The sequence below is a fragment of the Streptomyces shaanxiensis genome, from assembly GCF_039537145.1.
Lineage (GTDB): Bacteria > Actinomycetota > Actinomycetes > Streptomycetales > Streptomycetaceae > Streptomyces > Streptomyces shaanxiensis.
Map to the genome: position 1 here is coordinate 25,056 of NZ_BAAAZY010000031.1, position 57,671 is coordinate 82,726.

The 57,671-nt window shown below is 70.2% G+C and carries 47 protein-coding genes and 1 pseudogene (1 of these 48 only partly in view); 17 read left to right on the plus strand and 31 right to left on the minus strand.

All coding sequences use genetic code 11. The features are described 5' to 3' along the window. Positions 1-8: 8 nt before the first annotated feature. The 4 genes from ABD932_RS40835 to ABD932_RS40850 form a co-directional block, all read right to left on the minus strand. Complete coding sequence (locus ABD932_RS40835) at positions 9-1,235, minus strand: MFS transporter (RefSeq protein WP_345021180.1); 1,227 nt, start codon at positions 1,233-1,235, stop codon at positions 9-11. A gap of 97 nt (positions 1,236-1,332) precedes the next feature. After that, positions 1,333-2,319, minus strand: a complete 987-nt coding sequence (locus ABD932_RS40840; protein ID WP_425587588.1) for an endonuclease/exonuclease/phosphatase family protein — start codon at positions 2,317-2,319, stop codon at positions 1,333-1,335. A 269-nt stretch (positions 2,320-2,588) separates the two neighbouring features. Then, on the minus strand, positions 2,589-3,218 hold the full coding sequence (locus ABD932_RS40845; RefSeq protein WP_345021183.1) for a TetR/AcrR family transcriptional regulator: 630 nt from the start codon (positions 3,216-3,218) through the stop codon (positions 2,589-2,591). 124 nt (positions 3,219-3,342) lie between these two features. Continuing rightward, entirely contained in the window at positions 3,343-4,932 is a 1,590-nt protein-coding gene (locus ABD932_RS40850; protein WP_345021185.1) for an MFS transporter, read from the minus strand. Positions 4,933-5,135: 203 nt separating this feature from the next. On the opposite strand from ABD932_RS40850, the gene panB reads away from it, so the two are divergent. Then, positions 5,136-6,011, plus strand: coding sequence for a 3-methyl-2-oxobutanoate hydroxymethyltransferase (gene panB / locus ABD932_RS40855; protein ID WP_345021186.1), 876 nt, complete (start codon positions 5,136-5,138; stop codon positions 6,009-6,011). A 97-nt stretch (positions 6,012-6,108) separates the two neighbouring features. Here panB and ABD932_RS40860 read toward each other — a convergent pair whose 3' ends face one another. The 3 genes from ABD932_RS40860 to ABD932_RS40870 all read right to left on the minus strand — a co-directional run bounded on the left by ABD932_RS40860 (position 6,109) and on the right by ABD932_RS40870 (position 9,509). Further along, a complete protein-coding gene (locus ABD932_RS40860) occupies positions 6,109-8,046 on the minus strand; it encodes a S53 family peptidase (protein ID WP_345021188.1) in 1,938 nt (645 codons plus the stop codon). Between the two features lie 183 nt (positions 8,047-8,229). After that, positions 8,230-8,856 carry a DUF305 domain-containing protein gene (locus tag ABD932_RS40865; protein ID WP_345021190.1) on the minus strand — a complete coding sequence of 209 codons (627 nt, stop codon included), beginning with the start codon at positions 8,854-8,856 and terminating at the stop codon, positions 8,230-8,232. Beyond that, positions 8,853-9,509: a thioredoxin-like domain-containing protein gene (locus tag ABD932_RS40870; protein ID WP_345021192.1), complete on the minus strand. Its 657-nt coding sequence runs from the start codon at positions 9,507-9,509 to the stop codon at positions 8,853-8,855. The genes ABD932_RS40865 and ABD932_RS40870 overlap by 4 nt, the downstream gene beginning before the upstream one ends. A gap of 198 nt (positions 9,510-9,707) precedes the next feature. Between ABD932_RS40870 and ABD932_RS40875 the strand changes: the two genes are divergently transcribed. Then, positions 9,708-10,142, plus strand: coding sequence for an RrF2 family transcriptional regulator (locus tag ABD932_RS40875; protein ID WP_345021194.1), 435 nt, complete (start codon positions 9,708-9,710; stop codon positions 10,140-10,142). Between the two features lie 13 nt (positions 10,143-10,155). Here the strand turns inward: ABD932_RS40875 and ABD932_RS40880 are convergent, their stop codons facing one another. Further along, positions 10,156-11,352, minus strand: coding sequence for a globin domain-containing protein (locus ABD932_RS40880; RefSeq protein WP_345021196.1), 1,197 nt, complete (start codon positions 11,350-11,352; stop codon positions 10,156-10,158). A 330-nt stretch (positions 11,353-11,682) separates the two neighbouring features. On the opposite strand from ABD932_RS40880, the gene glnA reads away from it, so the two are divergent. Next, a complete protein-coding gene (gene glnA, locus ABD932_RS40885; RefSeq protein ID WP_126391783.1) occupies positions 11,683-13,044 on the plus strand; it encodes a type I glutamate--ammonia ligase in 1,362 nt (453 codons plus the stop codon). Positions 13,045-13,166: 122 nt separating this feature from the next. Here glnA and ABD932_RS40890 read toward each other — a convergent pair whose 3' ends face one another. Together ABD932_RS40890 and ABD932_RS40895 are read right to left on the minus strand one after the other, a co-directional pair. Next, positions 13,167-13,610, minus strand: coding sequence for a VOC family protein (locus ABD932_RS40890; RefSeq protein ID WP_345021200.1), 444 nt, complete (start codon positions 13,608-13,610; stop codon positions 13,167-13,169). Positions 13,611-13,612: 2 nt separating this feature from the next. Continuing rightward, a complete protein-coding gene (locus ABD932_RS40895) occupies positions 13,613-14,134 on the minus strand; it encodes a pyridoxamine 5'-phosphate oxidase family protein (protein WP_345021202.1) in 522 nt (173 codons plus the stop codon). Positions 14,135-14,283: 149 nt separating this feature from the next. Here ABD932_RS40895 and ABD932_RS40900 point away from each other — a divergent pair, with 149 nt between their 5' ends. Further along, positions 14,284-17,283, plus strand: a complete 3,000-nt coding sequence (locus ABD932_RS40900) for a bifunctional [glutamine synthetase] adenylyltransferase/[glutamine synthetase]-adenylyl-L-tyrosine phosphorylase (protein ID WP_345021204.1) — start codon at positions 14,284-14,286, stop codon at positions 17,281-17,283. 72 nt (positions 17,284-17,355) lie between these two features. On the opposite strand, the gene ABD932_RS40905 is transcribed toward ABD932_RS40900, so the two are convergent. Together ABD932_RS40905 and ABD932_RS40910 are read right to left on the minus strand one after the other, a co-directional pair. Beyond that, entirely contained in the window at positions 17,356-18,330 is a 975-nt protein-coding gene (locus ABD932_RS40905; protein WP_345021206.1) for a phosphatase PAP2 family protein, read from the minus strand. 142 nt (positions 18,331-18,472) lie between these two features. Beyond that, positions 18,473-19,507, minus strand: a complete 1,035-nt coding sequence (locus tag ABD932_RS40910) for a LacI family DNA-binding transcriptional regulator (protein WP_345021208.1) — start codon at positions 19,505-19,507, stop codon at positions 18,473-18,475. A 381-nt stretch (positions 19,508-19,888) separates the two neighbouring features. Between ABD932_RS40910 and ABD932_RS40915 the strand changes: the two genes are divergently transcribed. The 4 genes from ABD932_RS40915 to ABD932_RS40930 all read left to right on the plus strand — a co-directional run bounded on the left by ABD932_RS40915 (position 19,889) and on the right by ABD932_RS40930 (position 25,109). Next, on the plus strand, positions 19,889-21,157 hold the full coding sequence (locus ABD932_RS40915; RefSeq protein WP_345021209.1) for an extracellular solute-binding protein: 1,269 nt from the start codon (positions 19,889-19,891) through the stop codon (positions 21,155-21,157). A 142-nt stretch (positions 21,158-21,299) separates the two neighbouring features. Next, complete coding sequence (locus ABD932_RS40920; protein ID WP_345021210.1) at positions 21,300-22,304, plus strand: carbohydrate ABC transporter permease; 1,005 nt, start codon at positions 21,300-21,302, stop codon at positions 22,302-22,304. Between the two features lie 13 nt (positions 22,305-22,317). Beyond that, positions 22,318-23,226 (plus strand): sugar ABC transporter permease, encoded by a 909-nt coding sequence (locus ABD932_RS40925; RefSeq protein WP_345021211.1) that lies wholly within the window; start codon positions 22,318-22,320, stop codon positions 23,224-23,226. Positions 23,227-23,417: 191 nt separating this feature from the next. Then, positions 23,418-25,109, plus strand: a complete 1,692-nt coding sequence (locus ABD932_RS40930) for a glycoside hydrolase family 13 protein (protein WP_345021285.1) — start codon at positions 23,418-23,420, stop codon at positions 25,107-25,109. A gap of 71 nt (positions 25,110-25,180) precedes the next feature. Here ABD932_RS40930 and ABD932_RS40935 read toward each other — a convergent pair whose 3' ends face one another. Continuing rightward, on the minus strand, positions 25,181-27,250 hold the full coding sequence (locus ABD932_RS40935; RefSeq protein ID WP_345021212.1) for a carbohydrate-binding module family 20 domain-containing protein: 2,070 nt from the start codon (positions 27,248-27,250) through the stop codon (positions 25,181-25,183). A 325-nt stretch (positions 27,251-27,575) separates the two neighbouring features. On the opposite strand from ABD932_RS40935, the gene ABD932_RS40940 reads away from it, so the two are divergent. Beyond that, on the plus strand, positions 27,576-28,898 hold the full coding sequence (locus ABD932_RS40940) for an alpha-amylase (RefSeq protein ID WP_345021287.1): 1,323 nt from the start codon (positions 27,576-27,578) through the stop codon (positions 28,896-28,898). A 30-nt stretch (positions 28,899-28,928) separates the two neighbouring features. Here ABD932_RS40940 and ABD932_RS40945 read toward each other — a convergent pair whose 3' ends face one another. Next, positions 28,929-29,252: a hypothetical protein gene (locus tag ABD932_RS40945; RefSeq protein ID WP_345021214.1), complete on the minus strand. Its 324-nt coding sequence runs from the start codon at positions 29,250-29,252 to the stop codon at positions 28,929-28,931. A 69-nt stretch (positions 29,253-29,321) separates the two neighbouring features. Here ABD932_RS40945 and ABD932_RS40950 point away from each other — a divergent pair. The 4 genes and pseudogenes from ABD932_RS40950 to ABD932_RS40965 form a co-directional block, all read left to right on the plus strand. Continuing rightward, positions 29,322-29,600, plus strand: a pseudogene (locus ABD932_RS40950) (non-reducing end alpha-L-arabinofuranosidase family hydrolase); the annotation flags it as partial. 162 nt (positions 29,601-29,762) lie between these two features. After that, positions 29,763-35,129: a pullulanase-type alpha-1,6-glucosidase gene (gene pulA, locus ABD932_RS40955; RefSeq protein WP_345021216.1), complete on the plus strand. Its 5,367-nt coding sequence runs from the start codon at positions 29,763-29,765 to the stop codon at positions 35,127-35,129. An 89-nt stretch (positions 35,130-35,218) separates the two neighbouring features. Beyond that, positions 35,219-36,964 carry a SpoIIE family protein phosphatase gene (locus ABD932_RS40960; RefSeq protein ID WP_345021217.1) on the plus strand — a complete coding sequence of 582 codons (1,746 nt, stop codon included), beginning with the start codon at positions 35,219-35,221 and terminating at the stop codon, positions 36,962-36,964. A 28-nt stretch (positions 36,965-36,992) separates the two neighbouring features. Next, entirely contained in the window at positions 36,993-37,349 is a 357-nt protein-coding gene (locus ABD932_RS40965) for a 5-carboxymethyl-2-hydroxymuconate Delta-isomerase (RefSeq protein ID WP_345021219.1), read from the plus strand. 102 nt (positions 37,350-37,451) lie between these two features. Here ABD932_RS40965 and ABD932_RS40970 read toward each other — a convergent pair whose 3' ends face one another. From ABD932_RS40970 to ABD932_RS40990, 5 genes are all read right to left on the minus strand, one after another. After that, positions 37,452-38,141, minus strand: coding sequence for a TetR/AcrR family transcriptional regulator (locus ABD932_RS40970; protein ID WP_345021221.1), 690 nt, complete (start codon positions 38,139-38,141; stop codon positions 37,452-37,454). Between the two features lie 56 nt (positions 38,142-38,197). Continuing rightward, a complete protein-coding gene (locus ABD932_RS40975) occupies positions 38,198-39,220 on the minus strand; it encodes a PDR/VanB family oxidoreductase (RefSeq protein WP_345021223.1) in 1,023 nt (340 codons plus the stop codon). Next, positions 39,220-40,116, minus strand: coding sequence for a metal-dependent hydrolase (locus ABD932_RS40980; RefSeq protein WP_345021225.1), 897 nt, complete (start codon positions 40,114-40,116; stop codon positions 39,220-39,222). The genes ABD932_RS40975 and ABD932_RS40980 overlap by 1 nt, the downstream gene beginning before the upstream one ends. Positions 40,117-40,211: 95 nt before the next feature. Then, positions 40,212-42,137: a hypothetical protein gene (locus tag ABD932_RS40985; protein WP_345021227.1), complete on the minus strand. Its 1,926-nt coding sequence runs from the start codon at positions 42,135-42,137 to the stop codon at positions 40,212-40,214. Between the two features lie 93 nt (positions 42,138-42,230). Beyond that, positions 42,231-42,755, minus strand: a complete 525-nt coding sequence (locus ABD932_RS40990; RefSeq protein ID WP_345021229.1) for a tetratricopeptide repeat protein — start codon at positions 42,753-42,755, stop codon at positions 42,231-42,233. Positions 42,756-42,876: 121 nt separating this feature from the next. On the opposite strand from ABD932_RS40990, the gene ABD932_RS40995 reads away from it, so the two are divergent. Next, on the plus strand, positions 42,877-43,311 hold the full coding sequence (locus ABD932_RS40995; protein WP_345021231.1) for a hypothetical protein: 435 nt from the start codon (positions 42,877-42,879) through the stop codon (positions 43,309-43,311). A 73-nt stretch (positions 43,312-43,384) separates the two neighbouring features. On the opposite strand, the gene ABD932_RS41000 is transcribed toward ABD932_RS40995, so the two are convergent. The 9 genes from ABD932_RS41000 to ABD932_RS41040 all read right to left on the minus strand — a co-directional run bounded on the left by ABD932_RS41000 (position 43,385) and on the right by ABD932_RS41040 (position 52,794). Next, positions 43,385-44,923, minus strand: coding sequence for a DUF1996 domain-containing protein (locus tag ABD932_RS41000; protein ID WP_345021232.1), 1,539 nt, complete (start codon positions 44,921-44,923; stop codon positions 43,385-43,387). A gap of 202 nt (positions 44,924-45,125) precedes the next feature. After that, a complete protein-coding gene (locus ABD932_RS41005) occupies positions 45,126-45,779 on the minus strand; it encodes a LuxR C-terminal-related transcriptional regulator (protein ID WP_345021234.1) in 654 nt (217 codons plus the stop codon). Further along, positions 45,764-47,062, minus strand: a complete 1,299-nt coding sequence (locus ABD932_RS41010; protein WP_345021236.1) for a sensor histidine kinase — start codon at positions 47,060-47,062, stop codon at positions 45,764-45,766. Before ABD932_RS41010 ends, ABD932_RS41005 begins: the two co-directional genes overlap by 16 nt. Positions 47,063-47,114: 52 nt before the next feature. Next, positions 47,115-48,152, minus strand: a complete 1,038-nt coding sequence (locus ABD932_RS41015) for an NAD-dependent epimerase/dehydratase family protein (protein ID WP_345021238.1) — start codon at positions 48,150-48,152, stop codon at positions 47,115-47,117. 84 nt (positions 48,153-48,236) lie between these two features. After that, positions 48,237-48,794, minus strand: coding sequence for a winged helix-turn-helix domain-containing protein (locus ABD932_RS41020; protein ID WP_345021240.1), 558 nt, complete (start codon positions 48,792-48,794; stop codon positions 48,237-48,239). Positions 48,795-49,088: 294 nt separating this feature from the next. Further along, on the minus strand, positions 49,089-50,009 hold the full coding sequence (locus ABD932_RS41025) for a DUF6891 domain-containing protein (protein WP_345021289.1): 921 nt from the start codon (positions 50,007-50,009) through the stop codon (positions 49,089-49,091). A 93-nt stretch (positions 50,010-50,102) separates the two neighbouring features. Continuing rightward, complete coding sequence (gene glnII, locus ABD932_RS41030) at positions 50,103-51,134, minus strand: glutamine synthetase (protein WP_250082377.1); 1,032 nt, start codon at positions 51,132-51,134, stop codon at positions 50,103-50,105. Between the two features lie 446 nt (positions 51,135-51,580). After that, positions 51,581-52,309 (minus strand): RlpA-like double-psi beta-barrel domain-containing protein, encoded by a 729-nt coding sequence (locus tag ABD932_RS41035; RefSeq protein WP_345021242.1) that lies wholly within the window; start codon positions 52,307-52,309, stop codon positions 51,581-51,583. A gap of 119 nt (positions 52,310-52,428) precedes the next feature. Next, positions 52,429-52,794 carry an arsenate reductase family protein gene (locus tag ABD932_RS41040; protein ID WP_345021243.1) on the minus strand — a complete coding sequence of 122 codons (366 nt, stop codon included), beginning with the start codon at positions 52,792-52,794 and terminating at the stop codon, positions 52,429-52,431. A gap of 270 nt (positions 52,795-53,064) precedes the next feature. On the opposite strand from ABD932_RS41040, the gene ABD932_RS41045 reads away from it, so the two are divergent. After that, positions 53,065-53,391: a hypothetical protein gene (locus ABD932_RS41045; RefSeq protein ID WP_345021245.1), complete on the plus strand. Its 327-nt coding sequence runs from the start codon at positions 53,065-53,067 to the stop codon at positions 53,389-53,391. 191 nt (positions 53,392-53,582) lie between these two features. On the opposite strand, the gene ABD932_RS41050 is transcribed toward ABD932_RS41045, so the two are convergent. Continuing rightward, complete coding sequence (locus tag ABD932_RS41050) at positions 53,583-54,773, minus strand: winged helix DNA-binding domain-containing protein (protein WP_345021291.1); 1,191 nt, start codon at positions 54,771-54,773, stop codon at positions 53,583-53,585. Positions 54,774-55,052: 279 nt separating this feature from the next. On the opposite strand from ABD932_RS41050, the gene ABD932_RS41055 reads away from it, so the two are divergent. Both ABD932_RS41055 and ABD932_RS41060 read left to right on the plus strand, forming a co-directional pair. After that, entirely contained in the window at positions 55,053-56,411 is a 1,359-nt protein-coding gene (locus tag ABD932_RS41055; protein WP_345021247.1) for a DUF2252 domain-containing protein, read from the plus strand. A 303-nt stretch (positions 56,412-56,714) separates the two neighbouring features. Beyond that, entirely contained in the window at positions 56,715-57,011 is a 297-nt protein-coding gene (locus tag ABD932_RS41060) for a hypothetical protein (protein ID WP_345021249.1), read from the plus strand. Between the two features lie 53 nt (positions 57,012-57,064). Here ABD932_RS41060 and pspAB read toward each other — a convergent pair whose 3' ends face one another. Both pspAB and htpX read right to left on the minus strand, forming a co-directional pair. Next, positions 57,065-57,652: a PspA-associated protein PspAB gene (pspAB, locus tag ABD932_RS41065; protein WP_345021251.1), complete on the minus strand. Its 588-nt coding sequence runs from the start codon at positions 57,650-57,652 to the stop codon at positions 57,065-57,067. A gap of 2 nt (positions 57,653-57,654) precedes the next feature. After that, a protein-coding gene (gene htpX / locus ABD932_RS41070) for a zinc metalloprotease HtpX (protein ID WP_345021252.1) crosses the window boundary here: on the minus strand, positions 57,655-57,671 show its end. Its footprint extends 901 nt past the window's final position; only the last 17 of its 918 coding nucleotides appear in the window; its start codon lies beyond the right edge, outside the window; it ends in the stop codon at positions 57,655-57,657.

The window sequence follows — 57,671 nt, forward strand, 5'->3', positions numbered from 1 at the left end:
CGCGGAACTCAGTGCCGAACCGTCTCCACCTGCTGCGGGACATGCCCGGCGACCACCCGCTCGCGCCCGGCCCGCGGAGCGGCGGAGGCCCGGCGCCGGTCCACCGCGTACGCGGCACCCGCGACCCCCAGCCCGAGCACGGCCAGCGCCGCCCCGGCCAGCGCCGGAGACGTCACGCCGAAGCCGGCGGCGAGGGCCAGGCCGCCGATCCAGGCGCCGCCCGCGTTGGCGAGGTTGAAGGCGGCCTGGTTGGCAGAGGAGGCCAGGGACGGGGCCGAGGACGCCTTCTCCATCACCATCAGGTTGAGCGGGGAGCCGGTCACGAACGCCGCCATGCCGAGCAGGGCGACCGCCAGGGCCGCGCTCCACGCCGTGGACATCAGGAGCGGGAACAGCGCCAGGACCGCGGCCAGCGAGAGCAGGCCGCCGAACAGCGTCCGGCGCATCGCGTGGTCCGCCAGCCGCCCGCCCAGCAGGTTGCCGATGGTCGCGCCCACGCCGAACAGCGCCAGCAGCAGCGTCACTCTGGCGTCGGCGTACCCGGCGGAGTCGGTCAGCATCGGCGTGATGTAGCTGTACGCGGCGAAGAGCGCGCCGAAGCCCGCGACCGTCGTGCCGAGGGCCAGCCACACCGGCAGGGACTTCAGCGCGGCCAGTTCACCGCGCAGTCCGGCGGCCGGCGCCGGCACCCGGTCGTGCGGGATCAGCAGCGCGAGCGAGGCGATCGCGGCCAGGCCGATCGCGCTGACGCCCAGGAAGGTCGCCCGCCAGCCCAGGTGCTGCCCCATGAGGGTGGCGACCGGCACGCCCGCGATGTTGGCGACGGTCAGGCCGAGGAACATCAGGGACACCGACCGGGCCTTGCGCTCCGGCGCGACCATGCTCGTCGCGACCACCGCGCCGACGCCGAAGAAGGCACCGTGCGGCAGGCCGCTCACGAAGCGGGCCACGAGCAGCCAGGAGTTGTCCGGCGCGAGGGCGGACGCCGCGTTGCCCGCCACGAACAGCGCCATCAGCCCGATCAGGACCGTACGGCGGGGCATCCGCGCCGTCACGGCCGCCAGCAGCGGGGCGCCGATCACGACGCCGAGCGCGTAGGCCGAGACCAGGTGTCCGGCGGCGGGGATGGATATGTGCAGGTCGCCGGCGACTTCGGGCAGCAGGCCCATCATCACGAACTCGGTGGTACCGATGCCGAAGGCGCCGACGGCGAGGGCGAGCAGGGCCAGGGGCATGAAAGCAGCCGTGCCTTTCCGGGGAGAGAGCGGAGTTCCGTACGAAGTTTATGTTCAGCTTCGGAACAAAGGCTCTCAGGCCCGGTATTCCCTGCGGTTACGAGGACGTGTCGACCTTCACACGAGCAGCCACCGGAAGGTGGTCGCTCCCCGTCTCCGGCAGCGTCCACGAGCTCTCCGGCTCGACGCCCCTCACCATGATCTGGTCGATCCGCGCCATCGGGAACGACGCCGGCCAGCTGAACCCCATCCCGCTGCCCGAGGCGCCCTGGGTGGAGCGCATCTGGGCGGTCACGGCGTTGAGCGCGCGGTCGTTCATCGTGCCGTTGAGGTCTCCGAGCAGGACGACCCTCTCCAGCGGCTCGTCGGCGATGGCCTCGCCCAGCGCGTCGGCGCTCTTGTCGCGCTGCCGGGCGGTGAACCCGGCCTCCACCTTCACCCGCACCGACGGCAGGTGGGCGACGTACACCGCGACCTGCCCGGACGGCGTGGTCACCGTGGCCCGCATCGCACGGGTCCAGCCCAGCTTGATGTCGACGGGCTTGACGCCGCTCAGCGGGTACTTGCTCCACAGCCCGACCGTGCCCTGCACCGAGTGGTACTTGTACGTCGACGCCAGCGCGTTCTCGTACGTCGGGACCGCCGAGGCCGTCAGCTCCTCCAGGGCGACCACGTCCGCGCCGGACGCGGCCACGTCCCGGGCGGTGCCGGACGGGTCGGTGTTGTCGGCGTTGACGTTGTGCGTGGCCACCGTCAGGTCGCCGCCGGTGCCGGTCTTGTCGGTGAGCTGGCCGCCGAAGAGGTTCAGCCACACCAGCGCCGGGACCAGAACGGCGATCAGCGCGGTCGCTGACCTGCGGACCAGGGCCAGCAGGAGCAGCACCGGGACGAACAGGCCCAGCCAGGGCAGGAACGTCTCGGTCAGGCTGCCGAGGTTGCCGATCGTGTTCGGGATCTGCGCGTGCAGCAGCATCACCAGGGCGAGGATCACCGCGAGGGCGGCCAGCACGATGCCGCGCCGCCAGATGTGTGGGTCGCCGCCCAGCAGGCCGGCACCGAAACGGGTCTTCCTCAGGCGGTTCATCAGGCGCCGGGGCCCGGATTCCCGGCGCTCGGGCCCCGAGCCGCCGTTGTCCGTATCCGTCACGTACGCCTGCTGCGCCATACCGTCGCCTCACTACCTGCCGTGCACACCGTCGTCCCCCCGCGCCCAAAGAAACCCTAGGGGATGATCGGCTCCGTTCCTGCCGTTCTCATGACGGCCGTACGGGGGCGAGGACGTACAAGTCCCCTTCGCGAGTTCCGGTTGCGGCGGGGGAAAGCGCGCTCTGTGACGAAACGCGCACATGCGATCTACGGGGTGCGCGAACTGACGGGCCGTAGACCCTCGAGCACCGCGTCGACCATCTGCTCGGCCAGCCCTTCCGGGAGGTCGGCGTCCGGGCGCATGACGGCACGCACCAGCATCGGTCCGAAGATCAGGTCGTTCATCACGTCGACGTCGAGGTCCGTGCGCAGTTCGCCGTTCTCCTGGGCACGGCGCAGGATCGCGTGCTGCTTCCTGCGCCGCGGCTCGACGACGTTCGCGTGATAGGCGTCCCAGATCTTCGGGCTGCTCTTCATCTGGGCGATGACGTTGTGCAGGAGCACCGGCGAACGGGTCATCAGGCCGCGCCGGCGCAACTGCTCCATGAGCGCCACGAGATCGTCGCGCACCGAGGTGCCGGGCAGTTCGGGGTCCGGGGGTTCGGCGGCCCGCACGACGTCGACGAAGAGTGCCTCCTTGCCGCTCCAGCGGCGGTAGATGGTGGCCTTGCCGACGCCGGCGGTACGGGCGATGCGCTCGATGGACAGCTCCGCGAGCGGCACGCCCTCCTCCAGCAACTTCAGGACGCCCTCCATGATGGACCGCTCCACGGCCTCGCTGCGGGGGCGGCCCCTGACGGGGCCGTCCTGCCGGGGGTGGCTGTCGGCGAGGCTCACTCGAACTCGGTCCTTTCCGTGGGCTGTGCTGATTCTCCCTGGTGTACGACGGCTGCGGGTACGAGGCGAGGTTCGGCGCGTGTCCCGCCCGTGCGGCGGGTGTCCGGCCGGCCCGGCGCCCGTCCTACTCCGTGGCCGCCAACTCCCGCTGCGCCTCCCCCTCCTGAGGCGCCGTCGGCCGCCCCGGCAGGAACAGCGCCACGACCACCGCGCCGAGCACCGCGACGCCCGCTCCCCACAGCGCCGTGACGTGCATGGAGTGCAGGAAGGCGTCGTGGGCCGGGCCGACGAGGGCCTCGCCCCGCTGCCCGAGCCGGTCCGCGACGCCCAGCGTGGCCTCGATGGACTCGCCCGCCGTGTGCCGCACGCCCTCCGGCAGCACCGTGAGCCGGTCCTCGATGCCGCCCCGGTACGTGGCCGACATGACCGAGCCCAGGACGGCGATGCCGAGAGCGCCGCCGACCTGCCGGAAGGTGTTGCTGAGCGCGGAGGCGGAGCCGGCCTTCTCGCGGGGCAGGGCCTGCATGATGACGACGCTGAGCGGCGTCATGATGTGCGCCATCGCGGCGCCCATCAGGAAGAACACCACCTCCAGGATCCAGATCGGCGTGTCCGCCTCGAACGTGGCGAAGGCGAGCAGGGTGGCGGCGATGAGCAGCATCGCGCCGGTGGTCGTGGCCCGGTTGCCGAACCGGTCGACCAGGAGCCGGGCGCGCGGCGCGAAGATCATCTGGGCGGCGGCGAGCGGCAGCATCAGCAGCCCGGTCTCCAACGGCGAGTAGCCGCGCACGCTCTGGGTGTAAAAGACCGAGAAGAAGGTCACGCCCATGAGGGCGAAGAAGACCAGCGCGATGACGCCGATCGCGGCCGAGAAGACCTTGTTCCTGAAGTACGTGACGTCGATGGACGGATGGTCGCTGCGCTTCTCGAACACGACGAAGCCGACGAGGACGGCGAGACCGGCGGCGATCGTCGCGAGGACCGTCACGTCCGTGAAGTCGGCGAGCTGGCCGCCCTTGATGATGCCGTAGACCAGCAGGACCAGGCCGACCACGGACAGCACGACGCCGACGGGGTCGATACGGCCGGGGTTCGGATCCCGCGAGTCCGGGACCAGCCACACCATCAGCGCGACCGCGATCAGCACGATCGGCACGTTGATGAGGAAGACCGAGCCCCACCAGAAGTGATCGAGGAGGAGGCCGCCGGTGATGGGCCCGATGGCGATGGCGAGCCCGACGCCGCCCGCCCAGATACCGATGGCCTTGGGCTGCTCCTCGCGCTCGAAGACGTTCATGAGGACGGCGAGCGTGGCCGGCATGACGAAGGCGGCGCCGAGGCCCATCACCGCGCGGAAGGCGATCAACTCGCCGGGCGAGCCGGAGAACGCGGCGAGGGCGGAGCCGATGCCGAACACGGCCAGCCCGCCGAGCAGCACCTTCTTGCGGCCGAGCCGGTCACCGAGGAGACCGGCGCTGAACAGCAGGCCCGCGAAGACGAGCGTGTAGGAGTTGATCGCCCACTCCAGCTCGCTCTGGGTGGCGCCCAGGCCCGTCGGCGCCGGGGTCGAGATGGTCTTGATGGCGACGTTCAGGATCGAGTTGTCGAGGACGACGATCAGCAGGCTGAGCATCAGCACGCCGAGGATGGCCCAGCGGCGCCGGTGCACGGCCTCCGGTATCCGGGGGCCGGTATCAGGGGCGGGAGAAGTCATGGCGTCGAGCGTAGGAGATTTTCGATACGGCACCGTCTCGTATCGTAAATTTTTGCCGAGAACTTACGCAGAACCGGGGCAGGGCTGAGGCGGGGCGGAACTCACACAGGGGGGCCTGGTTCTGTTCGGCACGAAGTGCCACCATGGAGGGGATCCGGGGACGCCGTCAGGGCGCCTCGAGATGACATGAAGGAGCCGTTGCAATGACGCAGCTTTCGGCTGCCCAGACGCCTCAGGCGAAGCCCTCCGACGGCAGCAAGGCGCTGTACGGGGGGAAGGGCACACGCCGCATCACCGTCCGCGACATCGCGCTCGCCAAGGAGCGGGGCGAGAAGTGGCCCATGCTCACCGCGTACGACGCGATGACCGCGTCCGTGTTCGACGAGGCCGGCATCCCGGTCATGCTCGTCGGCGACTCCGCCGGCAACTGTCACCTCGGGTACGACACCACTGTGCCCGTCACCCTCGACGAGATGACCATGCTGTCGGCGGCCGTCGTACGCGGCACGTCACGCGCCCTGATCGTCGGCGACCTGCCCTTCGGCTCCTACCAGGAGGGCCCGGTGCAGGCGCTGCGCTCGGCGACCCGGATGGTCAAGGAGGCCGGGGTCGGCGCGGTCAAGCTGGAGGGCGGGGAGCGGTCGTACGACCAGATTCGGCTGCTGGTCGAGTCCGGCATCCCGGTGATGGCCCACATCGGCCTGACCCCGCAGTCCGTCAACGCCATGGGCTACCGGGTCCAGGGCCGCGGCGAGGAGGCGGCCGCGCAACTGCTGCGGGACGCCAAGGCGGTCCAGGACGCGGGCGCGTTCGCGGTCGTCCTGGAGCTGGTGCCGGCGGAGCTGGCGGCCGAGGTGACGCGCACGCTGCACATCCCGACGGTCGGCATCGGCGCCGGTTCCGAGACCGACGCGCAGGTGCTGGTCTGGACGGACATGCTGGGCCTGACCGGCGGCCGCGTCCCCAAGTTCGTCAAGCAGTACGCCGACCTGCGCGAGGTCATGGGCAACGCGGCGAAGGCCTTCGCGGAGGACGTGGTCGGCGGAACGTTCCCGCTGGAGGAGCATTCCGTCCACTGATCCCGGTGGGGATCCGACACCCCTGAACCACTGCGGCACCACAGCGCCCCGCCGATCTTCCCCCGTCGGCGGGGCGCCCCGTTTCCCGAAGTGCCGGTCAGCGGCGGTACGACTCCACGTAACCGCCCGCCGGCGTGCCCACGCCGGTCACGTCGTCGTAGCCCTTCACCGCGCTCAGCGAGCTGTCCTTGCCGAGGGTCCGTACGGACGGGGTCAGGCCGCCCGCCGCGTCATAGCCGTTGACGTAGTCGACGCGGGCGACCGCGAGCCCGGAGCCCGTCGGGTCGTCCGTGACGTCGTGGTACGCCTTCGAGCCGTACCGTGCGTAGATCGCCGGATTGGCGAAGCCGAGCGGCTTCCCGCCCCGCGCCTCCTGGGCCAGCGCCTGGACGGCCGCGATGACCGGAGCGGCGAGCGAGGTGCCGCCGATGCGGTACTCGTCGTACGCCTGCGTGGTGCCGTCCGGCAGGGTCTGCGTCTGGCCCACCAGGAACCCGGTGTTGGGGTCGGCGATCGCCGCGATGTCCGGCACGACGCGGTTGCCGTCGGCGCTGTTGGCCTGGGCCAGCGCGTCCGGCACGACGCCCTTCTGCCAGTACGGCTCGGCGACCGTCCTGCTGGTGCCGCCGCCCGCGCCGGAGGTGAACGCGCCGGGGAAGTCCGTCCAGCTCTTGCCGTCGTCCGACAGCACCGCCTTCTGCGTGCCCCAGCCGGTCTCCCACAGGTACGAGTCGCCCTTGCCGACGGCCAGCGAGGTGCCGCCGACCGCCGTCACCCAGGCCGAGTTGGCCGGGGTGTCGACCTGCTTGGTACCGGTGTTGGCGACCTCGTCGCCGTTGTCGCCGGACGAGAAGTAGAAGCCGATGCCCTCGACCGCGCCGAACTGGAAGACCTGGTCGTAGGCGGCCGCGAGGTCCGGCGTCTGGTTGGCCTCGATGTCGCCCCAGGAGTTGGAGACGATGTCGGCCAGATGACTGTCGACGATCTTGCTGAGCGAGTCCAGGAGGTCCTCGTCGTAGCAGGACGCGGCGCCCACGTAGGTGACCTGCGCGCCGGGCGCGACCGCGTGCACGGCCTCGACGTCGAGGGTCTCCTCGCCGTACCAGCCGGCCGCGGAGCACTCCTTGGTCCGCGTGTACTTGGCGGGCAGGACCTGGCGCAGCTGACCCGAGCTCCAGGCCGCGTCGCCGTTGCGCTTGGCGTAGGTGGCCGCGTCGAAGGCGATGGTCGGGGAGGCGTACGCGTCGGTGATGGCGATGCGCACCCCCTTGCCGGTGCGCTTGCCGGCGCCGTACGCCGCGCGCAGCTGCTTGCCGGTGTAGCCCTTGACGGCGTACGGGATCTTCGTGCCGTACGCGTCCGGCAGCGTGGTCGCCACGTTCGAGCCGTGGTACGTCGAGAACGGCCCCGCGTTGCGGAACACGGTCTCCGGCGACGGGAGTTGGTCCTTGTGGCTCGCCAGGTGCGGTGCGTTGTCCAGGCCCGTGACGGTCAGGACGGCGTCCTTGACGCCGTCCGGCACCGAGGCGGTCGTCGTGGGCGCGCGGTAGGTCTTCGTGCCCTTGGTGTAGTTGTGCAGCTGGGTGCCGAACGCCTTCTCCGCGGCGGCCACATCGCCGGTCACGGCGACGTAGTGCTGCGTGACGTCCGTGACCTTCAGGCCCGCCGACGCCAACCAACCCTTGACGGCGGCTACTTGGGCCTTCGTCGCGCCGAAGCGGGCCTGCGCCTGCCGGCTGCTCAGGTACGTGCCGTACGACGCCGAGCCCGGGTCGGACACGGCCTTCGCGTAGGCGGCGAGGCCGGCCGCGTCCCGGCCCGCGAGATAGACCCGTACGGAGACCTGGGCGCCGTCCGGGGCCGCGCCCCGGTCCGCCTTGGTCGTGGCCCACGCGGGCTTGGTGCCGGCGAGCGTGTCCCGGCCCGGGCCGTCCGCGGCGTGCGCGGGTATGCCGAGCGCCAGCGCGCCGGCGAGCAGAGGCAGTGTCGCCGCCAGGCTCACTCCGGCGCGCAGCGTGGCGCGGTGAGATCTCATGGAACCCCCTGTGCGGTTCGTGTGCGCGAGTGGATCACTCGACGGTGGCCACTCTCGCGACGAACCGTTCACGCGGGGGGAATGCCCGGCCCAAGAAGGTCCCAACTAACCTAATGACAAGGCCATTTCGACGGCCCGACAGGACCGACAGGGCCAGCAGGCCCTACTGGCGCGGCCGGACGGCTACGGGCGCGGCTTCGCGCCCCGCTCCGCCAGCATGTCCGTCATCAGGGCGATCTCCGACTCCTGCCCGTTCACCATGCCTTGGGCGAGGTCCTTCTCCACATCGACCGTGCACTTGTCGACGCAGCCCTCGGCCATGTGGATGCCGCCCTTGTGATGGTCCGTCATCAACTGCAGGAAGAAGATCTCCGCCTGCTTGCCGCTGAGGCTTCCGAGCTTCTTCATCTCCGTGTTGGTCGCCATGCCCGGCATCAGCGCGCCGTCCTCGCCGGAGGCCATGTCGCCCATGCCCATCCAGGTCATCGGCGCGTCCGAGGACACCTTCGGCAGCTTCCACAGATCCAGCCAGCCCAGCATCATGCCGCGCTGGTTGGCCTGCGTCTGCGCGATGTCGTACGCGAGCCGCCGCACTTCCTCGTCCTTCGTGCGGTCGCGCACGATGTACGACATCTCCACGGCCTGCTGGTGATGCACCGCCATGTCCCGGGCGAACCCGGCGTCCGCCGAGTCCGCGCTCGGGGTGCTGCCCGCGCCGCCGTCCCCGTCGGCAACCGCGTAGGTGATCGCGCCGGCCGCGACGAGCACGGCCGCCGCGGTCCCCGCTATCCATCCGACGTGCTGTTTCACTCCGTCAGACCGCCCGTGCAGACCGCGCCTTTCTCGGGCGTCTGCTCACCCTGGACGTACGTCTCGAAGAACTTGTCGACGTTCGGGTCGCTCGCGCTCGTCACCGTGCGCTGGTGCTCCCACGCGCTGAGCATGATCGGGTCCTTCTGCTTCTCGTCCGGGCTCATCAGCGAGTACGGCGTCTTCTTGACCTTCTCCGCCAGCGCGGCGACGTCGGCCTTGGAGGCCTTGCTGGTGTACGTCACCCACACCGCGCCGTGCTCCAGGGAGTGCACGGCGTTCTCGTTCTTGAGTTCCTTGGTGTAGACGTCGCCGTTGCAGTTCATCCAGGCCGCGTGGTGGTCGCCGCCGACCGGGGGCTCCATCGGGTACGTCACGCCGGTCTTGACGTGGGTCTGGGACAAGGTCTTGTTCCAGGTCTTCACGCCGTCCTTGCCGGTGACGAACTTCCCGGGCGTCTTGTCCGCCTGCGCCTTCTCCTCGGACTGCGACTGGATGAGGACGACACCGCCGACGACGAGACCGGCGACGACCACCAGGCTGGCCCCGATGGTGAGGATGCGGTTGCGCCGCTCACGGGCCTGCTCGGCGCGCCGCATCTCCTCTATTCGCGCCTTGCGCGCGGCGCTGCTCTTGTTCTTGGCGGAGCCCATGAGGCGTGCCCTTCTGGGAGGGGTGGGACGGTCGGGTTCGCTGATCGTAATGGGGGAGGTGTGACCTCCAGTAGTGCGGTCAGGGGGAAAGGCCGGAAAGGCCGGGTCGGGGACCGGGGCCTGTCCGGCCGTCCGACCGGTCCGCGCCGATCGCCGGATATTTTGAACCGCGGATGCGCATTATCTACGCTGCCGTTCATGCGGTTGTTGCGCTCCACCGACCTGGCACTGCGGCTCCTCATGCGGCTCGCCGTCCTGGGCGACGCCATGCCGACGACCCGCGAGGTCGCGGCGGACATGGAGGTGCCCTACACGCACGCCGCCAAGGTCGTCGCCGAGCTGCAGCACATGGGGCTGGTCGACGCCCGCCGGGGCCGCGGCGGCGGGCTCTCGCTCAGCGACAAGGGCCGTACCGCGTCGGTCGGCGCGATCGTGCGCGCCTTCGAGGGGGACGGCGACGTCGTCGAGTGCGAGGGCGACAATCCCTGCCCGCTGCACTCCGGGTGCCGGCTGCGGGGCGCCCTGCGGCGGGCCCAGGAGGCCTTCTTCGCCTCGCTGGACCCGCTGACGGTGGCCGACGTGACCGCGGATCCCACCGGCCCACTGCTCTTGCAGATCGGCCGCGCGCCCTAGACCCGGACCGGCCTCAGCCCTCCTGCCCCAGCCAGAGGTCCGGCCCGAACACCTCGTAGTGGATGTCGGCGGGCGCCACGCCCTGCCCGATCAACTGCGACCGCACCGCCCGCATGAAGGGCAGCGGTCCGCACAGGTACGCGCGCGTGCCCTGCGGTACGGCGAGGTCGGTCAGGTCGACCAGGCCGGTGCGGTGGGACTCCTCGGCGCCGTCGGCGTCCGTCTCGTACCAGAAGTGCACCGAGGCGTCCGCGAGCTTCTCGGCGTACACCTCGTGGTCGGCGCGCAGGGCGTGCTCGGCGGGGGAGCGGTCGCCGTGCACGACGATCACCCGGCCCTGGTGCCCGGCGTCCGCGAGCTCACCCAGTATCGCGACCATCGGGGTCACGCCGATGCCGGCGGAGGCGAGCAGCAGCGGGGCCTCGGTGCCGGCGAGCACGAGATCGCCGTACGCCGCCGACAGGCGCAGGCGATCGCCGACCTCCACGCGCGCGTGGAGGTGGTTCGAGACCTCGCCGTCGGGCGCGGCGGCACCGCCGCGCACCCGCTTCACGCTGATCTGGCGCACCGGCGATCCGGGCGCGGCGGACAGGCTGTACTGGCGTATCTGCCGGGCCCCGTCCGCCAGGTCGACCTGGACGGAGACGTACTGCCCGGCCCGGAAGCCGGGCGCTGGGCGGCCGTCGGCCGGGCGCAGCCGGAAGGTGGCGACGTCGGCGGTCTCCTCGACGCGTCCGACGACCTCCCACTCCCGCCACTCGTTCCCGCCGCGCTCCGCGTACAGCCGCTTCTCGACGGCGATGAGCGCGTTCGCCATCAGCCAGTAGACCTCGTCCCAGGCGGCCGCGACCTCGGGCGTGACGGCCTCCCCGAGCACGTCGGCGATGGCGGCGAAGAGGTGCTCGTGGACGAGCGCGTACTGCTCCGCCGTGACGCCCAGGGAGGCGTGCTTGTGGGCGATGCGGCCCAGCATCGCGTCCGGCCGCTCCTCGGGGTGCTCCAGGAGGTACGTCGCGAACGCGGCGATCGACCCCGCCAGGGCCTGCCGCTGGGTGCCCGCCGCCTGGTTGCCGCGGTTGAACAGGTCACGCAGCAGCTCGGGGCGGGCGGTGAACAGCCCGGCGTAGAAGCGCTCGGTGATCTCGGCGAGGGATGCGCCGACCGCGGGGAGGGTGGCGCGGACGGTGGCTGCGGACTGCTCGGACAGCATCGGGTCTCCTCAGGCTCGACAGGGCGGCGCGAGGGTGACCGCCCGCCTTCATTAAAACTTGCATCTAAGATGCAAATTAAAGCGGGGTGGGTCTTGAGGGGCCGGGCATTACGGATGTCGGTCCGAGCAGGCAAGATGGGCGGAAGAGCACATCACCGCGTGCCGCGGCAGGACACCTGCCGTACGCCGGGCGTTCAGTCCGAGGTCGCTCCGGCGATCAAGGTGCGCAACGCGCCTGAAATGGTGTTGTGGTGTGATGCTCAGGTGCCCGACCGCCTCCCGCGGTACCGGAGACAGGCGGCCTGACCAGCAAGGATGGGGAAGCGGAAGATGGACAAGCAGCAGGAGTTCGTGCTCCGGACGTTGGAGGAGCGCGACATCCGGTTCGTACGGCTGTGGTTCACGGACGTGCTGGGCTTCCTCAAGTCCGTGGCCGTGGCCCCGGCCGAGCTGGAGCAGGCCTTCGACGAGGGCATCGGCTTCGACGGCTCGGCGATCGAGGGATTCGCCCGCGTATACGAGTCCGACATGATCGCCAAGCCGGACCCGTCGACGTTCCAGATCCTGCCCTGGCGCGCCGAGGCCCCCGGCACGGCCCGGATGTTCTGCGACATCCTCATGCCGGACGGCTCCCCGTCCTTCGCGGACCCGCGCTACGTCCTCAAGCGCGCCTTGGCCCGCACCTCGGACCTGGGGTTCACCTTCTACACCCACCCCGAGATCGAGTTCTTCCTGCTGAAGGACCGCCCCCTCGACGGCTCGCGCCCGACCCCCGCCGACAACTCCGGCTACTTCGACCACACCCCGCAGAACATCGGCATGGACTTCCGCCGCCAGGCGATCACCATGCTGGAGTCGATGGGCATCTCGGTCGAGTTCTCCCACCACGAGGGCGCGCCGGGCCAGCAGGAGATCGACCTGCGCTACGCCGACGCGCTGTCCACGGCGGACAACATCATGACGTTCCGCCTGGTCATGAAGCAGGTGGCGCTGGAGCAGGGGGTCCAGGCGACCTTCATGCCGAAGCCGTTCTCCGAGCACCCGGGCTCAGGGATGCACACCCACCTGTCCCTCTTCGAGGGCGACCGCAACGCGTTCTACGAGTCCGGCGCCGAGTACCAGCTCTCCAAGGTCGGCCGCTCCTTCATCGCGGGCCTGCTGAAGCACGCCGCGGAGATCGCCGCCGTCACCAACCAGTGGGTGAACTCCTACAAGCGCATCTGGGGCGGCTCCGAGCGCACCGCCGGCGCCGGCGGCGAGGCCCCCTCGTACATCTGCTGGGGCCACAACAACCGCTCCGCCCTGGTCCGCGTCCCGATGTACAAGCCCGGCAAGACGGGCTCCGCGCGCGTCGAGGTCCGGTCGCTGGACTCGGGTGCGAACCCGTACCTGGCCTACGCGATGCTGCTGGCCGCAGGGCTCAAGGGCATCGAGGAGGGCTACGAGCTCCCGCCCGGCGCCGAGGACGACGTGTGGGCGCTCTCCGACGCCGAGCGCCGCGCGATGGGCATCGAGCCGCTCCCGCAGAACCTGGGCGAGGCGCTGACGCTGATGGAGCGCAGTGACCTGGTCGCCGAGACGCTCGGCGAGCACGTCTTCGACTTCTTCCTGCGCAACAAGCGGGCGGAGTGGCACGAGTACCGCTCCGAGGTGACCGCGTTCGAGCTGCGGAAGAATCTGCCGGTTCTTTAGTGCGCCTACTCGCCGTGGGGGGCGCGGGTTGTGGTGCGGCCTGCCCGCCGGTGGGGGCTGGTCGCGCCCACGCGGCGGAGCCGCCGCATATCGATACAGCCCCGCGCCCCTGAAACGGTCGGCTAACTTGCCGCCTGCTTCGAGAGCAGCTCGTGCAAGGGCTCCGACACCCTGCGGCGGTACTCCTGGATCGACCAGCCATTGCCGTCCGGGTCCTTGAAGTACATGAACGTCGCGCCGTCGTCCGGGGCGTACTGGACCGGCTCCGAGATCTCCAGGCCTCGTTCCACCAGTTCCGCCCGGGCCGCCTTGATGTCGGCGACGCAGAGTTGCAGGCCCTGGTAGGAACCGGGCTCGGGTACGGTTTCGCCCTTGGTCATGTCCCAGATGCTGTCGCCGAGGGCGATCGAGCAGCCGGAGCCCGGAGGCGTCAGCTGGACGATGCGCATGCCCGGCATGACCTCCTGGTCGATGTCGACGTGGAAGCCGACCTTGTCCCGGTAGAAGTCGCGGGCCCGGTCGATGTCGCTCACGGGCAGCGGGATCACTTCGAGGGTGAAGTCCATCGCTAGTCCTCCATGGTGAATCGCCAGCGGGTCTGGCTGAACGGCTCCCCCTTACCGAAGCCGAAAACCGTGCCCGGCGCCACCGAAAAGACATAGGCGTCTCCCGCGCCGTGGTGGAAGCGGCCGCCCGCGACCTCGAAGTGCCAGAAACTGCCGTACTTCGCCTCCCACCCGGCGGCCAGTTCGCGTAGTCGCGCGTCGTCGGTGATTCGCACCGCCTCGCCCTCGACCACGAGGTCGTACCCCTTGTCCCAGGTGTTCGTGCCGGTCGTCAGGACGACGTGCGGGTTCAACGCCAGGTTCCTCGCCTTGCGCTCCTGCGGGCCGGTGCAGAAGTGCAGCGCGCCCTGCGACCAGACCGTCGGCAGCGGGGTGACGTGCGGCCGCCCGTCCGGCCGTACCGTCGAGATCCAGAACAGCTCGGCCCCGGCCAGCAGCTTCTCGGCCTCGGCCCAGTCGGTCGCCGTGGCCGTCTCGTCGCTGTAGCGCGTATCCAGCCGGGTCTGCGGTTGCTTGTCGGTCATCGGGCCGCCCTCCAGACATGTCGTTGCACAAGGCTGACCGCACGGGTCGCCGGAACTCATCGGCGCCACTCCCAGGTACTCCGGTTAGGCTCGTCCGCGTACGACCTTGATCGGGCGCGTACGACCCTGATCGGAACGGGAGGCCGACCATGACGGCGCCGGGGCGCAGGAGCAGTACCTTCACGCGGCTGCTGCGGCACGGATTCACCGACCCGTCGGCCGCCGAGCGGCTCCTGGAGAGCGCCGAGCTCGCAGCGATCAGGAACGACCCGGTACTCCTGGAGGCCCTCGGCGCCACCGCCGACCCGGACCTCGCCCTGCACGGTCTCGTCCGGCTCCTCGAAGCGCAGCCCGACCCCGTCGCCCAGCGGCAACTGGTCGACACGGTGATAGCGGCCAAGCCCCTGCGCGACCGGCTGCTCGGTGTGCTCGGCGCCTCCTCGGCGCTCGCCGACCACCTCGCCAAGCACGCCGACGACTGGCAGGCACTGGTCATGTACGAGCCGCGGGACCTGCACCCGGAGGTGGAGGAGTTCGAGCTCGGCCTCGCCGAGGCCACCGACCCGGTCTCCCTGCGCGTCGCCTACCGGCGCTGTCTGCTGTCCATCGCCGCCCGTGACGTGTGCGGCACCACCGACGTGGCCCAGACCGCCGCCGAGCTCGCCGACCTCGCCACCGCGACCCTGCGCGCCGCGCTCGCCATCGCCCGCGCCGCCGCGCCGGAGGACGCCGCGCTGTGCCGGCTCGCGGTGATCGCGATGGGCAAGTGCGGGGGCCACGAGCTGAACTACGTCTCCGACGTCGACGTCATCTTCGTCGGCGAGGCCGTGGACGGCGCGGACGAGGGCAAGGCGGTGCGGTCGGCCACCAAGCTCGCCTCGCACATGATGCGGATCTGCTCGGAGACGACCGTCGAGGGGTCCATCTGGCCCGTGGACGCCAATCTGCGGCCCGAGGGCCGCAACGGTCCGCTGGTCCGCACCCTCAGCAGCCACCTCGCCTACTACCAGCGCTGGGCCAAGACCTGGGAGTTCCAGGCGCTGCTGAAGGCGCGCCCGGTCGCGGGCGACATCGAGCTGGGCGAGGAGTACGTCGCCGCGCTGGAACCGCTGGTCTGGAAGGCCGCCGAGCGGGACAACTTCGTCGCCGACGTGCAGAAGATGCGCCGCCGGGTCGTCGAGAACATCCCCGTGGCCGAGGTGGACCGCCAGCTCAAGCTCGGCCCGGGCGGACTCAGGGACGTCGAGTTCGCCGTACAGCTGCTGCAGTTGGTGCACGGCCGGGACGACGCGTCCCTGCGCAGCGGCACCACGCTGGACGCGCTGCAGGCGCTCGCGGCGGGCGGCTACGTCGGCCGCGCCGACGCCGCCCAACTCGACGACGCCTACCGCTTCCTGCGCTCCATGGAGCACCGCATCCAGCTCTACCGCCTGCGCCGCACGCACCTGGTGCCCGAGGACGAGGCCGACCTGCGCCGCATCGGCCGCTCCCTCGGCCTGCGCGCCGACCCGGTCGCCGAGCTGAACCGCGAGTGGAAACGGCACGCGAGTGTCGTACGGCGCCTGCACGAGAAGCTCTTCTACCGCCCGCTGCTCGACGCCGTCGCCCAACTCGCCCCGGGCGAGGCCCGGTTGAGCGCCGGGGCGGCGCGCGAGCGGCTGATCGCGCTCGGGTACGCCGACCCCGCCTCCGCGCTCCGGCATCTGGAGGCGCTGGCCTCCGGCGTCACCCGCAAGGCGGCCATCCAACGCACCCTGCTGCCGGTCCTGTTGGGCTGGTTCGCGGACTCGGCGGAGCCGGACGCGGGCCTGCTGAACTTCCGCAAGGTGTCGGACGCGCTCGGCAAGACCCCCTGGTATCTGCGGCTGTTGCGGGACGAGGGCGCCGCCGCCGAGAACCTCGCCCGCGTCCTGTCGGCCGGCCGCCTCGCCCCCGACCTGCTGATGCGGGCGCCCGAGGCGGTGGCCCTGCTCGGTGACGGCGACGGCGGCTCCGGTCTGGAGCCGCGCTCGCGCGGCCACCTGGAGCAGGAGATCCTCGCCGCGGTGGGCCGCGCGGACGACGCCACGCAGGCGGTCACGGCGGCCCGCGGTGTGCGCCGCCGCGAGCTGTTCCGTACGGCCGCCGCGGACATCATCGACTCCTACGGCACCGAGACGAAGCCGGCCGAGGCGGATCAAGGTGCGCTGGTGGACCGCGTCGGCGCGGCGGTGTCCGACCTGACGGCGGCGACACTGGCGGGCACCCTGCGTGCGGTGGTGCGGGAGGGGTGGGGCGACACGCTGCCCACCCGGTTCGCGATCATCGGCATGGGGCGGTTCGGCGGGCACGAGCTGGGCTACGGCAGCGACGCGGACGTCGTCTTCGTGCACGAGCCGCGGGACGGCGTCGACGAGCACGAGGCCTCGGCGGCCGCGAACCGGGTCGTCTCGGAGATGCGCCGGCTGCTGCAGATCCCGAGCGCGGATCCCGTGCTGCTGATCGACGCCGATCTGCGCCCGGAGGGCAAGTCGGGGCCGCTGGTGCGCACGCTGAACTCGTACGACGCGTACTACCGCCGGTGGTCCCTGATCTGGGAGTCGCACGCGCTGCTGCGGGCCGAGGCGGTGGCCGGTGACGAGGAACTGGGGCGGCGTTTCATCGACCTGATCGACCCCCTGCGCTACCCCGCCGAGGGGCTGGGGGAGGACGCCGTGCGGGAGATCCGCCGGCTGAAGGCCCGAATGGAGTCCGAACGGCTTCCTCGCGGCTCCGATCCCAAGCTGCACACCAAGCTCGGGCCCGGCGGTCTCTCCGACGTCGAGTGGACGGTTCAGCTGCTGCAGCTCCAGCACGGCTGGGCGGAGCCGGGGCTGCGTACGACACGGACGCGGGAGGCCCTCGCCGCCGCGTGTGCGGCCGGGCTCCTTCCGGCCGAGGAGGCGGCCATCCTGGACGAGGCGTGGGTGCTGGCGACGCGGGTGCGCAACGCCGTGATGCTGGTGCGGGGGCGGGCCGGGGACACCTTCCCGTCGGATGCCCGGGAGGTGGCGGCGGTGGGGCGGTACCTGGGGTACGAGCCGGGGCATGTGGGGGACATGCTCGACGCGTATCGGCGTACGACGCGTCGGGCGCGGGCTGTGGTGGAGGAGCTGTTCTACGGAGCGTGAGGCTTCGGCTCGTGGGGGGGCGCGTCGATGCCTGCGGCGGCCCGTGGCGCTGAGTGGGGGTGCGCGTAGCGCCTACGCGTGAGTCGTGGGTCGGGGCCGCGCCGGGGGGTGTCCGTCCTCGGTCGGGCGCCTCGGTTCGTCAGGAGCTTGGTCGGCGTTGACGCCCGCCGCTGCGGGCGGACACCCCCCGGCACGTGCCCCGGCCGCCGTGGGCGGGTGCGGGTTCGTGCGGGGTTGCCGCGGCAGTGCGTGCGGCAGCGCTCCGTACCACAGGCGTGCCACCGTGTAGCCGAAGGCCAGGCAGAGGAGGCCGCCCACCGCGTCCAGCCAGAAGTGGTTGGCCGTCGCGACGATCACCACCAGGGTGGCGGTCGGGTACAGCAGGCCCAGGACGCGTACCCAGGGGATCCTCGCCAGCGCGAAGATCGTCAGTCCGCTCCAGACGGACCAGCCGATGTGCATGGACGGCATCGCGGCGTACTGGTTCGACATGTTCTTCAGGTCGCCGGAGGCCATCGAGCCCCAGGTGTCGTGGACCAGGACCGTGTCGATGAAGCCGCCGTTGGTCATCAACCGCGGGGGAGCGAGCGGGTACAGGTAGTAACCGACCAGGGCCACGCCGGTCGTCGCGAAGAGGACCAGGCGGGTCGCCGCGTAGCGGCCGGGATGGCTGCGGTAGAGCCAGACCAGGACGCCGAGCGTGACGATGAAGTGCAGGGTCGCGTAGTAATAGTTCATGCCGACGATGAGCCAAGCCACCGAGTTCACGGTGTGGTTGATCGACTCCTCGACGGCGATGCCGAGATGGTGCTCCAGCTCCCAGAGCCAGTCGGCGTTGCGCAGCGCCTCGGCCTTCTGCTCCGGAACCGCGTTGCGGATGAGTGAGTACGTCCAGTAACTCACCGCGATCAGCAGGATCTCGAACCAGAGGCGGGGGCGGCGCGGGGTGCGCAGTCGGCCCAGGGGGCCGGGACGCGTCTCGGCCGTGACGGGGTGCGGAACGGCCGCTTCGCGGCCTTCCAGTGTCGTCACGGTCGTCTCACCCATGAGCACAGAGTCTGCCAGATAAGCCTTCCCCGACCGATCATCCCTCGGGTGGGTTCAGGACGCATGTTCTACGGCGGGCGTACAGCCCCATTCTCCTACCGACGCAGGGCGGGGTGCGGGGATTCTCCGCCCTGGGGACGAGTTAGGAGTGGTTCCTGTTCCCAGGCCCCGAAGCGGTCGAACCGCGCACCACCAGCTCCGGCATGAACACGAACTCGCTGTGGGGGGCCGGAGTCCCGCCGATCTCCTCCAGCAGCGTGCGCACCGCCGCCTGTCCCATCGCCGGGACCGGCTTGCGGACCGTGGTGAGGGGCGGGTCGGTGAAGGCGATCAGGGGGGAGTCGTCGAAACCGACCACCGAGATGTCCCTCGGGACCTCCAGGCCGCGTTGCCGTGCCGCCCTTATCGCGCCCAGCGCCATCATGTCGCTGGCGCAGACGACCGCGGTGCAGTTCCGGTCGATCAGCGCCGTGGCCGCCGCCTGGCCGCCCTCCAGGGTGTACAGGGAGTGCTGGATCAGCTCGGTCTCTATGACGTTCGTCGGCAGGTTCAGCTGGTCCTGTATCGCGCGGACGAAGCCCTCGATCTTGCGCTGGACCGGGACGAAGCGCTTGGGGCCCAGGGCCAGGCCGATGCGGGTGTGGCCCAGGGAGGCGAGGTGGGTGACCGCGAGCGTCATGGCGGCGCGGTCGTCGGGGGAGATGAAAGGTGCCTGGACCTTGGGGGAGAAGCCGTCGACCAGGACGAAGGGGACGCCCTGGGCGCGCAGCCGCTCGTAGCGCTGCATGTCGGCGGTGGTGTCGGCGTGGAGGCCGGAGACGTAGATGATGCCGGCGACGCCGCGGTCGACGAGCATCTCGGTCAGCTCGTCCTCCGTCGAGCCGCCCGGGGTCTGGGTGGCCAGCACCGGGGTGTAGCCCTGCCTGGTCAGTGCCTGGCCGATGACCTGGGCCAGGGCCGGGAATATCGGGTTCTCCAGCTCCGGGGTGATCAGGCCGACCAGGCCCTCGCTGCGCTGGCGCAGCCGCACCGGACGTTCGTAGCCGAGCACGTCGAGCGCGGCCAGCACGGACTGGCGAGTGGTGGCGGCGACGCCCGGCTTCCCGTTGAGGACGCGGCTGACGGTCGCTTCGCTCACCCCCGCCTGAGCAGCGATGTCTGCAAGCCGTGTGGTCACGGCACTGGACTGTACCGGCCGTATGTCGCCTTGCACACCAATCGGACGCCGTGGGCGACCTGTTGGCCGTCCCCGACCCGGTTGCTGTGTCATCGCACTCCCTCGTGACAGTGATGGCAAGAGCTTGCAGAGTCTTGCACAGACCGTCTCTGTACCGCTCCACCCCTGTAAAGAAGCGTCTCACGACGGTCGCCGAGAGGTCACACCCGGGTAACTTCAGCGTTCTCTTGCACTTTTTTTCTGCAAGGTCTTTCGTCGAGCTTTCAACGCTGTTACGTTCACGTCGCCCGGCGGCCGCAACGGCGCAGTCGGCAAGACAGCAGGGTCAGGCAGACGGGGCCGACCTTGCATCACTCGGGCTTTCACCCTCAAGGAGTTCTCATGCGGCGTGGCATAGCGGCCACCGCGCTGGTGGCGTCCCTCGCCCTCGCGGCGACGGCCTGCGGCGGAAGTGACAGCGGCGACAGTGCCGACGGGCCGGTCACCATCACCTGGTGGGACACCTCCAACGCCACCAACGAGGCGCCGACGTACCAGGCCTTGGTCAAGGAGTTCGAGGCCGCCAACAAGGACGTCAAGGTCAAGTACGTCAACGTCCCCTTCGACCAGGCGCAGAACAAGTTCGACACGGCCGCCGGCTCCAAGGGTGCCCCGGACGTGCTGCGCTCCGAGGTCGGCTGGACGCCCGCCTTCGCCAAGAAGGGCTTCTTCGCGCCGCTGGACGGCACCGAGGCCCTCGCCGACGAGAGCAAGTTCCAGCCCAGCCTGATCGAGCAGGCCAAGTACGAGGGCAAGGTCTACGGCGTTCCGTTCACCACGGACACGCTCGCCTTCGTCTACAACAAGGACCTGTTCAAGAAGGCCGGCGTCGAGGCCCCCAAGACCTGGGACGACCTGAAGAAGGCCGCCGCCAAGATCAAGGACAAGACCGGCGTCGACGGCTACTGGGGCTCCACCCAGGCCTACTACGCCCAGACGTTCCTCTACGGCGAGGGCACCGACACCGTCGACGCCGACGCCAAGAAGATCACCGTCGCCGGCGCCGAGGCCAAGAAGGGCTACGAGACCTGGCTGGGCCTCTTCGACGGCAAGGGCCTGCACAAGGCCGACACCACCGCCGACGCCTACGCCCACATCCAGGAGGCGTTCGTCAACGGCAAGGTCGCCGCGATCATGCAGGGCCCGTGGGAGATCACCAACTTCTACAAGGGCTCGGCGTTCAAGGACAAGGACAACCTCGGCATCGCCACCGTCCCGGCCGGCTCCTCCGGCAAGGCGGGCGCCCCGACCGGCGGCCACAACCTCTCCGTGTACGCGGGCTCGGACAAGGCGCACCAGGAGGCCGCGCTGAAGTTCGTGAAGTTCATGACCTCGGCGAAGTCCCAGGAGACCATCGCCCTGAAGAACAACACGCTGCCCACCCGTGACGACGCCTACACCGCAGAGGTCAAGGCCGACCCGGGCATCGCCGGCTACCAGGGCGTCCTCTCCGCCGCCCAGCCGCGCCCGGCCCTGCCCGAGTACAGCTCCCTGTGGGGCCCGGTGGACACCGAGCTGCTGAAGATCGCCGGTGGCAAGGTGTCCCTGGACAAGGGCCTGAGCACCGCCGAGACCTCGATCGCCAAGCTGGTCCCGGACTTCAGCAAGTGACCCCGAGTGACCGCCGGATCGCCCTGAATCATGGGGGGAGCGATCCGGCGGTCACCGGCCTGTGCGCCGTACACCCACGAGCCGCACACTCGAACGAGCCGTACACCCTTGATCTGTCGATCTTCATGAAGGTTGTCGAACCATGACAGTCGCCATCGACCGCGCGACCGGGAAAACCCGAGGCGGGCGCGGGCCGCGCCGCGGGCCGCTCCAGCGCCTGAAGCACGGCTACCAGAAGCACTGGTACGCCTACGCGATGATCGCTCCGGTGATGATCGTCCTCGGCGTCCTCGTGCTCTACCCCCTGGTGTACGGCTTCTACCTCACCCTCACCGACGCCAACAGCCTCAACAGCGCACGCACGATCGGCGTCAACGAGATCGAGGCCACCTACAAGTACATCGGCTTCGACAACTACGCCGACATCCTGTGGGGCGAGACGGCGTACGACCGCTTCTGGTCGCACTTCATCTGGACGATCTTCTGGACCGCGGCCTGCGTCACCCTCCACTACACCATCGGCCTCGGCCTCGCCCTGCTGCTCAACCAGAAGCTGCGCGGCCGCACCCTGTACCGGCTGATCCTCATCCTGCCGTGGGCCGTGCCGACCTTCGTCACCGTCTTCGGCTGGCGGTTCATGCTCGCCGACGGCGGCATCATCAACTCGTTCCTGGAGACGCTCCACCTGCCGACGCCGCTGTGGCTGGAGGACACCTTCTGGCAGCGGTTCGCCGCGATCATGGTCAACACCTGGTGCGGTGTGCCGTTCATGATGCTCTCGCTGCTCGGCGGGCTTCAGTCCATCGACTCCTCGCTGTACGAGGCCGCCGAGATGGACGGCGCGAGCAAGTGGCAGCAGTTCCGCTACGTCACCCTGCCGGGCCTGCGGTCTGTCAGCTCCACCGTCGTACTCCTCGGCATCATCTGGACCTTCAACCAGTTCGCCATCATCTTCCTGCTGTTCGGCGACACCGCCCCGGACGCCCAGATCCTTGTCACCTGGGCCTACTACCTCGGCTTCGGACAGCAGCCGCGCGACTTCGCGCAGTCGGCCGCCTACGGCATGCTGCTGCTGGCCATCCTGATCGTCTTCACCTCCTTCTACCGCCGCTGGCTGAACCGCAATGACCAGCAGCTCGCGATCTGAGGCAGGAGTCCCCATGAGTACGACCACTGTTGAGACCCCGGTGAACAAGCAGGACTCCGTGACCACTGCCACCCCGCGCAAGGTGCGCCGCCGCGGCGAGAACAGCCTCGGCACCTCCCTCGTCTCCCACGGCATCCTGATCGTGGCGAGCCTGATCGCGCTCTTCCCCGTGGCCTGGCTGGTCTTCCTGTCCCTCGGCCCGGACAAGGACGACTACCTCCACCCGGGCGGCATCTGGGGCAAGATGACGCTCGACAACTACACGTTCGTCCTCCAGGAGACGAAGTTCTTCGACTGGCTGCTGACCACGATGGTCGTCGTGCTCGGCACCACGCTCATCGGCGTGATCATCTCCGCCACCACCGGCTACGCGGTCTCGCGGATGCGCTTCCCGGGCTACAAGAAGTTCATGTGGGTGCTCCTGGTCACCCAGATGTTCCCGGTGGCCGTCCTCATGGTGCCGATGTACCAGATCCTGTCGGACCTGCAGCTCATCGACACCTATATCGGCCTCATCCTCGTCTACTGCTCGACCGTCGTCCCGTACTGCGCGTGGCTGATGAAGGGCTACTTCGACACCATCCCGTTCGAGATCGACGAGGCGGGACGCGTCGACGGGCTGTCCCCCTTCGGCACGTTCACGCGACTGATCCTGCCGCTCGCCAAGCCGGGCCTGGCGGTCGCCGCTTTCTACAGCTTCCTCACGGCCTTCGGCGAGGTCGCGTTCGCGTCCACGTTCATGCTCTCCGACACGAAGTACACCTTCGCCGTCGGTCTGCAGACCTTCGTCAGCGAGCACGACGCGCAGCGCAACCTCATGGCCGCGACGGCGGTGCTGATCGCCATACCGGTGTCCGCGTTCTTCTACTTCGTGCAGAAGAACCTGGTGACCGGCCTCACCGCGGGCGGCACCAAGGGCTGAGCCCCGGGCTCACCACGACTCCCGCGCGCCTTGTCGCGCGGGTGGCGGCCGCGGTGGCCATCCGACCCCGCTGTCACCGCGGCCGCCTCACATCCGTGTGCCGAAGAACCCCGGGCTTCCGAAAAACGCTGAAAACCTGCAAGCCGCACCATTCATACGTGACCCGAATCCAGTTACGCATCAAGGACGCCATGAGCCAGCACTCCGCCGACCCGGCCCCGACCCCCACCTCCGCTGCGGCCGTCGCCACCGTCGCCAAGCGTCGCGACTGGTGGCGGGACGCGGTGATCTACCAGGTCTATCCGCGCAGCTTCGCCGACAGCAACGGCGACGGCATGGGCGACCTGGAAGGCGTACGCTCCCGCCTCCCGTACCTGCGCGACCTCGGCGTGGACGCCGTGTGGCTCAGCCCCTTCTACGCCTCCCCGCAGGCCGACGCCGGCTACGACGTCGCCGACTACCGGGCCGTCGACCCGATGTTCGGCAACCTGCTCGACGCGGACGCGCTGATCCGCGACGCCCACGGGCTGGGGCTGAGGATCATCGTCGACCTGGTGCCCAACCACTCCTCGGACCAGCACGAGTGGTTCAAGCGGGCGCTCGCGGACGGCCCCGGCTCCCCGCTGCGGGACCGCTACCACTTCCGCCCCGGCAAGGGCGCCGACGGCGAACTCCCGCCCAACGACTGGGAGTCCATCTTCGGTGGCCCGGCCTGGACCCGGGTGACGGAGCCGGACGGCACCCCCGGCGAGTGGTACCTGCACCTCTTCGCCCCCGAGCAGCCCGACTTCAACTGGGAGCACCCGGCAGTCGGAGACGAGTTCCGCTCGATCCTCCGCTTCTGGCTCGACATGGGCGTCGACGGCTTCCGTATCGACGTCGCGCACGGCCTGGTGAAGGCCGAGGGCCTGCCGGACCTGGGCGACCACGATCAGCTCAAGCTGCTGGGCAACGATGTCATGCCGTTCTTCGACCAGGACGGCGTACACGCGATCTACCGCCAGTGGCGCACGATCCTCGACGAGTACGCGGGCGAGCGGATCTTCGTGGCCGAAGCCTGGACACCGACCGTCGAGCGGACCGCGAACTACGTCCGTCCCGACGAACTGCACCAGGCCTTCAACTTCCAGTACCTGTCGACGGAATGGGACGCGGACGAGCTCCGCAAGGTCGTCGACCGCACCCTGGACGCGATGCGCCCGGTCGGCGCCCCGGCCACCTGGGTCCTCTCCAACCACGACGTCACCCGCCACGCCACCCGCTTCGCCAACCCGCCCGGCCTCGGCACCCAGATCCGCACCGCAGGCGACCGGGAACTCGGCCTGCGCCGGGCCCGCGCGGCGACCCTGCTGATGCTGGCCCTGCCCGGCTCGGCGTACGTCTACCAGGGCGAGGAGCTCGGCCTCCCGGACGTCGTCGACCTGCCCGACGAGGTGCGCCAGGACCCGGCGTACTTCCGCGGCGCCGGCCAGGACGGCTTCCGCGACGGCTGCCGGGTGCCGATCCCGTGGACGCGCGAGGGATCGTCGTACGGCTTCGGCAGCGGGGGCAGCTGGCTGCCGCAGCCGGCGACCTGGGCCGAGCTGAGCGTGGAGGCGCAGACCGGCGTCGCGGGCTCGACCCTGGAGCTGTACCGCGCCGCCCTCGCGGCCCGCCGCGAGCACCCCGACCTCGGCGCCGGCGACACGGTGGAGTGGCTCCGTGCACCCGAGGGCGTCCTGGCCTTCCGCCGCGGCGAGTTCGTCTGCGTCGCCAACACCACCGGCGAGTCCGTGACCCTCCCGGCCCACGGCCGCGTGCTGCTCACCAGCGGCGAGATCACCGAGGCGGACGGCGAGACGAAGGTCCCGTCGGACACGACGGTGTGGTGGACGACGGCCTGACGGCCACCGACGACGGCCTGTGGCCCACCCCGCTCAGGCGGTGGTGGGCCACAGGCCGTTGAGCAGGCCGGCTACTTCCAGGTGTCGGTCGAGGTGTGGCCGCTCGACGTTCCCGTCGTGTACGAGCGGTTCGTGCCCGACTCCCAGGTGACGTTCCCGGAACCGTCCTTCTTCACGTATTTGTACTCGAAGGCCGTGCTCTTCGGAACGATCACCGATTTGCTCCACGTCGGGTACGACGCCGAGGAGAGCGGGATCGCGTCGGCCGTGTTCCAGGAGCCGAGGGAGGCGATCGAGCCGACGACGTAGACGTTGGTGCCCCAGTCGGTCGTGGCGTTGACGTTGAAGGTCACGTCGGTGGCGTTCGTGTTCGCCACGTTCCAGGAGTTGCTCAGGCTGACGGCAGAAGTCGTCGTGGTCGCCGAGCGGTTGGCGTTCGACTCCCAGGTGACGTTCCCCGAGCTGTCCTTCTTCACGTATTTGTACTCGAACGACGTGTTGACCGGCACACTCACCGCCCCCGACCAGATCGGGTAACCCGTCGACGACAGCTTCACCGCCTTCGCCGTGTCCCAGCTCCCCAGTGCCGCGATCGAACCGACCACGTACACGTCCTGCCCGGATGACGTCGCCGCGTACTCGTTGAACGTCGCCGTCACCGTCGAGGTGCCGTCGTCCGGCTCCTCGCAGGCCGTGTCGCAGGGTGTGAACTCACCGTCGTAGAAAGCGATCGCGCTCTTCGCGGGCATCGTGAGGGTCGCGTTGCCGCCCGAAACCGTCACCGTCGTCGCGCCGTTGTCGATCACGTTCGTGTACGTGCCGTCGGCCATCCCTGTGGCGAAGGTGTACGTCGCCGCCGACGAGCCGTTGTTGATCGCGATGTAGCCAGCCGTGCCCCGGCTGAAGCCGATCACGCTCGACGACTTCGTCGACCAGTTGGCCACCGCTTCCGAACCGACCGCGTTGTGCCACTTCACCATGCCCGTGACGGCGGTGTCGCGGTGCAGGCAGTACCAGCCGCTCGAGCAGTTCGTGTCCGTCACGAAGCCGTTCGAGTTGGGTGGCGCCTGGTCGGACGACGAGAACTCGAAGCCCGAGTACACCGTCGGTGTCGACCACTTGTAGGCGAGCTGGAAGACGTTGGCGAGCCGGTAGGTGTCGCCGTCCTTGTAGCTCATGTGCAGGCCGTTGCGCTCGGTGTCGTGGTTGGTCACGAAGGACACCGAGTTGGCGGGGGTCAGCACCCCGGACGACGGCAGCGACTCCAGGTCGCTCACATTCCCCTGGAACGCCGACTTCACCTTGCTGGCGTAACCGAAGTCCAGGACGTCGCCCGCGGAGTAGTAGTCGGAGGCGGCCGGGGTCGAGCCCGGATACACCTCCTGGAAGATGTACGGCTCGGCGCCCGCGGTCGTGTTGTCCAGCTTCGCCCAGATCGCGTTGAGGTCGGCGACCGGCATGTGCTTGGCCGCGTCGATACGGAAGCCGTCGACGCCCAGGGCGAGCTGCTTGTTGAGGAACGCCGCGATGCCCGAGCGGACGTCGTCGTCCTCCGTCTCCAGGTCGGGCAGGCCGAGCAGTTCGCAGTTCTGGATCTCCGTGAGGTTCGACCAGTCGTCGATGATCAGGTCGGAGTCCGCGCACTCGGCGGACGTGTGGTAATCGTCCGGATCCCAGTCGGGGGTGTCGTACTTGTTGGTGAGCGTCGTGCCGTTGTAGCCGGTGCCGGTCTGGGCGGCGGTGTGGTTGATCACCGCGTCGGTGTATACCTTCACGCCCGCGTCATGGCAGGCGTCGACCATCGAGGCGAACTGCGCCGCCGTACCGAAGCGGCCGCTCAGGTCGTAGGAGTACGGCTGGTAGACATCCCACCAGTAGTAGTTGGTCTGCTTCAGTGACTCGGCCGGCGGGGCGACCCACACCGCGCCGTAGCCGTTCGGACCGAGCACGTCCGTGCACTCCGCGGCGACGGAGTCCCAGTTGTAGGACCAGAGGTTGGCGATGACATCGCCGGAGGTCGTGGCGCCCGCGTGGGCGGGAGCGGCGGGCAGGGCGACGGCTCCGGCGAGGGCGAGTGCGCCGGCCGCCGCGGCGGTCAGGGCACGGCGGAGGGCCCCAGGGGGACGGGGTCTGGTGGTCATGTGCGGCTCCGTTACCGGTGTTCGGGATGTCGATCAGCGGTCAGGGATTCAACAACTGGTGAGCGTGGGGGAGTTGAGAAGGGCACGTCAAGGTTGCGGATGAAAGTACTTGCTATGACTTTCAACTCTCTTGCTGTAAACCTTTCGCGGCGGTACGGTCACGCCGGTGCCCGGCAACGAAGCCGCGCCGCGGCGCAGGGGGGGACCCGACTGAGCCGCCTTCGCAAGGAGTTCGCCCGTGATATCCAGATGGGATGCGCCCCCTGGGCGCCGTACCGTGACCGCCGCCCTCACCGCGTTCGCCGCAGCCGCCGCGGCGGTCGTGATGGCCCCCGGCGACACCGCCTCCGCCTCCCCGCCCGGCACCAAGGACGTCACCGCGGTGATGTTCGAGTGGAACTTCGCCTCGGTCGCCAAGGAGTGCACCAACACCCTCGGCCCCGCCGGTTACGGGTATGTCCAGGTCTCCCCGCCCGCCGAGCACATCCAGGGCTCGCAGTGGTGGACGTCGTACCAGCCCGTCAGCTACAAGATCGCCGGTCGGCTGGGGGACCGGACGGCCTTCCGGAACATGGTGAACACCTGCCACGCGGCAGGGGTGAAGGTCGTCGCCGACACCGTCATCAACCACATGTCGGCGGGCAGCGGCACCGGCACGGGTGGTTCGTCGTACACGAAGTACAACTACCCCGGCCTGTACTCCTCCTTCGACTTCGACGACTGCACCGCGCAGATCACCAACTACGCGGACCGTGCGAACGTCCAGAACTGCGAACTCGTCGGCCTCGCCGACCTCGACACCGGCGAGTCCTACGTCCGCGGCGCCATCGCCGGGTACATGAACGACCTGCTCTCCCTCGGCGTCGACGGCTTCCGCATCGACGCGGCCAAGCACATCCCGGCCGCCGACCTCGCCAATATCAAGTCGCGCCTCAGCAACCCGAGCGTCTACTGGAAGCAGGAGGCCATCTATGGCAGCGGCGAAGCCGTCCAGCCCACCGAGTACACGGGAAACGGCGACGTCCAGGAGTTCCGCTACGCCTACGACCTCAAGCGCGTCTTCAACAATGAGAACCTTGCCTACCTGAAGAACTACGGCGAGGGCTGGGGCTACATGAGCAGCGGCGTCTCCGGTGTCTTCGTCGACAACCACGACACCGAGCGCAACGGCAGCACCCTGAACTACAAGGACGGCGCCAACTACACGCTGGCCAACGTCTTCATGCTCGCCTACCCGTACGGTGCCCCGGACATCAACTCCGGCTACGAGTGGTCCGACACGGACGCGGGCCCGCCCAGTGGCGGTGCAGTCAACGCCTGCTGGCAGGACGGCTGGAAGTGCCAGCACAACTGGCCCGAGATCAAGTCCATGGTCGCCTTCCGCAATGCCACGCGCGGTGAGGCCGTCACCAACTGGTGGGACAACGGGGGCGACGCGATCGCGTTCGGGCGGGGCAGCAAGGGCTACGTGGCCATCAACCACGAGTCGAGCAGCCTGAGCCGCACCTACCAGACCTCCCTCGCGGCGGGCACGTACTGCAACGTGCAGAACAACACGACGGTGACCGTGAACTCCAGCGGCCAGTTCACCGCCACCCTGGGCGCCAACACCGCCCTGGCGATCTACGCCGGCAAGACCAGCTGCTGAGGCGTCACGCCCTCGACGCGGCCACCCCTGTCACGGCTGTACACGCCGGCGCAGGGGTGGCCGTTCGAGGATCTCGATGTACATGATCCGGCCGTCCACTACGTCGAGGATCAGCATGCCGTCGGCGGGCACGAGCGGCACGCACCGATGGCCCGGGCCGTAGGGCTGTCCGTCCGGGTGATCCGCCGTCCGGATGCTCTGGCAGAAGTCGCCCCCGCAGCCGCACTCGCCGACCATACGGACGTCCCGCACGCAGATGGCCAGCTCGCGCTCGCCCTCCTCCTCCAGGAGCTGGGCCAGTTCGTCGACGAGCTCCGGGAAGACCTCGCGGACGAGGGGTGGTTCCTGATCCATGCGGGGACGGTAGCCAGCAGAGCTCGCGCGTGGCGACCGATTATGCGCGGGACGCGCGGGGTTGACGTGTTCAGAACATCGCTCAGCATCGCCGGTACCTGGACCCCGCTCGCGGACACCGAGGCCAACCCCTTCGCACGGTCCACCAACGTCACCTTCGACGGCACCCCCTGGACCCAGGACATCAGCCACGGCGAGATGCTCCGCGACGGCGTCGACCAGACCCTCACCATCAATCCGTGCCGCCTGCGCTACCTCTACCAGGGCATGGACCCGGCCGCCTCCGGCCCCTACAACACCCTGCCCTGGCGGCTGGGCCTGCTCACGCAGACCAACTCTCCCTGCTGAGAGACTTGGTGAAAGTCCTTGCCGATGGTTTCAAGCCTCTTGCTGTAATCCTTACGGCGGCGATACGTTTCGCGCGGGGTCGGACCCATGAGAGCCGTAATCGCAAGGAGCCCATCTGTGATAGCGAGATGGCCGTCGCCGTCGAGGCGCCGAACCACCCATATGGGACGGGTCGCTGCGGTCGCCGTGACCGCGCTGGCCGCAGCGCTCGTCCAGCCCCTCGCGGCGGGGGCGGACGCCCCGCCTCCGCCCCCGTCCGACGCGAAGCTCGCCGCCGAGCCCGCCCGGCACGACGCCACGCGCGAGCAGTTCTACTTCGTCCTGCCGGACCGTTTCGCCAACGGCGACACCGGCAACGACAAGGGCGGCCTGACCGGTTCCCGCATGTCGACCGGCTACGACCCCACCGACAAGGGCTTCTACCAGGGCGGCGACCTCAAGGGCCTGACCAAGAAGCTCGACTACATCAAGGGCCTGGGGACCACCTCCATCTGGATGGCCCCGATCTTCAAGAATCAGCCGGTGCAGGGCACCGGCGACAATGCCTCCGCCGCCTACCACGGTTACTGGATTACGGACTTCACCCAGGTCGACCCGCACTTCGGGACGAACAAGGACCTGGAGACCCTCATCTCCAAGGCCCACGCCAAGGGCATGAAGGTCTTCTTCGACGTCATCACCAACCACACCGCCGACGTCGTCGACTACGAGGAGAAGTCCTACGGCTACCTCTCCAAGGGCGCCTTCCCGTACCTGACCAAGGACGGCGAGCCCTTCGACGACGCGGACTACGCGGACGGGAGGTCCGGGTTCCCGGCCGTCGACACCGACTCCTTCCCGCGCACGCCGACCGTCCCCGCCGCGAAGAAGAACGTCAAGGTCCCGTCGTGGCTCAACGACCCGACGATGTACCACAACCGCGGCGACTCCACCTTCGCCGGTGAGAGCTCCACCCACGGCGACTTCGGCGGCCTCGACGACCTGTGGACCGAGCGTCCCGAGGTCGTGACGGGGATGGAGAGGATCTACCAGCGCTGGGTGCGGGACTTCGACATCGACGGCTTCCGGATCGACACCGTGAAGCACGTCAACACGGAGTTCTGGACCCAGTGGGCCACGGCGCTGGACGCCTACGCGGCAAAGCAGGGCCGCGACGACTTCTTCATGTTCGGCGAGGTCTACTCCGCCGACACGAACGTCACCGCGCCGTACGTCACCCAGGGCCGCCTCGACGCCACGCTCGACTTCCCCTTCCAGGAGGCGGCACGGCAGTACGCCTCCCAGGGCGGCAGCGCGCAGAAGCTCGCGGGCGTCTTCGGTGACGACTACAAGTACACGACCGACAAGGCCAACGCCTACGAGCAGGTCACCTTCCTCGGCAACCACGACATGGGCCGCATCGGGTACTTCCTGAACCAGGACAACCCGAAGGCGACCGACGCGGAACTCCTCGCCAAGGACAAGCTCGCCAACGAGCTGATGTTCCTCAGCCGCGGCAACCCGGTCGTCTACTACGGCGACGAGCAGGGCTTCACCGGAGCAGGCGGCGACAAGGACTCCCGCCAGACCCTGTTCGCCTCGAAGACCGCCGACTACCTGGACGACGACCAGATCGGCACCGACCGCACCCACGCGAGCGACGCCTACGACACGAGCGCACCGCTCTACCGGCAGATCGCCGAACTCGCCAAGCTCCGCAAGGCCAACCCGGCCCTCGCCGACGGCGTCCAGACCGAGCGTTACGCGGCCGACGGCGCCGGTATCTACGCCTTCTCCCGCACCGACGCCAGGACGGGTGTCGAGTACGTCGTCGCCTTCAACAACGCCGGTGAGACGAAGACGGCCACCTTCGCGACCGGTTCCGCCGACATGGTGTTCAAGGGCATCCACGGCACCGACGACTCCCCGAAGAGCGACGCCGACAAGAAGCTCACCGTCACCGTCCCGGCCGGCTCGGCGATCGTCCTCAAGGCGGCGGGCAGGCTCGCCCAGCCGTCCACCGTGCCGACCGTCAGCCTCGAGGCCCCGGCCGCCGGCGCCACCGGCACGGTCGAGATCGGCGCCGACGTCGACGGCGGGCAGCTCAACCGCGTCGTCTTCGCCGCCCAGGTCGGAGGCGGCAAGTGGAAGACGCTCGGCTCCGCCGACCACGCCCCGTACAAGGTCACGCAGACCATCGGCAAGGACGTACCGGCCGGAACCGCCCTGCGCTACAAGGCGGTTGTCATCGACTCGGCCGGACGCACCGCGAGCGCCACGGCGGCCTCCACCACGGGCACCCCGCCCGCCGAGGAGGTCCCCAGCGCCGCCTCCCGCGACTACGCGATCGTCCACTACAAGCGCACCGACGGCGACTACGCGAACTGGGGCCTGTACGCCTGGGGCGACCTCGCCGACGGCGAGGCCACGAACTGGCCGGACAGCCACCCCTTCGTCGGCCGGGACGCCTACGGCGCCTTCGCCTACGTCAAGCTGAAGCCCGGTGCATCGAACGTCGGCTTCCTCGTCATCGACAAGGACGGCAACAAGGACGTCTCCGCCGACCGCACGATCGACATCTCCAAGACCGGCGAGATCTGGATCGAGCAGGGCAAGGAAGCCGTCCAGACCACCCGGCCCGACTCCCCGGCGCAGGACAGGACCAAGGCCGTCATCCACTACCAGCGCGCCGACGGCGCCTACGACGGCTGGGGTCTGCACGTCTGGACGGGTGCCGCGAACCCCACCGAGTGGTCGAACCCCCTGAAGCCGGTCAAGACTGATACCTATGGTGCGGTCTTCGAGGTACCGCTCACCGACGGTGCCACCAGCCTCAGCTACATCCTCCACAAGGGCGACGAGAAGGACCTGCCCGCCGACCAGTCCCTCGACCTCACCGCCAACGGCCACGAGGTGTGGCTGTTGAGCGGCCAGGAGAAGTACCTGCTCCCGCAGCCGGCGGGTTCCGCGGCCGCGCTCGACCTGACCACCTCGAAGGCGGTCTGGATCGACCGGAACACGCTCGCCTGGAACGGCTCCGAGACGGCCGCCTCCACCCAGCTCCTGTACAGCCGGGCCGGCTCGATCGAGGTGAAGGACGGCGCGCTGACCAGCGACGACGAGCGTTGGCTGCGCCTGTCCAAGACCTCCCTCACCGACGCCCAGAAGGCGAAGTTCCCGCACCTGAAGAACTACACCGCCTGGTCCGTCGACCCGCGTGACCGCGACCGGGTCCGCGAGGCCCTGCGCGGCCAGATCGTCGCCTCCCAGCGCGCCGCCAACGGTGCCGTCCTGGCCGCGACCGGCGTCCAGATCGCCGGCGTACTCGACGACCTCTACCCGGGCGCGACGAAGGCCGACCTCGGGCCGACCTTCGACAAGGGCCGTCCGACGCTGGCCGTCTGGGCGCCCACGGCCCAGTCGGTCAAACTGGAGATCGGCGGCTCCACCGTCGCCATGAGGCGGAACGACACCACCGGCGTCTGGTCCGTCACCGGCCCCAGGTCCTGGAAGGGCAAGGCGTACCGGTATGTGGTGAAGGTCTGGGCGCCCGGCGTCCGGAAGATCGTCACCAACAAGGTCACCGACCCCTACTCGGTCGCCCTGACCGCGAACTCCGAGCGCAGCCTGGTCGTCGACCTGGGCGACAAGGCGCTGGCGCCGAGCGGCTGGTCCTCGTACACCAAGCCCAAGGCCGTGCCGCTGAAGGACGCCCAGATCCAGGAGCTGCACATCCGGGACTTCTCCATCGCGGACAAGACGGTGCCCGCGAAGGACAAGGGCACCTACCTCGCCTTCACGGACAAGCTCAGTGACGGCTCCAAGCACCTGAAGAAGCTGGCCGAGGCGGGTACGTCGTACGTCCATCTGCTGCCGGCCTTCGACATCGCCACGATTCCCGAGAAGAGGTCCGAGCAGGCGAGTGTCGACTGCGATCTGGCCTCCTTCCCGGCGGACTCGGACAAGCAGCAGGAGTGCGTGGCGAAGATCGCCGCGAAGGACGCGTACAACTGGGGCTACGACCCGTACCACTACACGGTTCCCGAGGGTTCGTACGCCACCGACCCGGACGGCACCGGCCGTACGGTGGAGTTCCGCAAGATGGTCAAGGCGCTGAACGAGGACGGCCTGCGGGTCGTCATGGACGTCGTCTACAACCACACGACGTCGAGCGGTCAGGCGGACACCAGCGTCCTGGACAAGGTCGTCCCCGGCTACTACCAGCGTCTCCTCGCCGACGGTTCGGTCGCCAACAGCACCTGCTGTGCCAACACGGCACCCGAGAACGCGATGATGGGCAAGCTGGTCGTCGACTCGATCGTCACCTGGGCCAAGGAGTACAAGGTCGACGGCTTCCGCTTCGACCTGATGGGCCACCACCCCAAGGCCAACATCCTGGCGGTCCGCAAGGCCCTGGACGCGCTGACCCTGGCCAAGGACGGCGTCGACGGCAAGAAGATCATCCTGTACGGGGAGGGCTGGAACTTCGGCGAGATCGCCGACGACGCCCGCTTCGTGCAGGCCACCCAGAAGAACATGGCGGGGACGGGGATCGCGACGTTCTCCGACCGGGCGCGCGACGCCGTGCGCGGTGGCGGGCCCTTCGACGAGGACCCCGGCATCCAGGGCTTCGCGTCCGGGCTGTACACCGACCCCAACTCCTCGAAGAACAACGGCACGTCGGCCGAGCAGAAGGCCCGCCTGCTGCACTACCAGGACCTGATCAAGGTCGGTCTGTCCGGCAACCTCGCCGCCTACCGGTTCACCGACACCGACGGCAAGGAGGTCACCGGCGCCGAGGTCGACTACAACGGACAGCCCGCCGGCTACGCGGACGCCCCCGGCGACGCCCTCGCCTACGCCGACGCGCACGACAACGAGTCGCTGTTCGACGCCCTCGCCTTCAAGCTGCCGTCCTCGACGAGCGCGGCCGACCGGGCTCGTATGCAGGTCCTCGCCATGGCCACGGCCACCCTGTCGCAGGGCCCGGCGCTCTCCCAGGCCGGCACCGACCTGCTGCGCTCGAAGTCGCTGGACCGCAACTCCTACGACAGCGGCGACTGGTTCAACGCGATCCACTGGAACTGCGCCGACGGCAACGGCTTCGGGCGGGGGCTGCCGATGGCGGCCGACAACAAGGACAAGTGGCCGTACGGCACGCCCCTGTTGAGTACCGTCAAGGTGGGCTGCGAGCAGATCGAGGGCACCTCGGCGGCGTACCAGGACCTGTTGAAGATCCGTTCGTCGGAGTCGGCGTTCTCCCTCGACACGGCGGACCAGGTGCAGTCGAAGCTCTCCTTCCCGCTGTCCGGGAAGGACGAGACGCCCGGCGTGATCACCATGCGGCTCGGTGACCTCGTCGTCGTCTTCAACGCGACGCCCGCGAAGCAGGAGCAGCGGATCGACGCGCTGGCCGGCGAGGGCTACCGGCTGCATCCGGTGCAGGCCTCGGGCGCGGACCCTATCGTCAAGTCCTCGTCCTTCGAGGGGAAAACGGGCACGTTCGCCGTTCCGGGTCGGACTGTCGCCGTCTTCGCACGGGCGCTTTGACACGGCGCTAGCTTGAGTGGGGCGGACCCGGTCACCGGGGCCGCCCCATTCGTGCGTATCCGGGGGCAGGCAACGATGGACGGTTGACGATGGACGGTTACGATCAGCAGTTCGGTACGACCGTGATGGTCGTCGACGACGTCTCGGCCAGCCGCTATGCCATGGGCGCCGTGCTGCGCCGCGCGGGCCACGACGTCGTACCGGTGGCGAGCGCGGGCGAGGCGCTGAGCGAGCTCGACGTGCGGCTGCGCGCGGGCTCCCTGCCCGACGTGGCCCTCGTCGACGTCGGGCTGCCGGACATGAACGGCTTCGAGCTGTGCCGGCGGGTCAAGTCCCGGCCGTCCACGGCCGCGCTGCCCGTCGTCCACTTCTCCGCGATGGCCGTGGACGCGATGGACCGGTGCCGGGGTCTCGACGCGGGCGCCGACGCCTACCTGACGGTGCCGGCCGAGCCGAGCGAGATCCAGGCCGTTGTCCGGGCCGCCGTGCGCGGGGCGCGTCGCGGTGCCGCCGCTGAGACGGTCGCGCACCGGCTGACGGTGCTCTCCGAGGCGATCGTGGCCGTCCAGACCGCGCGCTGCCTGGGGGAGCTGGCCGACGCCGCCGCCGCGGGCGCGGCCCGGCTCGTCGGCGCGCCCGCCGTCGTGTTCGTCATCGGCCCGGACGGTGAGGCGCACCACGGCGCCTCGCGCAGCCGGCTCGCGCTGCCCGACGCCAGCGCCCACGAGTCGGCGGCACGGCTGATCACACGGATCACGGAGGGGTCGGACGGACGGAAAGGCGTGCACAGCACCGTCGTCCCCGCGCCGCTGTGGCCCGCGGGCTTCTTCCGGCCCGGCGTCAACGAGGACGCCCGCCTGATACTGGCGTCGGCCCATGAGAGCCGAGCCCAGGTGTGCATCGCGACACCGGCATGTGCGGCGTCCCCGAGGGGCGCGGGACCGTATCGATATGCGGCTCCGCCGCGATGGGGGTCCCCCCGCTCGAGCGAATTCGAGAGTGGGGGAGCGACCAGCCACGATGAACCCGCGGGCGACCGACGGCACAACGCGGCACTTCCCCTCGCGGCACTCCCCGCTGAGCGCCTCGCCCAGGCCACCGCGCTCGCCGCCGAACCGCTGCTGATGTACCAGGCGGAGCGGGACATCGCCCTCACCCTCCAGCACAGCTTTCTGCCCCAGCCGCACCGGCTGCCCCATCTGCCGGGCGTCGACCTCGTCGTGCGGTACGTGCCCGCCTCCCGGCAGACCGAGATCGGCGGCGACTTCTACGCCGCCCTGCGCACGGAGGAGGGCGTGCTCACCGCGGTCGGGGACGTCGTCGGGCACTCGCTGGAGGCGGCCACCGTCATGGTCGAGATGCGGCACGCGCTGCGCGCCCACTGCGTCGAGGAGAGCGACCCGCGGGCCCTGGCCGAACTGCTCGACCGGATGCTGCAGCACTACCACCCCGAGGTCACCGCCACGGTCTGCCTGGCCCTGGTCGACCCCGGGGCCGGGCGGGTCCGGATCGCCAACGCGGGCCACATCCCGCCGCTGGTCGTGCGGGAGAAGGGCGACGCCGAGTACGTCCCCGTGTGCGGTCCCCTGCTCGGGCTCGGTCTCGACCGGCCCGAGCCGAGCGAGCTGGAGCTGGGCCCGCAGGACCGGCTCCTCATGGTCACCGACGGCCTCATCGAGACCCGCGGCATCGACCTCACCACCTCCATGGAGCAGCTGCGCACGGCCGCCAGCGACGCCCCGGCCGGTCTCGACGCGCTGTGCGACACCCTGCTGGGCTGCTTCGGCCGGGACCGGGAGGACGACATCGCGATGCTGGCGCTGAGGTTAGGGTGAGCGCTGCTGACGTAGAACAGGAGTGCTCATGCCGCAGATCACCGTCGACCACTCGCAGACGATCTCCTTCGACCGGGAGGCCTTCGCCCGGGACCTGCACACCGCGACCGTCGACATCGCGGCGGCCAAGCCGGAGGCGTGCAAGACGCAGTTCCGGTCCAGTCAGTACACGGCCTTCGGCTACGAGGACCCCGAGGAGCAGGGCCACGCGGTCGTCCATGTCACGCTCGGGCTGCTCGCCGGGCGCAGCGACGAGACCAAGGCGAAGCTGACCGAGGAGGTTCTGGAGCTGCTGCGCCGGCACATCGAGGACGACGGCATCGTCCTGCACGCCTCCGCCGAGGTCCGCGACCTCGACCCGTCGTACCGCAAGTTCGAGCGCTAGGCGCTCCGCTGGAAGGGCCGCGTCGGGTCGTCTGGCGTCTGCGGCGCCGTTGTGGCTGGTCGCGCAGTTCCCCGCGCCCCTTTGCGGCGCCGAACCGCAGCTTCAGGACGCCAGTGAGATCAGCCGGGCGACCAGGTCGCTGAACGGGCCGTCGGCCGGCTCCTCCTTGAGCATGTGGCGCAGCAGCGTGCCCATCTCGTCGTCGTGGGCGGCGCTGACGGCGGCCAGTGCGGCGAAGTCGTGCACGAGCTGGACCTCCAGCTCGGCGCGCGGGATGCGCCGGCCGTCCAGCCAGATCAGCGCCGTCGACTCGGCGAGCGAGATCCAGGAGCGGATGACCAGTTCCAGTCGCGCGGGTGGGTTCTCCACCCTCAGATGCGAAAGGATTTGGACATACGCGGCCTGCCGTACCGAGTCGATGAGCGCGTTGGTAGCCGTCGAGCCGACGGCCGGGCCGCCGCGCATCAGTGCCGAGAAACCGGGCCCGTGCTCGTCGACGAAGTCGAAGTACCTTCGCATCACCCGCAGCAGCCGCGCCCCCAGCGGCCCTTCCTGCGGCTCGACGAACCGGCCCGCCAGATCTTCCGAGGCACGCTTCAACGCGGCCTCGTACAGGCTGAGTTTGCCGGGGAAGTAGTGATAGACGAGCGGCCGCGAGATGCCGGCGGCCGCGGCTATCTCGTCGATGGAGACGTCGTCCGGCGAGCGCTGGCTGAACAGGTCGAGGGCGACGCCGATCAACTGCTGCCGACGCTCCTCGACTCCCATTCTTCGCCGTACCCCGGTAGTCATGCGAACACTTTACCGATCGATTCCGGCCCCGAACGGACTGGATCGATCACGGGCGTTCACATGTCCAGTACGAGTCGCTCACCCCGCGCCCGTGACACACAGATCAGCATGGAGTCGCCCCGCTCCGCGTCCGTCAGCAACTCGTCCCGGTGGTCCACCTCGCCCTCCAGCACCCGCTGTTGGCAGGTCCCGCAAAAGCCCTGCTCACAGGAGTACAGGGTGTCCGGCAGCTCGGCGCGCACGGCGGCCAGGACGGTCGAGTCGGCGGCGACGGTCAACGTCCGCCCGCTGCGGCGCAGTTCGACCTCGAAGGCATCGCCTCCCGAGGCGCGCGGCGCGAACCGCTCCAGGTGGACCGACGGGAACCGCTCCTCCACGGCGGCCATCAGCCCCTCCGGGCCACAGCAGTAGACGGCGGCGCCCTCGGGCACGTCGGCGAGGAGCGCGTCGAGATCGGGCAGCCCCTCCACGACGGTCACGCGGTCGCGGCCGAGCTTCTCGACGTCCTCCACGAACGGCATGGACGCGCGGCCGCGCCCGCAGTACACCAGCCTCCACTCGACGTCGTCGGGCAGCGCCCGCAGCATCGGCAGCACGGGCGTGATCCCGATGCCGCCCACGACGAAGACGTACGACTCGGCCCGCACGAGCGGGAAGCGGTTCCGTGGCCCGCGCACCTCCAGCTCCATGCCCTCCCGCACCTGCTCGTGCACCTCACGCGAGCCGCCCCGCCCGTCCGGGACCAGCCGCGTCGCCACGGTGTACGACGAGGTGTCCTCGGGGTCGCCGCACAGCGAGTACTGGCGCACCAGCCCCGACGGCAGCACTAGGTCGAGATGCGCACCGGGCTCCCAGCGCGGCAACTCCCGCCCCTCCAGCCGTAGTTGGACGACCCCCTCCGCGATCTCCTCGCGCGAGGTCACCAGCAGACGCAGCGCCCGCGACCTCGGCCGCCCGGAGACCGGCTCCTCCAGCGCGGGCATCGGCCACAGCGGCGAGGCCTGGATACGGCGCCGCATCGCCCGCCGGGCGAGCAGGGCGGCACCGGCGACCACGGCGACGGTCCGGAGCTTCGGCATCAGGCGGCACCCTTCGCGGACTTCTCGGCGGTCTCGGCGGCCAGCGCGGCGGGGGAGGAGGCCAGGTAGGCGACGGCCTGTTCGGTGGAACCCTCCTGCGAGGGGTGGTACGCGCGGCTCAGATAGCGCGGGATGGACCTGAGCATGTCCCCGGTCGCGGGCAGCGTGCCGCGCCTGCCCCGGACGTAGAAGTCCTTGAACGTCGCCTTGCCGTCGATGAGCGTCGGGTCGTTCTCCATGAAGAACCGCGCCCCGCGCTGCCACAGGAAGACGAGGGCCGTGAATGCGGTCGCCCAGGTCCGCACGCGCCGCCGGTAGCTCCCGTCGACGTGCATGAACAGCTCGAAGGCGACGGACCGGTGCTCGACCTCCTCGGCGCCGTGCCAGCGCAGCAGGTCCAGCATGGTCGGATCGGCGCCGCGCCGGTCCAGCTCCTCGGCGTTGAGCACCCAGTTACCGAGGAAGGCGGTGTAGTGCTCGATGGCCGCGATGATCGCCACCCGCTCCATCAGCCACCACCGCCGCGCCCGGCCCGGCGGAAGGGTGCGGTCGCCGAGCAGCTTCTCGAAGAGCCAGTCCACCTGGGCGGTGTACGGGGTCGGATCGAGCCCCTGCTCCCGCAGATGCGGCAGCACCTCGTCATGGGCCTGCGAGTGCATCGCCTCCTGCCCGATGAACCCGATGACGTCCTCGCGGAGCCGCTCGTCCCGGATGTACGGCAGCACCTGCTTGTACACGTGCACGAACCACCGCTCACCGGCCGGCAGCAGCAGATGCAGCACGTTGATGGTGTGCGTCGTGAAGGGATCCCCGGGCACCCAGTGCAACGGGGTGTCGTCCCAGGAGAAGGACACCTTGCGGGCCTTGAGGGGCACCCGGTCCTGCGTATTGGACATGGCGTCAATGTACTGACGGGTAGGTCCCGGGTGAACCCCTGTGCACGAGCTTGTTTACGGTGGTGTCAGCAAGGCTGTTCCCGCCGCGGCCGGGCTCACCCGAGCCCGCTGATGGAACGCCCGCTCTCCAGCGTGCCCTTCAACTCGGCCCGCGCGCCCTGCTCGGCCCGTACGGTCAGCAGGCTGCCCCGGGACGTGCCGTGGACGCCGCCCGTGGCGCGGATCGAGTCCGTGTCCGGGGCGCCCGCCGCAAGGAGATACCAGTCGCCCGTCTGCGCCTTCCACAGCACCCCGGCCAGCACATGCGGATCCCGCGCCCCGCACGCCGCCACGTTCTGGCCCTTCGCCGCCACCGCCGCGTGCGCCGCGCCCGGCGTCCGGAACTGGGCCAGCACCCGCTCGCCGCCGCCCCGCCAGGTCTCGGCGCGCGTGCACAGCCATTCCGCCGAACCGGTCCCGTCGGGCAGCGCCTGCCGGGCGTACGCCCAGGCGTTGACCGTGCGCACGCCCGCCGAGCGCAGCGCGCCCAGCCAGCAGGAGTACGGCGCCCAGGTGCGCAGCGCCGCCGCGCCGGCCGCGTCCTTCACAGCACCGGGACGGCCGGTGGTGAGGCGGGCCGGCACCAGCTCCGAGAGGTCGGTCAGCAGCCGGGTGCCGGTGCTGTCGGTCAGCTGCAGGGTGTTCCACGAGGTGCAGCTGCCGGTCTGCTGGGTGACGGGGCTCGCCATCGGCGTGGTCACGCCGTCGGTCACGGTGAGGTCCATCGCCCCGGTACGCGACTTCAGCAGATCCCGCTCGGCCGCCTTCCTCACCCAGGGCGCCAGCAGATAACGGACGTTGCCGTCGGCCCGGCTCAGCACCACCGCACTCGCCTCCGCCCTGCTCGCGCCGTCGACCCGGGAGAAGTCCAGGGCGGCGCCGGCCGTGCCGTCCGTCGGCTCGGCGTAGCGGGCGATGCGCAGACCGTCGTAGAGGATCACCACCCGAGCGCTGTCGACGGTCCCCGCGTACAGCAGTTGCGGTGCCCCGGGCGGACCGCCCGCCGGGGTGCCGGGCGTCGCCGAGACCTGGACCGTCTCGCCGGGGCGGGCCCAGACGGCGAGGGCGCGGCGCAGCAGGGCCGAGTCGTCGGCCAGGTCACCGCGCGGGGGCCACACGGAGAAGTCGGTGCGGGCGGAGGACTGCCAGGCCAGGGCGGGGACCCTGGTCAGTTGGGCGGGGTCCAGGGCGGCCTCGGCCGCCGGGTTCTGCGCGTACGAGGGGGCGGCGGGACCCTCCGGGCCCCAGCCCTCGCCGGGCAGCCCGAGCAGTGCCCCGGACACCAGCAGGGCGGCACCCGCGGCGAGCGCCGCCTTCATGTGCTGCCTGCGCCGCATCAGATCCGTGGGCCGGGCCTGGAGCGAGCAGGGGTCGAACTCGGGGGAGTCGAGCAGCGCGTACTGCGCGGGGACGGTGTCGGCCTCCTCCAGCGCCTCGTCCACGTAGTCGACACCGGCCGCGTCCAGCACCTCGCACACGTCGTCGTCGTTGAGCTTCTCCAGGCCGCGCAGGACGTAGGCCGCCCGCGCCGGGCCGGACAGCGCCGACAGCCGCTGGTCCAGGGCGAGTTCGTCGGCGCCGCCCGACCGGGGGAAGAGGCGCAGGCCCCAGATCTGGGGCAGCAGGGGCGGCAGCTGGGAGCGCTTGGGCCAGGCCAGGCGCTTCAGGGGCCGGTCCGCCTCCAGCGCCGTACGCAGGACGCGGAGCCGGAGGAGGGAGTACCCGGGGTCGCCCTCGCGGCCGGTCGACTGGGCCGGGATCACGGGTGTCGCCGCCGCCCGGCCCCGGGGCAGCGCGCGCTGGGTGAGGGAGTGCGCGGTCACCACGCGCCGGTTGCGGCCGAGGCTCGGCGGCAGCACCAGGTAGGCGAGCCGGACGAGGCGCGGGTAGTGCTCGACGAGCGCGGCCTCGGCCCGCTCGACGTCGACGACCGGGTCGTCCGAGGCGGGGGCCGGGCGCGGGGCGACATCCTGTGACTGCACGTTCAGCAGAACGAGCGAATCGTCGGTTGGTCACCGGAACCCGGTCGGCCCCGGCGCGTTTCGGAGCCGGCTCGGAGCCCGCTCGAGGTCGGCTCAGTCCCCGGGCTCCAGCAGTTCACGGGCGTAGTTCGCCATCGACCGCTGGTAGCGCGGCAGATGGGGCGCGAGGGCGCCCAGGACGAGGGAGAGGCCCTCGCGGTCGCGCCCGAGGCTGGACAGACACAGGGCGAGGGTCGCCCGTACCGCGTCGTCCAGCTCGTCGGAGGGCGCGTCCAGTTCGGGTGTCAGCAGCTTGACGCCCTCTTCCGCCTGGCCGATGTTCCTGAGCGAGCTGGACATCTGGATCTTGGCCCGCCGCCCCTTGTAGCCGGTCAGCCCGCGCGCGAGCGCCTCCCGGTACAGCGGGACGGCCTTGTCCGAGTGCCCCGTCGAGTCCCAGGCACAGGCCTGTTCGAAGGGGCCCAGCGGGCTGCCGTCGGGCAGCTCGGCGACGAGCGTGTCGATCACGGCGCGGAAGTCGGCCGCAGCCGCAGCGGAGCTGCTGGTGGACGCAGTCCGGGCGTAGTTGTCGAACGACGCCCATGCGTCGGCCACGCGATCTTCCCAGTCCTGGTTCACGGCGTCACTCTCGCACGGGTGGGCGAACACCGGCAGCGGTATTTTGAGCGCTCCGCGGGCATTTTGAGCGCTCCGCGCGTGGGAGCCGTATCCACCGGGAGGCCCCTGCAGGGAGGAAGACATGAAGGTGACCCGACCGATGCTCGCGGCGGCAGGTGCCGCGGCGGTGTTCGCGCTGGCCGGCTGCGGATCCGGCGGCGACGACAAGGCCGCCGTGCCCGAGACCGCCACCGGCAGCCTGGAGCACCTGGCCGCCGAGGTGAAGTGCAAGCCGAACATGCAGACGGACGCCGACGAAATCCGGCAGGCCCTCTGCAAGAACACCGACGGCAGGTTCGTCCTCGCCACCTTCGCCACCGACCGTGGCCAGGCCGAGTGGCTGAGCGGTGCGAAGGACTACGGCGGCTACTACCTCGTCGGCCGCAAGTGGGTCGCCGTCGGCCAGGAGAAGACGGTCACCGCGCTGCAGAGCACGCTCGGCGGGAGCATGGAGGAAGGGTCCGCGCACATGAATCCCGGTGGCAGCCACAACAGCAGCGGCAGCCACCACGGCTGAAGTTCGCCGAAGTCCGGGGGCATACGAAAGCCGGCGGTGGGAAATCCCACCGCCGGCTTCCTGGTGTTCAGGACTACTGGCAGTCCTGCCCGCTGTTGATGCACTGGACCATCTCGTTCATCGTGTTCTCGTCGAAGAAGTTGATGAAGTCGTTGTGGTCGGTGATCGCCTTGTGCAGCTGGTCCGGGAAGGAGTCGACCGCGAAGGCGTTCTGGACCTGTCCGTTCTGGATCTGCGGGGCCTGGACGTCGTAGACCAGGCGGACCTGGAGCTGGGGAATCGCCTGGAAACCGTTGGCGCAGGTGCCGTCGCCCTGGACGAACGCCACGTGCGTGCGGTGGTTGGCGCTGTCGATGTTCTGACCGTCCCAGCAGCTCTGGAAGTTGGACGTCCGCACCACGGAGCTGCCCTCGGGGCAGATCGGGAGCTTGTCGTGCAGCTGGACCTGGTCCTCGAAGCCGGTGCAGCTCCAGTTCGCGTTGGCGTTGTTGTTGCCGTTCACGAAGGACTTGGCGTCACCGGTGATGATGCGCAGGGCCTGCGGCATCGCGACGACGTCGCTCGTCTTGTTGCCGACGAACTTCAGCTGTGCCTCGCTGGGCTCGACGATCGTGCCGACGTTGCCGTCCTGGCCGCCACCCGGGGCGTTCGCGTCGATGTCGTTCTGACCGTCCTGCACACGCAGCACCGGCCAGAAGTACGACGACCTGTCACCCTGGTTCTGGCAGGTGGTGTCGGCGTTCGCCAGGTCCTGGTCGCTCGCGAAAGCGTTGTTGGCCTGGTTGCCGACGTAGTCGTGCTGGTGCTGCGCACCATTGCTGACACCGGGAGCGACGATCACGTTGTCCGAGTTGCGGTTCTCGTTCTCGTTGGTGCCGCAGTTCGTGGTGAAGCTGCCGGTCGAACCGCTGTCCCCGTTCGCGGGGAGGCCGTTCGCGCCGACGCCCAGCTGGGCGTTGGCCTGGACCTGCGTGATGTCCACGAAGTCGTCCGCGTTCGGACCGTTGCCGGCCTGACCGCCGTTGCCGCCCTGGTCCTGTCCGCCGCCGTCCTGGCCGCCCTGGTCCTGACCGTCGTTGTTCTGGTCCTGGCCGTCCTGGTTCTGGTCCCCGCCCTGCTGGCCGTCGTTGGTCTCGGGCTGCTCGGCCGGGACGCCCTGGCACTGGGCGAGCTGTTCGAGGTTCTGCGGGCGCTGGCCGCCGGCCCGGTTGATGTTGATGCCGATCCGGTCGAGCGTGGCCACGCGCTTGGACTTCAGCGGGCCGAGGATGGCGTTGTTGACGAAGTTGGCGTCCCCCGCCTGGGCCTGCCGCGTCTCGGCGAGACGCTTGTAGGCCTCCGTGACCTGCCTGTCCAGCAGCGCCAGCTCCTTGGCGACACCCCTGCGCGCGCTCCTCGGCACCTTCGTCAGCTTCTGGCCGACATCCGGGCAGTTGATCGTCGCGACCTGGGCGTTCGTGGACTTCGTCTGGTTCCACCCAGAGTTGTCCTCGTGCGCCGAAGCATAGAAGTTGGCCCATACAAGCCCGCCCCCACCGAGCGCTAGGGCCGCCGATGCGGCTATGGCCTTGGTGGCCAGCGGCGTACGGCGTTTTCGTGTGTTGCGTCCCATGGAACTCCTCTGACTTCCTTTTCCGGGCTATCGAGGCGCCCGACAGGAGTGAAGCGGCTCCCTTTGATACGGAGGGCGTCCCAGGGGTGTTCAGCCGCCTCGGAAATTGTTGAGAGATTCGTGAGAACGCTGTGTTCTCAACCGCCCCTGAAACACCAGGAGTTGTTGATCCCACACGGCGGGTGAAAGGACCGGTCCGGTTTCACCGGCCGTGGTCGAGATACGCGAGAACCGCCAGCACGCGACGGTTGTCGTCGTCCGACACCTCCAGGCCCAGTTTGGCGAAGATGTTGGCGGTGTGCTTGGCGATGGCCCGTTCCGTGACGACGAGCCGTTCGGCGATCGCCGCGTTCGTCCGCCCCTGCGCCATCAGCTCCAGCACCTCCGTCTCGCGGGGCGTGAGCCGGGCCAGCGGCTGGTCGTCGGCCGCCCGCCGGGTCAGCAGCTGCTGGATCACCTGCGGGTCCATCGCGGTCCCGCCCGCCGCGACACGCCGTACGGCGTCCACGAACTGCTCCGCGTCGAACACCCGGTCCTTCAGCAGATACCCCACCCCGCCACTGCCGTCGGCGAGCAGCTCCCGCGCGTACAACTGCTCCACATGCTGGGACAGCACCAGCACCGGCAGCCCTGGCTTCTTCCGGCGGGCCTCCAGCGCACACTGCAGCCCCTCGTCGGTGTGCGTCGGCGGCAGGCGTACGTCGACGACGGCGACGTCCGGCTCCAGCTCGGCCAGCGCGCGGGACAGCTCCGGGCCGGTCTCGACGGCCGCCGCGATCTCGAAGTCGTAGGCCTGAAGGAGCCGGACGAGCCCGTCGCGCAGCAGGAACAGGTCTTCGGCTAGGACAACGCGCAAGGAATCTCCATGGTGACCATGGTGGGGCCGCCCGCGGGGCTGCTGACGGCCAGGACGCCGTCGAATGTACCCAGTCGCCGCTCGACTCCGGCGAGTCCCGAACCGGCCCCGATCACCGCGCCGCCCTTGCCGTTGTCGGTGACGGTGATGCGCAGCATGTCGTTCGTGTGGTGCAGGTCGATCCAGATCCGGTCAGCGTCCGCGTGCTTCACGGCGTTGGTGAGCACCTCGCTGACCGCGAAGTACCCCGCGGACTCCACGGGCGCCTCCGCCCGCCCGGGCAGCTCCACGTTCACCTCGGTCGTGACCGGCAGCCGCAGCGCCAACGCCCGCACGGCGTCGCCCAGTCCGCGCTCGGCGAGCACGGGCGGGTGGATGCCGCGCACCAGGTCGCGCAGCTCGGACAGCGCGTCGACGGAGGACTGACGGGCCTGGGCGAGGAGCTGCCTGGCTTTCTCCGGGTCCTTGTCGAGCAGCATCTCGATGGTGCCGAGATCCATGCCCATCGCCACCAGCCGGGCCTGCGCCCCGTCGTGCAGATCGCGTTCGATACGGCGCAGTTCGGCGGCGGAGGTGTCGACCGCGTCCCGCCGGGTCTCGGTCAACACCCTGACCCGCTCGGCGAGTTCGCCCTGGTTGGAGCCGAGGACGGCGCGGGTGAGCCGGAAGTGGGTCTGGAGCAGGCGCGGGGTGTAGAAGTGGGCGAGGAAGAGCAGGCCGAGGCCCAGGGCGCCGGCGCCGAGCGCGGAGGCCTGCCCGGTGACCGGCACGAAGCCGTACCAGTACGTGCCGCCCCCGACGTCCGTGAAGACCCGCCACAGCCCGGCCGCGATCGCGAACCCCTCCAGCGGATAGAGCAGCAGTACGGCCGGGAGCAGCGCGGTGAGGAACCCCGCCGTCATGTCGACGGGCAGCCACCTCAGGTCCCGCCAGGTCGCCGGGTCGCGCAGCATCCCGAAGGTGCGGGTCCACGGATTGGCGTCCTTCGGCAACGGCCGGTACGCCGGCGGTATCCGCACCCCGCCCCACTCCGCCGCGAGCACCCGACGCCAGTCGGCGAACGCCCGCACCCCCGTCAGCACCCACGGCGTCGTGACGATGCCGACGCCGATGGGGATGAGCGCGATGGACACGAGGGAGAGGACGAGGCAGAGGACGGACCCCGGCAGCGCGACCAGGGCCAGGGCCAGCCCCCGCACGGCCGCAAGTCCCATGCCCCGCGCCCTCGTTCGCCCGTCGCCGCCGGTGCCGCTGTTCGTGCCGCTCTTCGTGTCGATGGTCATGGCGTCAGTCTGGCCGAGGGCACGACGGGGGGCACGGGGCCGAGCCCCCGGATCAGGAGGTGGTGTCAGGTACACCCCCGCCGACTCCCGTGCCGCCCGCGAGGACCTTCGCCTCCACCTCCGGATCGACGCCCTTGAGGGCACGGTCCGCCCGCATCGGCGCCGTACCCCCGATGTCCTGCAGCCACCGCCAGGTGTCGGCGACGGTCTCCTCGACGGGACGGCAGCGCAGCCCCGTCGCGACGGCCCGGGACACATCCGCGCTGTGCAGGGCGTCGTGCAGGTCGCTGCCCGGCGGCACCCACACCGGCAACTGCGTCCACGGCTCGATCCCCGCGTCCAGGATCACCTCGGGCTCGGTCCACCGGAGCTCGGCCGTGCCGCCGACGGTCGCCACGCAGGCGTCGAGGAACGTGCCCATGGTGGCGTGTCCCTGAGGTGACATCAGGTTGTACGGCCCGGTCAGCTCCTGCTCCACCGCATCCAGGGTCCACTCCGCGAGATCGCGGACGTCGACGTACTGGAGCGGCAGGTCCCGTGGCCCCGGCGCCAGCACAGGCCCGCCCCGCTCGATCCGCGTCAGCCACCATGGCAGCCGGCCGACGTTCTCGTACGGCCCGATGAGCAGCCCGGATCGCACGAGCGCCGAGCGGTCCGCGCCGAACTCCTCGACTGCGGCCAGCTCGCCGCCCCGCTTGTCCCGCGCGTAGTCGGTCTGCTCCGCCCCGGCCTCGGCGCCCTCGACGACGGGCGTGTCCTCGGTGTACCCGGCGGGCGGGGCCCACGCGTACACCGAGCAGCTCGACACGTACACATACCGCCCGGCGCGGTCCCGCAGCAGCCGCGCCGAGTCCTGTACCGCACGCGGCGCCGCCGACCAGGTGTCGACGACGGCATCCCACTCGCCCTCCGCCTGCGCGAGGGCGGCGAGCCCGTCGGGCGCGGTGCGGTCACCGTACAGCGACCGCACCCCGGCCGGCGGGGCATGCCGCCCCCGGTGGAAGACGGTCACGTCCCAGCCGCGCCCGAGGGCCGCCTCCACTACGCCCCGCCCCGCGAAGTCCGTACCACCCAGCATCAGAAGTCTCATGACGCCGACTCTGCACGGTACGGGCGCGGGACGGAACAGGACTCTGCCGTCAGCAGAAGGCCCGCCGGGAAGCGGCCGGGGAGGTCAGCGCCCGGTCGGCGGGGCGTACTTGTACCCCACCCGCCGCACGGTCCGGATGGTGTCCCGGTGCTCGGCGCCCAGCTTGCGGCGCAGCCGGGCGATGTGGACGTCGACCGTACGGCCGTCGCCCACATGTCCGTACCCCCACACCGTGGTGACCAGCTGGTCGCGGGTGTGCACCCGGTGGGGGTTGGCCACCAGGTGCGCGAGCAGCTCGAACTCCAGGTAGGTGAGGTCGAGTTCACGCCCGTCGACCGCGGCGGCGCGCCGCACGGTGTCGACGGTGACGAGCGGGTCGCCGGCGGTGTCACGGACCGGCGGGACCGGGGCGACCGGCGGCTGCTGGTCGGCCGGCACGAGCACCAGGTAGCCGATCATCGGCGGTTGTCCCGGCAGGGTGGGCAGGGAGTGCTGGGGAGCGGGCAGCCAGGTGGCACCCGGCGGCAGGAGGTCCGCGACATCGATCACCTCGTCCCGGTCCACGGCGCGCAGATGATGCCGTGGCGCGTTCGGGGCGGGGGAGTTGAGCGTGGCGGTGGAGAGAGAACGAGTGGTCGCCATGAGAGGTCAGCTCTTTTCGCGCGAGAAGTCCGTTGGGGGACGTACGTCGTTTCGCGCTGGCCGAAGGCCGAGGGAATACGGCTTTACAGGGCCCGCGCGTTCATCGCGCGGCAACACACCCGGTCGAAGTCGTGGTGCTGACGGGAAGGCCAGAAGGGCTCGAGGTCATGGCGACCTGTCGCGGAGTACTTCTGGTAGCTGGCCATGTCTCCATTGAAGCAGACGATTTCCACGCTCAGGAGTCTCCTCTCACGACTTGGACGTTTCCTTGACGCGAACCGGGTGTTGCGTGGCTCACCCCTGCAGCCGTTTGCGCCAGTCCAGCGGGGCGACGGTGATCGCCTTCGCCGGGGAACCGTCCCAGTCCGTGGACAGACCGACGGCTCCGAGTGCGGCGACGACCTCGCGCCCGACACCGCAGGTGGTCTCCTCGGAGCCGTCGAACCCGCCGTAGTACAGGGAGAGCCCGTGGCCGTCGGCGGCGTGCTCCGTGACCTGCCGGTGGAAGAAGACGAACCCCCGCGCGTCCTCGCGCTCCGCGCCTATCTCCGCCATGCCACACCCTCGGCAACACGTGAAGTTCTCCCGGGCGGTGATGCCCCTCGCCTCCAGCGCCTCGAAGGCGCCGGCGAGCCGCTCCGGGTCGGTGACGCCCTCCCACGCCTCCTGCTCGGCGAGCCGCTCCAGCCACAGCCGGTCCACCAGTTGGCGTGCCTGCGCGGGCGAGACGGGCCGCTCGTCGCCGCTCACCAGGTAGTCCTCGGCGGCCTCCTGGAGAGCGTCGCGGTTGTCGTACCCGCAGCGCAGCAGCGTGCGTATACGCTCCTCGACCGGCTCACGCACATCGTCGGCGAGCGTGGGCACCTCCTCCGGCGGATCGGCGTCGACCGGGGTCCACGCGATCGCGGCGTCCCAGCCGTGCGCCTGCCGAGCCCAGCCCACCATGGCGTCGGCGGCGAGATGCGGGGCGGTGAGCGTCGTACCGAAGAAGCGGTCGCGGCTCTCCCGGTGCTCGAACCGGTAGTCCCCGCCGCCCCCGTGCCACACCTGGGCGAACACATCCGGGATGTCGGGTATCCGCTGCACCACGAGGAACTGGTCCCCACGGTCCCCGATCCGGTTCACCAGCTCGCGCAGCCGGTCCACGGACGGCCAGGCGTGTGTCTCACCGTTCTCCGTCTCGACCTTGACGGCGAGCACCTCGTCGATCTCCATCTCCATGCGCCCAAAGATGACATGCCCCACAGACAACGCGAGGGGGCGCCCACCTCGACGGTGGACGCCCCCTTCAAGGAGCCCTGAGTGGGATCAGACCTGGCCGGCCTTCTCCAGCGCGGAGCAGCAGGTGTCGACGAGCAGACGCGTCACGACGTACGGGTCGACGTTGGCGTTCGGACGGCGGTCCTCGATGTAGCCCTTGCCGTCCTTCTCGACCTGCCACGGGATACGGACCGAGGCGCCGCGGTTGGAGACGCCGTAGGAGTACTCGTTCCACGGGGCGGTCTCGTGCAGACCGGTCAGGCGGTCGTCGATGCCGGCGCCGTAGTTCTTGACGTGGTCGAGCGGCTTGGAGCCCTCACCGAGCGACTCGGCGGCGGTGATGATCGCCTCGTACGTCTCGCGCATCGCCTTGGTGGAGAAGTTGGTGTGCGCACCGGCGCCGTTCCAGTCGCCCTTGACCGGCTTCGGGTCCAGGGTGGCGGAGATGCCGAAGTCCTCGGCGGTGCGGTAGAGCAGCCAGCGGGCGACCCACAGGTGGTCGGAGACCTCCAGCGGGGAGACCGGGCCGACCTGGAACTCCCACTGACCGGGCATGACCTCGGCGTTGATGCCGGAGATGGCGAGACCGGCGGCGAGGCAGTTGTCGAGGTGGGCCTCGACGACCTCACGGCCGAAGATCTCGTCGGCGCCGACGCCGCAGTAGTAGCCGCCCTGCGGGGCCGGGAAGCCGCCCTTGGGGAAGCCGAGCGGGTAGCCGTCCTGGAAGAAGGTGTACTCCTGCTCGATGCCGAAGATCGGCTCCTGGGCGGCGAACTTCTCGGCGACCTCGGTGAGCGCGGCACGGGTGTTGGACTCGTGCGGCGTCATGTCGATGTTGAGGACCTCGCACAGGACGAGGATGTCGTCGCCACCGCGGATCGGGTCGGGGCAGGTGAAGACCGGCTTGAGGACACGGTCCGAGGAGTGGCCCTCGGCCTGGTTCGTGGAGGACCCGTCGAAGCCCCAGATCGGCAGCGCGTCCAGACCGGCGGGCTCACCCGCGATGATCTTCGTCTTGGAACGCAGCTTGGCCGTCGGCTCGGTGCCGTCGATCCAGATGTACTCAGCCTTGAAGGTCACGGGCCACATCCTTCGGGGGTGGGTCTAGGCGCACTTGCGGGTGCTGCGGCGCTGCGGCACTGAGGCGCCGCTCTTGATGCCCGCGAGCCTGTCAACAGGCGATTTCCCGGCCGTTGCTCGTATGTGAACCCCGTGTTACCTGGTATTGGTGTGGCGCGTTTCACGCTGTGAGGGGCCGCGCAAAGTCGATACGGCGACTTCCGGCGCCGCCGGGGAGGGCGGGCGGGTGGCTCGTATGCGATGGGAATGGGCGAGGGGACGGGCGTGGGGGAGGGGTGGGATGGGCGAGGGACGGAATGGGAGGGGGGGACGGAATGGAAGGGGGGACGGGAATGGAAGAGGGACGGGAATGGGGGAACTGCGCATTTGTACCTGGAACGCGTCGGTCCTGCCGCTCGTGGCCGCGAGCGGCAGGACCATGACACGTACGCGCGACTACCCGGGTATCACCCCACCTTCTCGATCACCGCGCGGCGGATCAGGAACTTGCCGGGCTCACGGACCTGCTCGAAAGCCGCGTTGTTGAGCAGCACGCAGCTGCCGGAGACCGAAGTGACCTCCACCGTCGTGGACTTGTTGTTGTCCAGGTTGGTGACCTTCAGCTTCGTACCGGCCGGGAACTGGTTGCTGGACGCCGCCGGGGCACCGCCCTCGCCGGAGAGCGTGACGGTCGAGCCGTTGCAGACCTGCTGGCCCGAGGCCGCGGCACCGCCGCCGGCGTTCCCCGCCTCCTCGTTCCCCGCAGGGGCGCTCTGGGACGGCGCGGCACCCCCCGCCTGCTGACCGCCGCCCTGCTCTCCCGCCTGCTGGCCGCCACCCTGCTGTCCGCCCTGTGCGGGCGCAGACGCCTGGGAGTCCTGAGCCGACTCCCCAGCGACACACCCGGACGCTTCCTGCTGGACCTTGATCTGCTGGATGACGGCCTCGCGGTTGGCGATCCGCGCCGCGGACTGTGCGTCCGGATTGGCCTTCTGCCCCTCGATGAACCGCTGGTTGTTGCCGAGCGCGGTGGCGAGCCCCTGGCAGACGCTCGAATCCGCGGCGGACTTGACCGTCGGCGTCTGCGAGGCGTTCGAGGTGCTCGCCATGAAGAAGGCACCGCCTCCCGCCACCGTCGCCGCACTCACCAGCAGTGCGAGCTTCTTCTTCGTACCGAGAGTTCTCCTACGCGACATGCGCGCCTCCTGGGAGGTTGGGGAGCGTACGCCGCTATGTACGAGATACCGAACGAAGTTACTCAGCGGTTACAGGAGTCACTGAAGTAACGTGCGTCACAGTCGAGTCGAGGGGTGCTCTAGCCCTTGCGGGACAAGGCGTCCTGTACGGCCTCGTCGGTGCGCGCGACCACGGCCGTGCCGTCCTGTGCGGTGATGATCGGCCGCTGGATCAGTTTGGGGTGCTCGGCCAGCGCCGTGATCCACCGTTCCCGCGAACTCGCGTCCCGGGCCCACTCCTTGACCCCGAGCTCCTTGGCCGCGGCCTCCTGGGTCCGGGTGATGTCCCAGGGGTCGAGCCCGAGCCGGTCCAGTACGTTCCGGATCTCGTCCTCGGTCGGCACGTCCTCCAGGTAGCGGCGGACGGTGTACTCGGCGCCTTCGGCGTCGAGCAGGCTGATGGCGCTGCGGCACTTCGAGCAGGCCGGATTGATCCAGATCTCCATGCGGCCCACGGTATCCCGGGGTGTGTCGCGGCCTCCGTCGGTGCGGGGTCCGCGACGCCTGCCGAGGGGGCTTTGTTCGAATTTTCTGCCGCCTCGCACGCATCGGGCGGGTCGCGTGTGACGCGGTGACAGTTTCGTTGCTGACCTGGGGATTTCATGGATCTGCGGGGTCTCCTGATTGTCAGTGGCGGGCATTAGAATGGAGGCAGTGTTCGAGAGCGTCACCGGGGAACCCGGCCCGGCGCTCCGACCCGCGACAGGAGGATGCCTGTGCCCGCTGCCGCACTGAAGCCGAAGCCGACCCGCAAGCCGTTGCCCACCCAGTCCACCGCGAAGCACCCTGTCCTGCTCGACCTGCCGTACGCGCCGATCGAGAAGCGGCCGCTGCCGCCGGGCCGGCCGCGCGAGTGGTACATCACCCACAACCGCCGTCTCAAGGCCATGCGCCTCGCGATAGCGCTGCTCGACTCGGGCGTCTACATGCCGAACCAGGCCCGCAACGAAACGATCCGAAGCGCGGCGGAGACGATCGGCGTTCATCCGCCGTCGGACACGACGTGCCACATGGTGCGGGCGTTGATGCGGTACGCGCGGTAGCCGTGGCGCCGGGTGCCGTCTTCTTTGGGCGGTGCCCGGCGTTGTAGGTGCCGTTGACGGGGGCTGCCGCCCCCCAGGCCCCCGCTTCGGCCCTTAAGGGGCCTTGTCCTCAAACGCCGGACGGGCTGAGATGCCTGGGCCGGCGTCGACGAGGTGCGGCCTCTTGTGGGTGGAAGGTACGAGAAGGTGCCCTACCCCGCCAACTCCCGCTCCAACGGCGTCCGGAACCGAGGCGTCACCCGAGACGCCCCCACCCACTCCCGCAACCGCTCCGCCTCCAGCGTGACCGCGGCCTCCAGCGCCCGCCGCTCCGTGCCCCCGAGGTCCTCCAGCAACCGCCAGACGATCTCCCCGTCCCCGCGCTGGGCCCATCCGCCCACCACACGCCCGTTCCACCACACCGTCGGCCCCACATTGCCGCTCCGGTCGAACAGCGACGGCCACAGCTCCGGCGCCAGATACCACTCCCGCCGCTGCCAGCCCATCGCCGTGGGGTCGAGGCCGGGGAGCAGGGCCGCCCACGGCTCCTCGGGCCCGGTCACCGGATCGACGTCGCCTTCGACGACGTACCCCGTCCCCTCGTCGAGGGACACGGCCTGTGCCTTGATCGCCGCCAGCGCCCGGCGGACCTCCGTCACCCGCCACCCCGTCCACCACTTCAGGTCGGCCTCGGTCGCCGGTCCGCACGCCGTGAGCCAGCGTCGCAGCAGCTCCGCCTGTGCCTCGGCCACGTCCAGTTCGGGATGCTCGGGTGCCACCGCCCAGCGGAACTGCGAGGACGTCCAGGAGCCCAGCGGCCGTCCCCGCACCACCTTTCCCTCGACGCCCAGCACCCGCAGCAGCCGCGTCGAGACGGTGTGCACCCCCTCGTAGCTCTTCCCGGCCCCGTACAGGAACCGCTCGCGCAACCGCGGCTCGTCCTCGGCGAGTTCGGCCGCTGTCGCCTGGCCCCGCCGGGCCAGCGCGGCCAGCGCCGACTCCTCGACCTCCGCCAGCCAGGCCGCGTCCGGCGCCCCCGCCGACGCCATGTGCTTGACCAGCGTGGCCCGCTCCCGGGCGGCCACCGCGACGCCGGTCGAGGCGTGCACGACGGCCGTCAGCTCGGTGGGGAACACGAACACGGTGTGCCGCATGCCGTGCATCCGGACCAGCGCCCGGTCCTCGTACAGCGCCCGCTCGGTCCGGGCGACGGTCTTCGCGGGCTCCGTCAGCCGGGCGCCCACCGCCAGGTACACCGTCGCCGGGTCGGTGCCGTGCAGCGCGACCAGTGACTCGGCGACCTCGGCCGGACCCGCCGCCCGCGCCGCCCCGGCCAGCCGATGCCGCAACCCCAGCCGAGCACGCCGCTCCGCCACCCCGACGTACCGCAACCCGTCACCCATCCCGGCCTCCACCCGCCACGCCGTCTCCTCGTCCCTCACCGCATCCTCCCGGACGCCACTGACAACGGCCCGCCACGCCGACGGCCCCCGGTACCGCCGTCGGCCCCGTCACCCGATTGCCGTACCCGGCATGCGCACGCCCCCCGTCCCGCCGTTCACTGCGATCAGGAGGTGGCGACCCGCGCCCGCGGGCGCGGCAGCGGGAGGCACGATGGCCAGCCAGGGCACGGACGGCATACGACGGCCACCGCACGGCCCGCCCGGACCCGGAACCCTCTCGTGACCGCCCCCGGCACCCTCGCCACCCCCGCCGACCGGGCCCTGCGCGGCAAGGCCGCCCGCACCCGTGTCCCCCGCTCCGCCCACGCCTCCTGGCTCCCCTCCGTCGACCGACCGGACCCCGTCGCCGTACTCGAACGCCAGGGCCGCGACCGGCTGCCGGAGCTGCTGCCGATCAGGTACGGCCGGATGGCGGCGTCCCCCTTCGCCTTCCTGCGCGGCGCCGCCGCCGTGATGGCCGCCGATCTCGCCGCCGCCCCGCACACCGGCCTCACCGTGCAACTCTGCGGCGACGCCCACCTGCTCAACTTCGGCCTGTACGCCTCCCCGGAACGCGCCCTCCTCTTCGACCTGAACGACTTCGACGAGACGTACCCCGGCCCGTTCGAGTGGGACGTCAAACGGCTCGCCGTCTCGGTCGCCGTGGCCGCCCGCGAGAACGGCCACCCGGAGGCCAAGGCCGGCCGCGCGGCCCAGGAGGCCGTGACCGCGTACCGCACCGCGATCCGGCGGCTGGCCCGGCTCGGCGAGCTCGACGTCTGGTACACGCGCATCGACGCCGAGCAGCTCCTGCCCCTGGCCCGCTCCACCCGCCACCGCCGCCGTGCCGAGTCCAGCCTCGGCCGCGCCCGCCGCCGCACCAGCCTGCAGGCCTACGGCAAGCTCACCGAGGTGGTCGACGGGCGCCGGCGGATCATCGAGGACCCGCCGCTCATCGAACCCGCGGGCACCTCCGACATGGCCTTCCTGCGCAAGATCTTCAGCGACTACCGCTCGACCCTCTCCGAGGAACGCCGCCTCCTCCTCGACCGTTACCGCTTCGTCGACGCCGCCCGCAAGGTCGTCGGCGTCGGCAGCGTCGGACTGCGTTGCTTCATCGTGCTGCTCGCCGGACGGGACGCCGACGACCCGCTGTTCCTGCAGATCAAGGAGGCGCGGCAGTCCGTCCTGGAGGAGCATCTGCCCAGTGGGCCCTACGTCCACCACGGCCATCGCGTGGTCGCGGGACAGCGGCTGTTGCAGGCGGCCAGTGACATCTTCCTCGGCTGGATGACGGGGCCGCAGGGCCGCGCCTTCTACTGGCGTCAGCTGCGCGACATGAAGGGCTCCGCGGACGTCGCCGGGATGAGCCCCGCCGACCTCGTGTCCTACGCCCGCCTCTGCGGCACCGCCCTCGCCCGGGCCCACGCCCGCTCCGGCGACCGCATCGCCATCGCCGGCTACCTCGGCAACGCCGACACCTTCGACCGCGCGGTCACCGCGTTCGCCCTGTCCTACGCCGATCAGACCGTCACCGACCACGCGACGCTGGGCGCGGCCGTCGCTGCCGGGCTGATCAGCGCCGCGCCCGGGGTCTGACCGCTTCCGGCACGGACGGCACATGCCGAACTGGCGTACCGGGAAAAGGAGATGCACGCCGAGTGACCGGATCCCTACCCTGGACATGCGTAACGGAGCTGCTCACGCCGCTTTCCGCAGGGCGGGGGTCACCCTGCGGACTCGGGGCTACTCTCTACGCACCGACGGACGGTCGCCCATCCCCCAGCGCCCCGTCGGGACATCGATCACCGCTCCAGATCCAGATTCAGACCCAGCTTCAGATCCAAGATCCAAGATCCAGATCAAGATTCAGATCCAAACCCACGCTCACGGAGGCCCGTTATGGGCACCATCGTCATGTCCGGGACTGTCGTCCTGGTGATCTTAGGATTCGGAAACCACCTCTACTGGCTGGCCGCCGTCGCCGTGCTGTTCCTGTACCTGCAGTACGGCCGGAACGCCTCCGCGTCGGGCGGGGGAGCCGCGGGAGCCGGGGGAGGGTCCTCGTCGGGAGGATCCATGCCCTCGGACTACCGGGCCTACCGCGATCGCCGTGACATGCAGGCCAAGTGGGAGCGCCGCTACCGCCGCGAGCGTCCCCTGGAGGCCCGTCGTCAGCAGCGCGAGAAGAGCAGCTGAGACGAACTCCGGTGGTAACCCTCCGGTGGTGACCCGAAAGGGGGTGCCCACGGTCACAGGCCGGGGGCGCCCCACACCGGGAACCAGCGGTTGAGGTCCTGCTCGATCCGCAGGTCGTTCGCGAGGGCCGCCTTCACCCGCAGTTCGAGCGGGTTGTCGCGCCGTTCCGCCGTGCCGGGCAGGGGTGCGAAGGGGTAGAAGGTGCCGCGCTTGTAGAGATAGACGAGGGCGAGCCGTCTGCCGTCCCGCTCGTCCTCGAACCCGGCCAGCGAGCACAGCAGCTGCGGCCCGAAGCCGTTGACCTCCATCGCGCTGTTCACCGCGTGCAGGTCGTTGACCAGGTCCGGCAGCTGGTCCGGCGTACGCCGGGAGACCAGCCACGAGTAGCCGTAGCCGTCCCGGGCCAGCCCCACCGGCCGGCCCTCGCGCTCGGCGTCCGCGTCGAGCAGCGCCTGGACCTCGCGGTGGGTCTGCTCGAAGGCCGCGCCCTCGACGGCGGCGAAGCACACCGCCCCGCTCCCGGTCGGCCGGAACCCGGCCGCCGCCTCCAGCGTCACCGCCGCCGACGGCAGCCCGAAGAGCTGGTCGAGATCGGGCGCGACCGGCTTGGTACGGCCGAGCAGAATGTCCAGCAGCCCCATGCTCACGCCCCTCCGGGAG

Bases quoted from the DNA above. Each gene is read 5' to 3' on its own strand.
- pspAB (WP_345021251.1), bottom strand. From the start codon at position 57,652: ATGGGGCTGCTGGACATTCTGCTCGGCCGTACCAAGCCGGTCGCGCCC.
- ABD932_RS40895 (WP_345021202.1), bottom strand. From the start codon at position 14,134: ATGACCGACAAGCAACCGCAGACCCGGCTGGATACGCGCTACAGCGAC.
- pulA (WP_345021216.1), top strand. From the start codon at position 29,763: ATGGGACGGGTCGCTGCGGTCGCCGTGACCGCGCTGGCCGCAGCGCTC.
- ABD932_RS40860 (WP_345021188.1), bottom strand. From the start codon at position 8,046: ATGAGATCTCACCGCGCCACGCTGCGCGCCGGAGTGAGCCTGGCGGCG.
- ABD932_RS40835 (WP_345021180.1), bottom strand. From the start codon at position 1,235: ATGCCCCTGGCCCTGCTCGCCCTCGCCGTCGGCGCCTTCGGCATCGGT.
- ABD932_RS40900 (WP_345021204.1), top strand. From the start codon at position 14,284: ATGACGGCGCCGGGGCGCAGGAGCAGTACCTTCACGCGGCTGCTGCGG.
- ABD932_RS40915 (WP_345021209.1), top strand. From the start codon at position 19,889: ATGCGGCGTGGCATAGCGGCCACCGCGCTGGTGGCGTCCCTCGCCCTC.
- ABD932_RS41020 (WP_345021240.1), bottom strand. From the start codon at position 48,794: ATGGCGACCACTCGTTCTCTCTCCACCGCCACGCTCAACTCCCCCGCC.
- ABD932_RS40930 (WP_345021285.1), top strand. From the start codon at position 23,418: ATGAGCCAGCACTCCGCCGACCCGGCCCCGACCCCCACCTCCGCTGCG.
- ABD932_RS40890 (WP_345021200.1), bottom strand. From the start codon at position 13,610: ATGGACTTCACCCTCGAAGTGATCCCGCTGCCCGTGAGCGACATCGAC.
- ABD932_RS40960 (WP_345021217.1), top strand. From the start codon at position 35,219: ATGGACGGTTACGATCAGCAGTTCGGTACGACCGTGATGGTCGTCGAC.
- panB (WP_345021186.1), top strand. From the start codon at position 5,136: ATGACGCAGCTTTCGGCTGCCCAGACGCCTCAGGCGAAGCCCTCCGAC.
- ABD932_RS40965 (WP_345021219.1), top strand. From the start codon at position 36,993: ATGCCGCAGATCACCGTCGACCACTCGCAGACGATCTCCTTCGACCGG.
- ABD932_RS40925 (WP_345021211.1), top strand. From the start codon at position 22,318: ATGAGTACGACCACTGTTGAGACCCCGGTGAACAAGCAGGACTCCGTG.
- glnA (WP_126391783.1), top strand. From the start codon at position 11,683: ATGGACAAGCAGCAGGAGTTCGTGCTCCGGACGTTGGAGGAGCGCGAC.
- ABD932_RS41035 (WP_345021242.1), bottom strand. From the start codon at position 52,309: ATGTCGCGTAGGAGAACTCTCGGTACGAAGAAGAAGCTCGCACTGCTG.
- ABD932_RS41025 (WP_345021289.1), bottom strand. From the start codon at position 50,009: ATGGAGATCGACGAGGTGCTCGCCGTCAAGGTCGAGACGGAGAACGGT.
- ABD932_RS40970 (WP_345021221.1), bottom strand. From the start codon at position 38,141: ATGACTACCGGGGTACGGCGAAGAATGGGAGTCGAGGAGCGTCGGCAG.
- ABD932_RS40975 (WP_345021223.1), bottom strand. From the start codon at position 39,220: ATGCCGAAGCTCCGGACCGTCGCCGTGGTCGCCGGTGCCGCCCTGCTC.
- ABD932_RS40880 (WP_345021196.1), bottom strand. From the start codon at position 11,352: ATGCTGTCCGAGCAGTCCGCAGCCACCGTCCGCGCCACCCTCCCCGCG.
- ABD932_RS40935 (WP_345021212.1), bottom strand. From the start codon at position 27,250: ATGACCACCAGACCCCGTCCCCCTGGGGCCCTCCGCCGTGCCCTGACC.
- ABD932_RS41050 (WP_345021291.1), bottom strand. From the start codon at position 54,773: ATGGGTGACGGGTTGCGGTACGTCGGGGTGGCGGAGCGGCGTGCTCGG.
- ABD932_RS41060 (WP_345021249.1), top strand. From the start codon at position 56,715: ATGGGCACCATCGTCATGTCCGGGACTGTCGTCCTGGTGATCTTAGGA.
- ABD932_RS40995 (WP_345021231.1), top strand. From the start codon at position 42,877: ATGAAGGTGACCCGACCGATGCTCGCGGCGGCAGGTGCCGCGGCGGTG.
- ABD932_RS40920 (WP_345021210.1), top strand. From the start codon at position 21,300: ATGACAGTCGCCATCGACCGCGCGACCGGGAAAACCCGAGGCGGGCGC.
- ABD932_RS40875 (WP_345021194.1), top strand. From the start codon at position 9,708: ATGCGGTTGTTGCGCTCCACCGACCTGGCACTGCGGCTCCTCATGCGG.
- ABD932_RS40940 (WP_345021287.1), top strand. From the start codon at position 27,576: ATGGCCCCCGGCGACACCGCCTCCGCCTCCCCGCCCGGCACCAAGGAC.
- ABD932_RS41010 (WP_345021236.1), bottom strand. From the start codon at position 47,062: ATGACCATCGACACGAAGAGCGGCACGAACAGCGGCACCGGCGGCGAC.
- ABD932_RS41000 (WP_345021232.1), bottom strand. From the start codon at position 44,923: ATGGGACGCAACACACGAAAACGCCGTACGCCGCTGGCCACCAAGGCC.
- ABD932_RS41040 (WP_345021243.1), bottom strand. From the start codon at position 52,794: ATGGAGATCTGGATCAATCCGGCCTGCTCGAAGTGCCGCAGCGCCATC.
- ABD932_RS40840 (WP_425587588.1), bottom strand. From the start codon at position 2,319: ATGAACCGCCTGAGGAAGACCCGTTTCGGTGCCGGCCTGCTGGGCGGC.
- ABD932_RS40870 (WP_345021192.1), bottom strand. From the start codon at position 9,509: ATGGGCTCCGCCAAGAACAAGAGCAGCGCCGCGCGCAAGGCGCGAATA.
- ABD932_RS40980 (WP_345021225.1), bottom strand. From the start codon at position 40,116: ATGTCCAATACGCAGGACCGGGTGCCCCTCAAGGCCCGCAAGGTGTCC.
- ABD932_RS41015 (WP_345021238.1), bottom strand. From the start codon at position 48,152: ATGAGACTTCTGATGCTGGGTGGTACGGACTTCGCGGGGCGGGGCGTA.
- ABD932_RS40945 (WP_345021214.1), bottom strand. From the start codon at position 29,252: ATGGATCAGGAACCACCCCTCGTCCGCGAGGTCTTCCCGGAGCTCGTC.
- ABD932_RS40905 (WP_345021206.1), bottom strand. From the start codon at position 18,330: ATGGGTGAGACGACCGTGACGACACTGGAAGGCCGCGAAGCGGCCGTT.
- ABD932_RS40850 (WP_345021185.1), bottom strand. From the start codon at position 4,932: ATGACTTCTCCCGCCCCTGATACCGGCCCCCGGATACCGGAGGCCGTG.